Origin of the sequence: Ectopseudomonas oleovorans (genome assembly GCF_003052605.1) — a bacterium.
GTDB lineage: Bacteria > Pseudomonadota > Gammaproteobacteria > Pseudomonadales > Pseudomonadaceae > Aquipseudomonas > Aquipseudomonas oleovorans_A.
In genome coordinates, this window is the sequence record NZ_QASO01000098.1 from 1 (window position 1) to 56326 (window position 56326).

49 protein-coding genes, 1 tRNA gene and 6 pseudogenes (1 of these 56 cut by a window edge) are annotated in these 56326 nt (G+C 63.2%); 28 read left to right on the forward strand and 28 right to left on the reverse strand.

The features are described from left to right. The 4 genes from DBO86_RS26770 to DBO86_RS15945 all read right to left on the reverse strand — a co-directional run. The coding region (locus tag DBO86_RS26770) for a hypothetical protein (protein WP_244185501.1) at positions 1 to 95 on the reverse strand (95 nt) is incomplete at its 3' end. A gap of 146 nt (positions 96 to 241) precedes the next feature. Beyond that, positions 242 to 1849 (reverse strand): ATP-binding protein, encoded by a 1608-nt coding sequence (locus DBO86_RS15935; protein ID WP_108234237.1) that lies wholly within the window; start codon positions 1847 to 1849, stop codon positions 242 to 244. Positions 1850 to 1859: 10 nt separating this feature from the next. After that, positions 1860 to 2615 carry a winged helix-turn-helix domain-containing protein gene (locus DBO86_RS15940; protein WP_108234188.1) on the reverse strand — a complete coding sequence of 252 codons (756 nt, stop codon included), beginning with the start codon at positions 2613 to 2615 and terminating at the stop codon, positions 1860 to 1862. Positions 2616 to 3004: 389 nt separating this feature from the next. Continuing rightward, complete coding sequence (locus DBO86_RS15945; protein ID WP_003291599.1) at positions 3005 to 4435, reverse strand: IS1182 family transposase; 1431 nt, start codon at positions 4433 to 4435, stop codon at positions 3005 to 3007. A 624-nt stretch (positions 4436 to 5059) separates the two neighbouring features. Here DBO86_RS15945 and DBO86_RS15950 point away from each other — a divergent pair. The 3 genes and pseudogenes from DBO86_RS15950 to DBO86_RS15965 form a co-directional block, all read left to right on the forward strand. Continuing rightward, positions 5060 to 7966 carry a ribonucleoside-diphosphate reductase subunit alpha gene (locus DBO86_RS15950; protein WP_108234189.1) on the forward strand — a complete coding sequence of 969 codons (2907 nt, stop codon included), beginning with the start codon at positions 5060 to 5062 and terminating at the stop codon, positions 7964 to 7966. Positions 7967 to 8424: 458 nt separating this feature from the next. Continuing rightward, the gene (locus DBO86_RS15955; protein ID WP_108234190.1) at positions 8425 to 9675 is read left to right on the forward strand and encodes a ribonucleotide-diphosphate reductase subunit beta; all 1251 of its coding nucleotides are present in this window, start codon (positions 8425 to 8427) and stop codon (positions 9673 to 9675) included. Between the two features lie 379 nt (positions 9676 to 10054). Then, positions 10055 to 10441, forward strand: a pseudogene (locus DBO86_RS15965) (NAD(P)H-dependent oxidoreductase); the annotation flags it as partial. 35 nt (positions 10442 to 10476) lie between these two features. Here DBO86_RS15965 and DBO86_RS15970 read toward each other — a convergent pair. Continuing rightward, complete coding sequence (locus DBO86_RS15970; RefSeq protein WP_108234238.1) at positions 10477 to 11220, reverse strand: class I SAM-dependent DNA methyltransferase; 744 nt, start codon at positions 11218 to 11220, stop codon at positions 10477 to 10479. Between the two features lie 284 nt (positions 11221 to 11504). On the opposite strand from DBO86_RS15970, the pseudogene DBO86_RS15975 reads away from it, so the two are divergent. The 3 genes and pseudogenes from DBO86_RS15975 to eco form a co-directional block, all read left to right on the forward strand. Then, positions 11505 to 11786 (forward strand): annotated as a pseudogene (locus tag DBO86_RS15975) (phage infection protein); the annotation flags it as partial. Positions 11787 to 12000: 214 nt separating this feature from the next. Then, positions 12001 to 12348, forward strand: a complete 348-nt coding sequence (locus tag DBO86_RS15980; protein WP_108234191.1) for a cupin domain-containing protein — start codon at positions 12001 to 12003, stop codon at positions 12346 to 12348. 134 nt (positions 12349 to 12482) lie between these two features. Then, positions 12483 to 12959 carry a serine protease inhibitor ecotin gene (gene eco / locus DBO86_RS15985; RefSeq protein ID WP_003462244.1) on the forward strand — a complete coding sequence of 159 codons (477 nt, stop codon included), beginning with the start codon at positions 12483 to 12485 and terminating at the stop codon, positions 12957 to 12959. A gap of 37 nt (positions 12960 to 12996) precedes the next feature. Here the strand turns inward: eco and DBO86_RS15990 are convergent, their stop codons facing one another. Then, entirely contained in the window at positions 12997 to 13410 is a 414-nt protein-coding gene (locus DBO86_RS15990; RefSeq protein ID WP_003462249.1) for a transcriptional regulator, read from the reverse strand. Positions 13411 to 13528: 118 nt separating this feature from the next. Here DBO86_RS15990 and DBO86_RS15995 point away from each other — a divergent pair, with 118 nt between their 5' ends. Next, a complete protein-coding gene (locus tag DBO86_RS15995) occupies positions 13529 to 13987 on the forward strand; it encodes a BRO family protein (RefSeq protein ID WP_104728070.1) in 459 nt (152 codons plus the stop codon). Between the two features lie 45 nt (positions 13988 to 14032). Here the strand turns inward: DBO86_RS15995 and DBO86_RS16000 are convergent, their stop codons facing one another. Further along, entirely contained in the window at positions 14033 to 14677 is a 645-nt protein-coding gene (locus DBO86_RS16000) for a YecA/YgfB family protein (protein ID WP_108234192.1), read from the reverse strand. 146 nt (positions 14678 to 14823) lie between these two features. On the opposite strand from DBO86_RS16000, the gene DBO86_RS16005 reads away from it, so the two are divergent. Further along, positions 14824 to 16833, forward strand: a complete 2010-nt coding sequence (locus tag DBO86_RS16005; protein WP_108234193.1) for a peptidase U32 family protein — start codon at positions 14824 to 14826, stop codon at positions 16831 to 16833. Positions 16834 to 16952: 119 nt separating this feature from the next. Here DBO86_RS16005 and DBO86_RS16010 read toward each other — a convergent pair whose 3' ends face one another. Then, positions 16953 to 17261: a putative quinol monooxygenase gene (locus DBO86_RS16010; RefSeq protein WP_003462257.1), complete on the reverse strand. Its 309-nt coding sequence runs from the start codon at positions 17259 to 17261 to the stop codon at positions 16953 to 16955. 153 nt (positions 17262 to 17414) lie between these two features. On the opposite strand from DBO86_RS16010, the gene mdaB reads away from it, so the two are divergent. Beyond that, the gene (gene mdaB, locus DBO86_RS16015; protein WP_059391261.1) at positions 17415 to 18002 is read left to right on the forward strand and encodes an NADPH:quinone oxidoreductase MdaB; all 588 of its coding nucleotides are present in this window, start codon (positions 17415 to 17417) and stop codon (positions 18000 to 18002) included. 13 nt (positions 18003 to 18015) lie between these two features. Here mdaB and DBO86_RS16020 read toward each other — a convergent pair whose 3' ends face one another. Continuing rightward, positions 18016 to 18873, reverse strand: a complete 858-nt coding sequence (locus tag DBO86_RS16020) for a CAP domain-containing protein (RefSeq protein ID WP_003462261.1) — start codon at positions 18871 to 18873, stop codon at positions 18016 to 18018. Between the two features lie 182 nt (positions 18874 to 19055). On the opposite strand from DBO86_RS16020, the gene DBO86_RS16025 reads away from it, so the two are divergent. Next, positions 19056 to 20099: a GGDEF domain-containing protein gene (locus tag DBO86_RS16025; protein ID WP_104728062.1), complete on the forward strand. Its 1044-nt coding sequence runs from the start codon at positions 19056 to 19058 to the stop codon at positions 20097 to 20099. Positions 20100 to 20110: 11 nt separating this feature from the next. Here DBO86_RS16025 and DBO86_RS16030 read toward each other — a convergent pair whose 3' ends face one another. Both DBO86_RS16030 and DBO86_RS16035 read right to left on the reverse strand, forming a co-directional pair. Then, positions 20111 to 20560, reverse strand: a complete 450-nt coding sequence (locus DBO86_RS16030; protein WP_108234194.1) for a hypothetical protein — start codon at positions 20558 to 20560, stop codon at positions 20111 to 20113. Positions 20561 to 20695: 135 nt separating this feature from the next. After that, positions 20696 to 21036 (reverse strand): annotated as a pseudogene (locus tag DBO86_RS16035) (hypothetical protein). A gap of 167 nt (positions 21037 to 21203) precedes the next feature. On the opposite strand from DBO86_RS16035, the gene DBO86_RS16040 reads away from it, so the two are divergent. The 3 genes from DBO86_RS16040 to DBO86_RS16050 all read left to right on the forward strand — a co-directional run bounded on the left by DBO86_RS16040 (position 21204) and on the right by DBO86_RS16050 (position 23881). Next, the gene (locus DBO86_RS16040) at positions 21204 to 21485 is read left to right on the forward strand and encodes a peptidylprolyl isomerase (protein ID WP_003462270.1); all 282 of its coding nucleotides are present in this window, start codon (positions 21204 to 21206) and stop codon (positions 21483 to 21485) included. Between the two features lie 267 nt (positions 21486 to 21752). Beyond that, positions 21753 to 23282, forward strand: a complete 1530-nt coding sequence (locus DBO86_RS16045; protein WP_108234195.1) for a GGDEF domain-containing protein — start codon at positions 21753 to 21755, stop codon at positions 23280 to 23282. Between the two features lie 59 nt (positions 23283 to 23341). Beyond that, positions 23342 to 23881 (forward strand): DUF1003 domain-containing protein, encoded by a 540-nt coding sequence (locus DBO86_RS16050; protein WP_003462278.1) that lies wholly within the window; start codon positions 23342 to 23344, stop codon positions 23879 to 23881. A gap of 184 nt (positions 23882 to 24065) precedes the next feature. Here DBO86_RS16050 and DBO86_RS16055 read toward each other — a convergent pair whose 3' ends face one another. Next, positions 24066 to 24959, reverse strand: coding sequence for an EamA family transporter (locus DBO86_RS16055; RefSeq protein ID WP_084342018.1), 894 nt, complete (start codon positions 24957 to 24959; stop codon positions 24066 to 24068). Between the two features lie 139 nt (positions 24960 to 25098). Here DBO86_RS16055 and DBO86_RS16060 point away from each other — a divergent pair. The 4 genes and pseudogenes from DBO86_RS16060 (at position 25099) to DBO86_RS16075 (ending at position 27522) form a co-directional block, all read left to right on the forward strand. Then, positions 25099 to 25822, forward strand: a pseudogene (locus tag DBO86_RS16060) (sulfite exporter TauE/SafE family protein). 120 nt (positions 25823 to 25942) lie between these two features. Then, on the forward strand, positions 25943 to 26644 hold the full coding sequence (locus DBO86_RS16065) for a YebC/PmpR family DNA-binding transcriptional regulator (RefSeq protein ID WP_003462289.1): 702 nt from the start codon (positions 25943 to 25945) through the stop codon (positions 26642 to 26644). 137 nt (positions 26645 to 26781) lie between these two features. Continuing rightward, the gene (locus DBO86_RS16070; RefSeq protein ID WP_084342021.1) at positions 26782 to 27051 is read left to right on the forward strand and encodes an NUDIX domain-containing protein; all 270 of its coding nucleotides are present in this window, start codon (positions 26782 to 26784) and stop codon (positions 27049 to 27051) included. Between the two features lie 141 nt (positions 27052 to 27192). Continuing rightward, positions 27193 to 27522, forward strand: coding sequence for a DUF2025 family protein (locus tag DBO86_RS16075; RefSeq protein WP_104728046.1), 330 nt, complete (start codon positions 27193 to 27195; stop codon positions 27520 to 27522). 143 nt (positions 27523 to 27665) lie between these two features. Here DBO86_RS16075 and DBO86_RS16080 read toward each other — a convergent pair whose 3' ends face one another. From DBO86_RS16080 to DBO86_RS16090, 3 genes are read right to left on the reverse strand one after another with little or no spacing between them, the layout of a single operon-like run. Beyond that, on the reverse strand, positions 27666 to 28574 hold the full coding sequence (locus DBO86_RS16080; protein WP_108234196.1) for an FHA domain-containing protein: 909 nt from the start codon (positions 28572 to 28574) through the stop codon (positions 27666 to 27668). 15 nt (positions 28575 to 28589) lie between these two features. Beyond that, positions 28590 to 30074, reverse strand: coding sequence for a serine/threonine-protein kinase (locus tag DBO86_RS16085; RefSeq protein ID WP_108234197.1), 1485 nt, complete (start codon positions 30072 to 30074; stop codon positions 28590 to 28592). Between the two features lie 16 nt (positions 30075 to 30090). Next, positions 30091 to 30879, reverse strand: coding sequence for a PP2C family protein-serine/threonine phosphatase (locus DBO86_RS16090; RefSeq protein WP_108234198.1), 789 nt, complete (start codon positions 30877 to 30879; stop codon positions 30091 to 30093). A gap of 142 nt (positions 30880 to 31021) precedes the next feature. Here DBO86_RS16090 and DBO86_RS16095 point away from each other — a divergent pair, with 142 nt between their 5' ends. Beyond that, positions 31022 to 31432, forward strand: a complete 411-nt coding sequence (locus tag DBO86_RS16095) for a GNAT family N-acetyltransferase (protein WP_108234199.1) — start codon at positions 31022 to 31024, stop codon at positions 31430 to 31432. A 108-nt stretch (positions 31433 to 31540) separates the two neighbouring features. Further along, entirely contained in the window at positions 31541 to 32587 is a 1047-nt protein-coding gene (locus DBO86_RS16100) for a GGDEF domain-containing protein (RefSeq protein ID WP_108234200.1), read from the forward strand. Between the two features lie 4 nt (positions 32588 to 32591). On the opposite strand, the gene DBO86_RS16105 is transcribed toward DBO86_RS16100, so the two are convergent. The 3 genes from DBO86_RS16105 to DBO86_RS16115 form a co-directional block, all read right to left on the reverse strand. Further along, complete coding sequence (locus tag DBO86_RS16105) at positions 32592 to 32918, reverse strand: hypothetical protein (RefSeq protein ID WP_108234201.1); 327 nt, start codon at positions 32916 to 32918, stop codon at positions 32592 to 32594. A gap of 141 nt (positions 32919 to 33059) precedes the next feature. Further along, positions 33060 to 33135, reverse strand: a tRNA-Thr gene (locus DBO86_RS16110). A gap of 55 nt (positions 33136 to 33190) precedes the next feature. Beyond that, positions 33191 to 34033, reverse strand: a complete 843-nt coding sequence (locus DBO86_RS16115) for a CvfB family protein (RefSeq protein WP_108234202.1) — start codon at positions 34031 to 34033, stop codon at positions 33191 to 33193. Positions 34034 to 34273: 240 nt separating this feature from the next. Here DBO86_RS16115 and DBO86_RS16120 point away from each other — a divergent pair, with 240 nt between their 5' ends. Continuing rightward, positions 34274 to 34465, forward strand: coding sequence for a hypothetical protein (locus DBO86_RS16120; RefSeq protein WP_003462311.1), 192 nt, complete (start codon positions 34274 to 34276; stop codon positions 34463 to 34465). Positions 34466 to 34504: 39 nt separating this feature from the next. Here the strand turns inward: DBO86_RS16120 and DBO86_RS16125 are convergent, their stop codons facing one another. Both DBO86_RS16125 and DBO86_RS16130 read right to left on the reverse strand, forming a co-directional pair. Further along, positions 34505 to 35650 carry a PQQ-dependent sugar dehydrogenase gene (locus tag DBO86_RS16125; RefSeq protein WP_108234203.1) on the reverse strand — a complete coding sequence of 382 codons (1146 nt, stop codon included), beginning with the start codon at positions 35648 to 35650 and terminating at the stop codon, positions 34505 to 34507. 83 nt (positions 35651 to 35733) lie between these two features. Then, complete coding sequence (locus tag DBO86_RS16130; protein WP_108234204.1) at positions 35734 to 36435, reverse strand: substrate-binding periplasmic protein; 702 nt, start codon at positions 36433 to 36435, stop codon at positions 35734 to 35736. Positions 36436 to 36606: 171 nt separating this feature from the next. Here DBO86_RS16130 and DBO86_RS16135 point away from each other — a divergent pair, with 171 nt between their 5' ends. After that, positions 36607 to 37584 (forward strand): zinc-dependent alcohol dehydrogenase family protein, encoded by a 978-nt coding sequence (locus tag DBO86_RS16135; protein WP_074856308.1) that lies wholly within the window; start codon positions 36607 to 36609, stop codon positions 37582 to 37584. A 382-nt stretch (positions 37585 to 37966) separates the two neighbouring features. Beyond that, positions 37967 to 40007, forward strand: a pseudogene (locus tag DBO86_RS16140) (hypothetical protein); the annotation flags it as partial. Positions 40008 to 40089: 82 nt separating this feature from the next. Here the strand turns inward: DBO86_RS16140 and DBO86_RS16145 are convergent. Beyond that, positions 40090 to 40875, reverse strand: a complete 786-nt coding sequence (locus tag DBO86_RS16145; protein WP_108234205.1) for a hydroxypyruvate isomerase family protein — start codon at positions 40873 to 40875, stop codon at positions 40090 to 40092. After that, the gene (locus tag DBO86_RS16150; RefSeq protein ID WP_074856305.1) at positions 40872 to 41762 is read right to left on the reverse strand and encodes an NAD(P)-dependent oxidoreductase; all 891 of its coding nucleotides are present in this window, start codon (positions 41760 to 41762) and stop codon (positions 40872 to 40874) included. The genes DBO86_RS16145 and DBO86_RS16150 overlap by 4 nt, the downstream gene beginning before the upstream one ends. Before the next feature lie 129 nt (positions 41763 to 41891). On the opposite strand from DBO86_RS16150, the gene DBO86_RS16155 reads away from it, so the two are divergent. The 4 genes from DBO86_RS16155 to phnE are packed head-to-tail and all read left to right on the forward strand — an operon-like array spanning position 41892 to position 45119. Then, positions 41892 to 42743, forward strand: a complete 852-nt coding sequence (locus tag DBO86_RS16155) for a putative selenate ABC transporter substrate-binding protein (protein ID WP_108234206.1) — start codon at positions 41892 to 41894, stop codon at positions 42741 to 42743. Further along, the gene (locus tag DBO86_RS16160) at positions 42740 to 43540 is read left to right on the forward strand and encodes a phosphonate ABC transporter ATP-binding protein (protein WP_108234207.1); all 801 of its coding nucleotides are present in this window, start codon (positions 42740 to 42742) and stop codon (positions 43538 to 43540) included. Before DBO86_RS16155 ends, DBO86_RS16160 begins: the two co-directional genes overlap by 4 nt. Then, positions 43534 to 44361 carry a PhnE/PtxC family ABC transporter permease gene (locus tag DBO86_RS16165; RefSeq protein WP_108234208.1) on the forward strand — a complete coding sequence of 276 codons (828 nt, stop codon included), beginning with the start codon at positions 43534 to 43536 and terminating at the stop codon, positions 44359 to 44361. Before DBO86_RS16160 ends, DBO86_RS16165 begins: the two co-directional genes overlap by 7 nt. Beyond that, positions 44358 to 45119, forward strand: a complete 762-nt coding sequence (gene phnE / locus DBO86_RS16170; protein WP_108234209.1) for a phosphonate ABC transporter, permease protein PhnE — start codon at positions 44358 to 44360, stop codon at positions 45117 to 45119. The genes DBO86_RS16165 and phnE overlap by 4 nt, the downstream gene beginning before the upstream one ends. On the opposite strand, the pseudogene DBO86_RS16175 reads toward phnE, so the two are convergent. The 3 genes and pseudogenes from DBO86_RS16175 to pap all read right to left on the reverse strand — a co-directional run. Beyond that, positions 45110 to 45705, reverse strand: a pseudogene (locus DBO86_RS16175) (LysR family transcriptional regulator); the annotation flags it as partial. The gene phnE and the pseudogene DBO86_RS16175 sit on opposite strands and share 10 nt — an antisense overlap. 237 nt (positions 45706 to 45942) lie before the next feature. Beyond that, positions 45943 to 46563 carry a LysE family translocator gene (locus tag DBO86_RS16180; RefSeq protein ID WP_108234210.1) on the reverse strand — a complete coding sequence of 207 codons (621 nt, stop codon included), beginning with the start codon at positions 46561 to 46563 and terminating at the stop codon, positions 45943 to 45945. Positions 46564 to 46754: 191 nt separating this feature from the next. After that, entirely contained in the window at positions 46755 to 48242 is a 1488-nt protein-coding gene (gene pap, locus DBO86_RS16185) for a polyphosphate:AMP phosphotransferase (protein ID WP_108234211.1), read from the reverse strand. A gap of 134 nt (positions 48243 to 48376) precedes the next feature. Here pap and mnmC point away from each other — a divergent pair, with 134 nt between their 5' ends. Continuing rightward, on the forward strand, positions 48377 to 50353 hold the full coding sequence (gene mnmC / locus DBO86_RS16190) for a bifunctional tRNA (5-methylaminomethyl-2-thiouridine)(34)-methyltransferase MnmC2/FAD-dependent 5-carboxymethylaminomethyl-2-thiouridine(34) oxidoreductase MnmC1 (RefSeq protein ID WP_108234212.1): 1977 nt from the start codon (positions 48377 to 48379) through the stop codon (positions 50351 to 50353). 151 nt (positions 50354 to 50504) lie between these two features. Here the strand turns inward: mnmC and DBO86_RS16195 are convergent, their stop codons facing one another. Beyond that, a complete protein-coding gene (locus tag DBO86_RS16195; protein ID WP_108234213.1) occupies positions 50505 to 51398 on the reverse strand; it encodes a DMT family transporter in 894 nt (297 codons plus the stop codon). Between the two features lie 149 nt (positions 51399 to 51547). On the opposite strand from DBO86_RS16195, the gene DBO86_RS16200 reads away from it, so the two are divergent. Further along, positions 51548 to 53434, forward strand: coding sequence for a DEAD/DEAH box helicase (locus tag DBO86_RS16200; RefSeq protein ID WP_108234214.1), 1887 nt, complete (start codon positions 51548 to 51550; stop codon positions 53432 to 53434). Between the two features lie 353 nt (positions 53435 to 53787). Here the strand turns inward: DBO86_RS16200 and DBO86_RS16205 are convergent, their stop codons facing one another. Together DBO86_RS16205 and mdoH are read right to left on the reverse strand one after the other, a co-directional pair. Further along, positions 53788 to 54318 (reverse strand): cytochrome b, encoded by a 531-nt coding sequence (locus tag DBO86_RS16205; RefSeq protein WP_003462351.1) that lies wholly within the window; start codon positions 54316 to 54318, stop codon positions 53788 to 53790. 191 nt (positions 54319 to 54509) lie between these two features. Next, positions 54510 to 56326: the 3' portion of a glucans biosynthesis glucosyltransferase MdoH gene (mdoH, locus tag DBO86_RS16210; RefSeq protein ID WP_108234215.1), read on the reverse strand. The gene runs 724 nt beyond the window's last position; only the last 1817 of its 2541 coding nucleotides appear in the window; its start codon lies off the right edge, out of view — the gene reads right to left on this strand; it ends in the stop codon at positions 54510 to 54512.

Genomic DNA, 56326 nt, shown 5'->3' on the forward strand with positions numbered 1-56326 from the left:
AGTTGCTTGCGGCATTTGACCTGCTCATGGCTGTCGACACCATGAACTTGAAAAACCTGCTTTGCCAAATCCACGCCTATGCGTTTAAGTTTCATGCGGGCTCCCCCTCCGGGATTGTTTGTTTCGTAACCTACAGTCTGGCGCAATGACGCCGTAGGAGGGAGGAGTCCATCTCATTGGGCTACAGCGCAGGCAAAAAATCGGTGCGCACAGCGCACCAGGTCCAACACGCAATCGCGCCTTACTCTCCCTGCTGTCGCGGCCACACCAGGCTGAAACGCGCACCGCCTAGGCCGTCGCTACGGCCGATCTGCGCCCGGCCGCCGTGCCAGTAGATGATCCGGCGCACGATCGACAGGCCCAGGCCATGCCCGCCAGAGGCCCGCGTGCGGCTGTCATCGAGACGCAGGAAGGGACTGAACAGACGCTCCCAGGCCTCTTCCGGTACACCCGGCCCATCGTCCTCGACATCAATGCGGCAACGCTTGTAGCCGACCTGACAGCTGATCAGCACCTTGCCTTCGGCATAGCGCATGGCGTTGCTCACCAGATTCTGCAACGCGCGGTGCAGGTAGCGCGGCTCGGCCTCGACCCAGCAGGCGCCATCCCCCTGCACACTGAGCACCGCGCCACATTCCACACGCACCTTGTTGCTCAGCGGCGCCAGCTCGTCGATCACCTGATCGATCAGCGCCTTGAGCTCCACCTGCTGGAAGTTCAGCGCCGGCGAACCCTGCTCCAGGCGCGCGTAAGTCAGCATCTCGTCGACCAGCTTGTCGAGGTCCTGAATATCGCTGTCCATGCCGTCCATGTACTTGCGACGGGCACTTTCGTTCGGCGCGTCGGCGATCATCTCCAGGCCGAAACGCAGGCGCGCCACCGGCGTGCGCAGCTCGTGGGACACCGCACGCACCAGCTCGCGCTGGGTGCTCAGGGACGTCTGCAGGTGCTCGGCCATGGCATTGAAGCTGCTGGCCAGGCGCCCGACCGAATCCGCGCCGCGCGTCGGCACGCGGGCATCCAGGCGACCGCTGGCGATATGCGTGGCGGCGCTTTCCAGGGCACGCAGGCGCTGCTCCAGCGAACGCACCAGCAGGTAAACGATCAGGCCGATCAGGCTCAGCCCCAACGCGCCGATCAGCACCAGCAGTTGCGGCGGATAGGGGTTCATCTGGTACAGCGGGCCGATTTCCAGCACCCAGGGCGTATCGACGATGCCGGAGAACACGTAGATGGAGTCGCCACCCTTGCCCAGCGCCATCACCGTATCGCCCTCGTCGATGCGGCGACGCTGGTCGAGGTCGAGGGTGGCGTCTTCCAGCCGCACCAGTTGCAGATTGAAGCCGAACTGCTTGGCTGCCTTCAATTCTGCCAGACGCTGCGGCTGCTCATGCACCGGGTAGCGCACCAGCTCATCGATCAGCAGGTAGTTGGTCGCCCGCGCCAACTGCTCGCTGATCTGCTGAATCTCGCCCGTCAGCAGCAGCGGCTGCTTGTCATCGAGCAGGCCATAGACCTTGGCCGAATGCGGGCCAGTCTGCCGCACCAGCACATGACCGCGCTGCAGGCGGTTGCGCTCGCTACTGTCCAGCGGCACGGCGCTCAGCGCCTGCAACTCCAGCGGAATGCCGAGCAGACGCGACCACACCACCAGGGCACGCTTGCGCTCCACCTCGGTCATTGGCAGCAGGTTGTCGGCCATCAGGCGGAAGGTCCCGCGCGCCAGGCCTTCGCGGTATTGATCACCGCGCACCTCGTTGACCAGGTGCAAGGTACCGACGCCCAGCAACGCCACCAGCACCAGCGCGGCGAGCATGCCGCCATAGATACGCAGGAAGATCGAGTTCATGGCCGCCGCATCAACCGCCCAGGCTCGGCGCTGCATCACCCGCCGGCAAGGCTTCGGCGGCTTCGGCGACGAACAGATAGCCCTTGCTGCGCACCGTCTTGATCAGCCGTGGATGCATCGGGTCATCACCGATCTTCGGACGGATACGCGAGATGCGCACGTCGATGGAACGGTCCTGACCGTCATACTCGATACCGCGCAAGGCATTGAAGATTTCCTCGCGCGAGAGGATGCGCCCGGCGTTGGCTGCCAGCAGCCACAGCAGGTCGAACTCGGCACTGGTCAGCTCGATGCCCTGCTCACCCAGCCAGGCCTCACGCATGGCGCTGTCGATGACCAGCGGGCCAAATTGCAAGCGACGCGGCTGACCTTCATCACGCTCGCTGTCGCTGCCCTCACGGCGGCGCAACAATGCACGAATACGCGCCAGCAGCACACGCGGGCGCACCGGCTTGCACACGTAGTCATCAGCGCCCATCTCCAGCCCCAGCACCTGGTCCATGTCTTCGGTACGCGCGGTGAGCATGAGAATCGGCCCCTTGTAACCGCTGCGCACCTTGCGGCAAATGCTCAGGCCATCCTCGCCCGGCAGCATCAGGTCGAGTATCACCAGATCCGGCTGCTCGGCGAGAATCCGCGCCGCCGCACGGGCACCGTCGGCCTCGATGGCCACACGCAGGCCATTGCCTTCAAGATACTCGCGGGTCAGCTGCGCCAGGCGCTGGTCATCCTCGACGATCAGAATCTGCCACCCTTCTTGTTCCACGCCCTCTCCTCTCTGCCTACCGGCAAGCACCGCAAACACGGCCGTCATTCTAGGGGGCACAGGCGCTTGGCGCGAGCAGCAAACCCGTAGCTGCAGCGCACCCGCTGGTCAAGCACAGCACATGCCAAAAGCACTATATATAGTGGTAGTCTGTGCACCGCCAAACAGCTTCGCCAACTCGCGGAAATCCTTCCTCCAGGGGCGACGAACGGTCCAGAGTGTGTAAAAACGCAGCGGAGAAGTGTTGACCGGTAGAGCGGCCACCGAGATACGCTAGAAAGCTGGTCACTGGCCTTCTACGCCATACGTGGGATTCTGAAGCTTCCTGGTCGCATAACTACAAGAAACGGGCTGTACGGGCGCCAGGCGAGCCGAAAAGGCATTTTGCCTTAGGCAGCTATTGCCTCCATCAGCGCTGCGCTACCCATTATCTTGATCACCCGCTTCATGTTGTAGGCGAGCACATGCAAGCTCATTTCAGTGCTGACCCTAGGCAAGGTTCTGGTCAGAAAATGGGTAGCGCCCATCCAGGCTTTGAGCGTTCCAAAGGGGTGCTCAACGGTCTGTTTACGGATACGCATCATCTCGGGGGCCTGATCCAGGCGATGCTGCATACTTTCCAGCACGCTTTCATGCTCCCACCGCCTTACGCGTCGCTGCGTGCTGGGCGTGCATTGCGCTTTCAGCTCGCAGCTCTGGCAATGTGAACTCCAATAAGTGTGGAGTTTCAGCCCCTTTTCAATACTGGCGTACCGCCAAATCAAGCGCTGCCCTGCTGGGCATTTGTACTCGTCGGTTTCGGTGTCGTAAATAAAAGTAGCTTTGTCATATCGCCCATCTGCCTTGGCCCCTGAGGTCATAGGCCTTGGCACGTGTACGGTTATATTCGACTGCTGACAGGCCAATATTTCTTCGCTTTTGAAGTAGCCACGATCGGCCACCACCGATAGTTTTTCTGCCCCCATGGCCTGTTTCGCCAGCTTGGCCATTGGACTTAGTTGGCTTCGGTCACTGCCGTCGTTGGTCACTTCATGAGCCACGATTAAATGGTGCTTTGTATCTACCGCTGTTTGCACGTTATAGCCCACGATGCCCGTGCCTCGGGTCTTCATCGAGCGAGCATCAGGATCGGTCAGCGATATCTGTTTATCCGGCGTCTCATTAAGTCGTACCTCGATTTCCTTGAGCTCTTGCATCTTCATTTTCAACGCAGCTATCTTGCCGTGCAGTCGCTCGGCCTTCAGTTGCGAAACGACAGGCTCCTGACGATCTGCGGTATCGAGTGCGCTCAGGTACTTATTGATACTCGATTCAATTTCTTCCATGCGCCGCTGGAGCTTGGCGCTAGTGAAGTTGCGATCCCGGTTATTGACCGCCTTAAATTTGCTTCCGTCGATTGCAACGAGAGCTTCAGAGAACAAGCCAACCTGCTGGCACAGCACCACAAATTGACGACAAACAGCGCGGATAGCTTTGCCGTTGTCTTTTCGAAAATTGGCGATGGTTTTGAAGTCCGGCATCAAGCGTCCAGTCAGCCACATGAGCTCGACGTTCCGTTGAGCTTCTCGCTCAAGGCGACGGCTGGATTGGATGCGGTTGAGGTAACCGTAGATATAAATTTTGAGCAGGTCAGCAGGATGGTAGGCGGGCCGACCTGTTTCCGCCGGTACGACACCGTCAAAACCCAGCTTGCCTAGGTCGAGCTCAGAGACGAATACATCGACTACCCGCACCGGATTAGTGTCCGACACGTAGTCGTCCAAACTCTCTGGGAGCAAGGTAACTTGAGTCCGATTTTCACCTTGAATGAATCGCCGCACAGGCATCTCCTGCTGAGATGAAGTCTGGTCAAATCATATCAAGATTGGTGCCTGCGTTTTTACACAGTCTGGGTCATTAGCAGCCAGAGCCAGAGACCATGCGGGCTACACCGTTCACACCCACAAGACGCCCACACCTTATCCACAGGCTGCTCTTCTTTCAGCGCCTTGCAATACCTCCAACAGCGCACTATCTTGTACCCCCATCGCACGGCACCCACCAGATATTGGGTCAAAGCTAAAAACCGGACACTACCAGAGCCAATCGTGCAAGCCCTTTCCACAGGGTCTTTCAGAGGCTCCGGCCAAAGGTTTCGACCTGATCCAGGCCTGCCTTGGGTCACAACCACGCGGCAACGCCCGACGTTGCGCGTAAGCCGGTCAGACAGCGGTCTTATCCGCCAGTCGACCACTATATTTAGTAGGCGGGGTGTGGTAATGCCCCGCTGTGACTGATGCGCCAGGACGGCACTTGAAGTCGTGCCCACCCTGCCCGCTCTTGCAACACCCCGTACCCGGCGTCGCTGCCGCGCACGGCCCGAGTTGTTGATGGAATGAATGGCGGACAGAGCACGACAAGCACGCGTGTCGTCCCACCTAAAATTACAGAACACGGAGATCTCCATGCATACCGACACTACTCGCGAGAACCCGCAGGCCGTGGCGCCGCAGGCCGCTGAATCCTCCCAGGATCTGGCTGCCACCGCGCCCGGCCAACTGCGTGTGATCAAGCGCAACGGCACTGTCGTCCCCTACACCGATGACAAGATCACCGTCGCCATCACCAAGGCCTTCCTCGCAGTAGAAGGCGGCACCGCCGCCGCTTCGTCGCGCATCCACGACACCGTCGCGCGCCTGACCGAGCAGGTCACCGCCACCTTCAAGCGTCGCATGCCGTCCGGCGGCACCATTCATATCGAAGAAATCCAGGACCAGGTCGAACTGGCCCTGATGCGTGCCGGCGAGCAGAAAGTCGCCCGTGACTACGTGATCTACCGTGAAGCCCAGGCCAACAAGCGCAAGGCCAGTGCCGGCAGCGACATCGCCCAGCCGCACCCGAGCATCCGCATCACCACCGCCGGCGGTGAACTGCAGCCGCTGGACATGGGCCGTCTGCAGACCATCATCAAAGAAGCCTGCGAAGGCCTGGCCGAGGTCGACAGCGCCCTGATCGAGCGCGAAACCCTGAAGAACCTGTACGACGGCGTGGCCGAGAAGGACGTCAACACCGCTCTGGTGATGACCGCCCGTACCCTGGTCGAGCGTGAGCCGAACTACAGCTACGTCACCGCCCGCCTGCTGATGGACAACATCCGCGCCGAGGCCCTGAGCTTCCTCAACATCACTGCCAGCGCCACTCACCACGAGATGGCCGACCTGTACGCCAAGGCCCTGCCGGCCTACGTGGAAAAAGGCGCCGAGTACGAGCTGCTCGACCCGAAACTCAAAGAGTACGACCTGGAGAAACTGGGCAAGGCGCTGAACCACGAGCGCGACCAGCAGTTCACCTACCTGGGCCTGCAGACCCTGTACGACCGTTACTTCATCCACAAGGACGGCATCCGTTTCGAACTGCCGCAGGTGTTCTTCATGCGCGTGGCCATGGGCCTGGCCATCGAAGAGCCGAAGAACCGCGAAGACCGTGCCATCGAGTTCTACAACCTGCTGTCCTCGTTCGACTACATGGCGTCGACCCCGACCCTGTTCAACGCCGGCACCCTGCGTCCGCAGCTGTCGTCGTGCTACCTGACCACCGTGCCGGACGACCTGTCGGGCATCTATGGCGCCATCCACGACAACGCCATGTTGTCGAAATTCGCCGGCGGTCTGGGTAACGACTGGACGCCGGTGCGCGCGCTGGGCTCCTACATCAAGGGCACCAACGGCAAATCCCAGGGCGTCGTGCCATTCCTGAAAGTGGTCAACGACACCGCCGTGGCGGTCAACCAGGGCGGCAAGCGCAAGGGCGCGGTCTGCGCCTACCTGGAAACCTGGCACATGGACATCGAGGAATTCCTCGAGCTGCGCAAGAACACCGGTGACGACCGTCGTCGTACCCACGACATGAATACCGCCAACTGGATTCCGGATCTGTTCATGAAGCGCGTCTTCGAAGACGGCAAGTGGACCCTGTTCAGCCCGTCCGAAGTACCGGACCTGCACGACCTCACCGGCAAGGCCTTTGAAGAGCGCTACGAGTACTACGAAGCCCTGATCGAGTACGGCAAGATCAAGCTGTACAAGACCATCCAGGCCAAAGACCTGTGGCGCAAGATGCTCTCGATGCTGTTCGAGACCGGCCACCCATGGCTGACCTTCAAGGACCCGTGCAACCTGCGCAGCCCGCAGCAGCACGTGGGCGTGGTACACAGCTCCAACCTGTGCACCGAGATCACCCTGAACACCAACAAGGACGAGATCGCCGTCTGCAACCTGGGTTCGGTCAACCTGGTCAACCACATCAATGACGGCAAGCTGGACACCGAGAAACTCAGCCGCACCGTGAAGACCGCGGTGCGCATGCTCGATAACGTCATCGACATCAACTACTACAGCGTGCCGCAGGCGAAGAACTCCAACCTCAAGCACCGTCCGGTCGGCCTCGGCCTGATGGGCTTCCAGGACGCCCTGTACCTGCAGCACATCGCCTACGGCTCCGACGCTGCCGTCGAGTTCGCCGACAAGTCGATGGAAGCCATCAGCTACTACGCCATCCAGGCCTCCTGTGACCTGGCCGAAGAGCGCGGCGCCTACAGCACCTTCGAAGGCTCGCTGTGGAGCAAGGGCATCCTGCCGCTGGATTCGCAGCAGATTCTGATCGAGTCCCGTGGCCAGAAGTACATCGACGTCGACCTCTCCGAGTCGCTGGACTGGGCGCCGATTCGCGAGCGCGTGAAGAAAGGTATTCGTAACTCGAACATCATGGCCATCGCGCCGACCGCGACCATCTCCAACATCATTGGCGTGTCGCAGTCCATCGAGCCGACCTACCAGAACCTGTACGTGAAATCGAACCTCTCCGGCGAATTCACCGTGATCAACCCCTACCTGGTGCGCGACCTGAAAAACCGCGGCCTGTGGGACAGCGTCATGGTCAACGACCTGAAGTACTACGACGGCTCCGTGCAGCAAATCGAGCGCATCCCGCAGGACCTGAAAGACCTGTACGCCACCGCCTTCGAAGTGGAAACCAAGTGGATCGTCGACGCTGCCAGCCGTCGCCAGAAGTGGATCGACCAGGCTCAGTCGCTGAACCTGTACATCGCCGGCGCTTCGGGCAAGAAGCTGGACGTGACCTACCGCATGGCCTGGTACCGTGGTCTGAAAACCACCTACTACCTCCGCGCCCTGGCCGCCACCAGCACCGAGAAGTCCACCATCAACACCGGCAAGCTCAACGCAGTTTCCGCTGGTGGTGACGAAGGCTTCTCGGCCAAGGCCCAGGCGCCTGCCCAGCAGGCCGCCCCGGCCCCGGCGCCAGTACCAAAGGCCTGTGCCATCGACGAACCAGACTGCGAAGCCTGTCAGTGAAGGCTTTCGCGTGGATCTGAGCGGCGCCCGCGTCGTTGCCAGGTAGGCCGGCCCCCATCACGTACTGAAGTACGCTCAGGGGCTCCGACCTACCAGGCGCCTAGCGCTCACTCGCTCAGCTACACGCTCGAAGGTTGGATGAAAAGCTAGAGCAACACACCGATCGATCCCCTCTCCCGCTTGCGGGAGAGGGTTAGGGAGAGGGCAAGCGGTTCGGCTTGTATATGTGGGAGGGGCTTTAGCCGCGACCCAAAGCCCGAGCAGAACCGCCAACCCTCCCCCCAAAATTCCCGCCCCTCCCCCGGGTCGAGGGGCAACGGTCAGCCAGCAATCCACCGCCTGCTGACCAGTGGTACCCGTTTTACCCTTGCGCGCATCACGCAACGGAACATAATTCAAATTATCTGTATATCCATACAGGCCGGTTTATTCGCCGGCCCTCACGCAGGAGCCAAGCCATGCTGAGCTGGGATGAATTCGACAAGGAAGACGGCGCAGAAGCAGCCGCCGCAAGCAATGCCAACGCACAGAGCGCCGGCACCAACTTCGACAAGCTCGACAGCGAAGCTGCCGGCTCGGTCGAGCAGGCCCGCGCCGTCGCCGCCAACGACTCCGAGGCCGTGGCCCGCGCCAAGAAAGCCCTGAACGACCTCGACATCCAGGAAGGCCTGGACGACCTCGAAGGCGCCTCCGCGCGCGTACAGGTCGGCGACAAGCAGATGATCAACGCCCGCGCCGACCTCAACCAGCTCGTACCCTTCAAGTACGACTGGGCCTGGCAGAAGTATCTGGATGGTTGCGCCAACCACTGGATGCCGCAGGAAGTGAACATGAACGCCGACATCGCGCTGTGGAAGAGCACCGACGGTCTCTCCGAAGACGAGCGCCGCATCGTCATGCGCAACCTCGGCTTCTTCTCCACCGCCGACAGCCTGGTTGCCAACAACCTGGTGCTGGCCGTGTACCGCCTGATCACCAACCCCGAGTGCCGCCAGTACATCCTGCGCCAGGCCTTCGAGGAAGCGATCCACACCCACGCCTACCAGTACTGCATCGAATCGCTGGGCATGGATGAAGGCGAGATCTTCAACATGTACCACGAGATCCCGAGCGTCGCGAAGAAAGCCTCCTGGGGCCTGAAGTACACCCGCTCGATCTCCGATCCCAAGTTCGAAACCGGCACCCCGGAAACCGACCGTCAGTTCCTGCGTAACCTGATCGCCTACTACTGCGTACTGGAAGGCATCTTCTTCTACTGCGGCTTCACCCAGATCCTCTCAATGGGCCGCCGCAACAAGATGACCGGCACTGCCGAGCAGTTCCAGTACATCCTGCGTGACGAGTCCATGCACCTGAACTTCGGCATCGACGTGATCAACCAGATCAAGATCGAAAACCCGCACCTGTGGGATGCCCAGATGAAGGACGAAGCGACCCAGATGATCCTGCAGGGCACCCAGCTGGAGATCGAATACGCGCGTGACACCATGCCACGCGGCGTACTGGGCATGAACGCAGCGATGATGGAGGACTACCTCAAATTCATCGCCAACCGCCGCCTGACCCAGATCGGCCTGAAGGAAGAGTACCCGGGCACCACCAACCCCTTCCCGTGGATGAGCGAGATCATGGATCTGAAGAAGGAGAAGAATTTCTTCGAGACCCGTGTGATCGAGTATCAGACTGGTGGGGCGTTGAGCTGGGATTGATTCCTGGGTCCAGTCCGTTAGGACAGATTAGAAAGCGCTTTGCCTGAGAATGGATGTTCGGGGTAGCGAGAGAAACTAAAAGCCCCGCCTAGTGCCTAGCCGTTGGGGAAATCTGTTGAAAGATTTCCCGATGGCCTGCGGTTATGGGCCCTGGACGCAAAAATCCCCAGCAGAGATATTTTCTGCTGGGGATTTCTGTTTTTTGGCTTTCAGATCATGACGTTAGCGATCTTCATCAACAGATTAAGCCAGCGCCTTGGCCTAGTGCGGGGCTTTTTTATAGAGGGCTTCACACATTGTTGCAGTACCAACAGAAGCGGTGGTTTTCAAGTACTGCGACTGACGGTCAAGAAGCGAATGCGTGCAACGCTACTGGCCATTCGGCATGCCCGCCGCGCTCAAGGCGTGGATCGACCAGGTGGTGCGCCCCGGCCGCACAGTGGACGTGGATGAAAGCAACCCGCTCGATCCCTATGCACCCAGGCTGGCCGACCGGCCGCGCCATGCGGTGATCCTCACGGCCCGCGGCGGCGTCGGTTTCGATGTGGGCGGAGAGATGGCGCATATGAACCATCTGGAGCCGAACCTGATCACTGCGCTCGGCTTCATCGGCATCACCCGCGTGCACCAGATTGCCATCGAAGGTCAGGAAGTCGGCGGTGAACTGCTTGCCGAGTCCGTCAAACAAGCCTTGGGCAAGGTCGATGCGCTGGTGGCCGAGCTGCAGCGTTCATTGCAAGCCGAGCGCGTCGAAGAGCCGGCGTGAGGCAATGGCCAGGCCGAGGATGACGCTGCCTCGCCTCAGCGCTTGGTGCAGGCAAACAGCGCGTTGCCGGAGCTGCCATCCCACAGCGCCAGGCGCTGATAGTCGTGCTCCAGCACCTGCACCTCGAAGTACGGCGCCAGCAGGCTCTGTAGCTCGGCGAAGTTCACCGCCACCATCGGGTGTTCGTCGTGCCAGACCTCGGTCTGTTCGGCGAGGGTGCGTTCGATGCGCAGGCGCAGAGCCTGCTGTTCGCCTTCACCGCGGTAGTACCAGCCGGAGCTGAAGCGGAACTGCCCTTCAGCATGCCCTGCGCAGTGGGAAACGAACGAGGCATTGTCGATGCGCAGCTTGTCCACCGCGTTGAAGCAGAACACCCCACCCGGAGCCAGGGCGCCGTGCACGCTGGCGATGCAGGCCTTGAGCCGTTCGATGCTGGCGCTGTAGTGGATGGAGTAGAGAAAGCAGGTGATCAGGTCCAGCGGCTCGTCGACCTGAAAACCGCACATGTCCTGCCGGGCAAAGCGTGCCTCGGGGCAGCGCTGGGCGGCGCGGTCGAGCATCGGCTGGTTGATGTCCAGGCCGCTGCTGGAGTAGCCGGCATCGAGAAAATGGCGCACATGCGGACCGGTGCCACAGGCCAGATCGAGGTGGCGCTTGCCGCCGTTGCCGAACAGTTGTTGCAAGCGGTGTACGCAATGACTCTGGGCGGCGTAGTCGATGTCCGCGCACATCAGATCGTAGTAACCCGACAGATCGGTATAGAGGGCATTGCCGGACATGATGACAGGGGCGCGAGGACGAAGGGCGCGCATCATAGCTCAGGCCACGAATGGGCAGAATCACTATCGCTGCTGTCGACATGCCAGCAGTCTGGTCGAGCCCGACGCTCACCATGAGAGGGCCCCAGCGACGCTCATGAAACAGCTGGAAGCCTTCTATAACTGGGCTTTCGCCAGCTATCACCGGCATCGATGTTCACCATCATGCCAATGAAGTTCTCTGAAAAAATCCAGTGCGTAAGATCTGCTCCATACCCAACCACAACCCCCTGGAGCACCACATCATGAAACGCCAACTCATCCTCAGCTTTGCTTTCTCCGTACTGGCAGCCAACGTATTTGCCGCTTCTTCCGCTCAACCTGTAGTCGCCGAAGGTGGCTCCGATCGTCTGATCGAAAACCGCGTTGCCGAAGGTGGTTCCGACCGCCTGATCGAGAACCGCGTCGCCGAAGGTGGCTCCGATCGCCTGATCGAGAACCGCGTCGCCGAAGGTGGCTCCGATCGCCTGATCGAGAACCGCGTCGCTGAGGGTGGCTCCGATCGCCTTATCGAAAACCGCACCGCCTGATACCTTCCTGATGAACTGATCGAGAACGTCGTATGACTCGATGGAACGCGCAGCCCCACAAGGCCGGCCTGATAAGCCGGCCTTGGTTTTTTCAGCGCTAGAAAGTCTCGCGCACTGCGCGAATGAGCAGCCCCGTGTCGACCCCAGACAATCGACCGCCCTGCCCCCGCTCTATGGTGAACGCCCCTTTGATCACTCACCGGAGCGCCCCATGGCCAACAAACCGATCACCGTTCTGCGCGATACTCAACCGATGCCCGTCGTCGATGCCTGCAAGTGGGAGCGCATCGAAGGTGACCCGCACACCGTCAACCTCAATGCCTACACCTCCGAAGACGGCAGCAAGATCATGGGCACCTGGATCTGCACGCCCGGCAAATGGCGCGTGGAGTACCTGAAGTGGGAGTACTGCCACTTCCAGGAAGGCTACTGCATCATCACCCCGGACGGCATGGAGCCGATTCACCTTAAAGTTGGCGACATCTTCGTGGTCGAGCCCGGCATGAAAGGCACCTGGGAAGTGGTGGAAACGGTGCGTAAGTACTTCGTGTTCGCCTGACGCTGAGCTGACAGCAGCGCACCGGCTTGAAAAGCGCAGGAACTTGGCCTATTCACAACGGTCAGTGCTGCGCCGCCGACCTGGCGGTTCCCTCATCACGGACGGCCCAAAAGGCCTTTCAGCAAGGAATCATCATGAACCGACTCAAACTGCCGCTGCTCTCCCTCGCCTGCGCCCTGCCGCTGGTCGCCTGCGCCGCCACCCCGGAGGCGCTCAAGCCCTACCCCGCCGCTGCCGACGGCTACAGCCGCCATGTGATCGAGCTGCCGGCGCAAAGCAATGAAGCCGAGCACAAGGTTGAGATCATCGCCGGCAAGACCCTGGAAGTGGATTGCAACCAGCAACGCCTGGGCGGTCAGTGGCAGGAAAAGACCGTGGAAGGCTGGGGCTACAGCTACTACGAGCTGGGCCAGGTCGGCCCGGCCATGAGTACGCTGATGGCCTGCCCGGACGGCAGCCGCAAGCAGGCCTTCGTGCGCGTTGGCGGTGAGCCGCAACTGGTGCGCTACAACAGCAAGCTGCCACTGGTGATCTACGCGCCGAAGGATGTCGAAGTGCGCTACCGCGTGTGGTCTGCAGCGGCCGAAACCAGCACCGCACCGCGTCAGTAACGCCGGCTGACACACTCTGAGCCAAGTGGGTGCATGTTCAGTGCTCGCTGGGCTTCTTCTCGGCCTTGGCTACAACAGCCAAGGCCATCACCACTTCGCGTGCCACCTTGCGCTGCGCAGCAGGCAGAGCCAGAAAGGCCTCGATCACCTCGCGTTCCTGATAGAACTTGGGATCTTCCCAACGGCCACGCTGCTCGCGTACCGCAGCACCGGCCTGTGCGCCAAAGCGCAGTACCTGCGGTTCGATACGCAGCCACTCGGCAAGCACCTGCAATTTGTCCTGCGACGGTATCGCCTCGCCACGCAACCAGCGGGAAACCGCCTGGAAGGTCACGGAACGGCCCCAGTAACGCGAATTGAACTCGCGCTCGAGCACGGCGGGGCGATCTGGATATCCAGCCGCAATCATGGCGCTACGCAGGCGCTGGGCGAATTCGGTTTTTTCGGTCATGGACGCGGACGTTAAATTCCGCTTCCATGCTTGATTGAACAGTCAGTTGTATATTAAATGAAATTCATGGTTTCATCGCATTCAACAGGCCGTTGTTTCATGCACTAGGGAGGGCGCCATGACCAGTCCGATCAACCCCGTCTTCGAAGACATTCGTCTCACCGTGCAGCGCGCCGCCGACGGCCGTTTCTGGTTCGTCGCGCAGACCGTTTGCCAGGCCCTGGAACTGGCCGACGAACAAGCCGCCCTGCTGCTTCACTGTCGACCGGAGGGCATCCTCTTCGGCAACGAGGAAACGCCTCAAGCCATGATCGACCTGGAGAACCTGCTACGCCTGAGCCTGAGCAGCACCAGCCCACGCGCTGAACGTCTGCGCAGCTGGCTATGCCAAGTCCTGCTGCCGCACCTGTTCAGCAGCTCCAGCCTGCCCAGCTATCGACAGCTGAGCACGGCAAACAAACGCCTGCGCGTACTCAAGTGGCACGACGACTGGTGGATGTCGATGAATGACGTGATGCAGGTTTTCGGCACCCGGCCGGAGCTGCTGGCGATGAGCGAGGACCCGTGCTGCAGTTGAGCACGACGCCGGGGCTCGCTCGCCAGGCATGCTGACAGCGACCGGTCAGCGCATGCAGCACTGCTTGTATTTCTTGCCGCTGCCGCAGCTGCACGGGTCGTTGCGCCCGATCTTGGCGTCATCACGGCGTACCGGCAGCAGCGGGTCCAGGTTCTGCTGCCAGTACTCGTAAAGCTCGACGGCGGCCGGCTCCAGCATCGCTGTGCTGGCTTCGTATTCGGCATCGGTCATGGCCTTGAGCGTCTCGCTGCCGCTTTCATCGCCATGCAGGGTGATCAGCGCCAGAGCTGCCGCCACCGACTCCGGCAGCGATGCATCGAGCCAGCCGGCGACTGCGGCGCCGCGCAGGTAACCCGCGCACCATTCGGAGACGATCAGCTTCTCGCCCTTGCCGTTGTTGTCGGCCAGGAAGATCGCTTCGTAGTCGTCCGGCTCTTCGGCAAGCATGTAGGCGGCTTCGCTCATCAGCTCGACGGCCAGCTTCATGAAGCGCTCACCATCCTTGTCGCTCGGCCATTGCGGCGGCTGGTCGGCCCAGATCGCCGAATACCAGACGACAGGCGCGACCTGGCGCGGGCTGGAGACGATGGCGGCGAAATAACCGTCTAGCTCGCTGGCGGACAGGATCGAGTCATCGTTACCGTACTTGAGCAGCCACTGATCGAGCTTCTCCAACCCTCTGTTGTCCATCGCCACGCCTCCGCCTGAAAAAGGCCGCTACTGTACCGCCATCGGTGCGTATTACCAGCCGTCCGGCATCTGACGAGTGCCCACAGGCCATCAGCCCGGTACAATGCGCGCCTTGCCCGTGTGCCAGCCTGATAAAAGAAAACACCATGTCCTTGCCCAAGAACCACCTGGAACTGCTCAGCCCTGCGCGTGACGTCGAGATCGCCCGCGAGGCCATTCTGCATGGCGCCGACGCCGTCTATATCGGCGGCCCGAGCTTCGGCGCGCGGCACAATGCCTGCAACGAAGTGAGCGATATCGCCAGACTGGTGGAGTTCGCCCGCCACTATCACGCGCGGGTGTTCACCACGATCAACACCATCCTGCATGACGATGAGCTGGAGCCGGCGCGCACGCTGATCCACCAGCTCTACGACGCGGGCGTGGATGCGCTGATCGTGCAGGACATGGGGGTGATGGAGCTGGATATTCCGCCCATCGAGCTGCATGCCAGCACCCAGACCGATATCCGTACCCTTGAACGGGCCAAGTTTCTCGACCAGGCCGGCTTCTCCCAGCTGGTGCTGGCGCGCGAGCTGAACCTGCAGGAAATCCGCCAGATTGCCGATGCCACAGACGCGTCCATCGAGTTCTTCATCCACGGCGCGCTGTGCGTGGCCTTCTCCGGCCAGTGCAACATCTCCCACGCGCAGACCGGGCGCAGCGCCAACCGCGGCGACTGCTCGCAGGCCTGCCGCCTGCCCTACACCCTCAAGGATGAACAAGGCGGCGTGATCGCCTACGAGAAACACCTGCTGTCGATGAAGGACAACAACCAGAGCGCCAACCTGCGCGCCCTGGTCGAGGCTGGCGTGCGCTCGTTCAAGATCGAGGGCCGCTACAAGGATGTGGCCTACGTGAAGAACATCACCGCCCACTACCGCCGCGAGCTCGACGCCATTCTCGAGAATCGCCCGGACCTGGCCCGCGCCTCCAGCGGCCGCACCGCGCACTTCTTCGTGCCCGACCCGGACAAGACCTTCCACCGTGGCAGCACCGATTACTTCGTCACCGAGCGCAAGGTGGACATCGGCGCCTTCGACTCGCCGACCTTCACTGGCCTGCTGGTCGGCAGCGTGGAGAAGGTCAACAAGCGCGACCTGATCGCCGTCACCCATGAACCGCTGTCCAACGGCGACGGCCTCAACGTGCTGGTCAAACGCGAGGTGGTCGGCTTCCGCGCCAACATCGCCGAGTTGAAAGGTGAGTTCGAGGAAGACGGCGAGAAGCGCTACCGCTACCGCGTCGAGCCCAACGAGATGCCCGAGGGCATGTTCCGCTTGCGCCCGAATCATCCGCTTTCGCGCAACCTCGACCACAACTGGCAGCAGGCGCTGCAACGCACCAGCGCCGAACGTCGTATCGGCGTGAGCTGGAAGGCCGAGCTGCTTGAAGACGCCCTCAAGCTCACCGCCACCAGCGAAGAAGACATCAGCGTCGACGTCGCCCTGCCCGGCCCGTTCGGTGTCGCCAACAAGCCGGAACAGGCGCTCGATGGCCTGCGCGACCTGCTCACCCAGCTAGGCACCACCATCTACCATGCCCAGAGCGTGACGCTGGATGCGCCGCAAGCGTTCTTCGTGCCCAACTCGCAACTCAAGGCGCTGCGCCGCGAGGCCATCGAGGCGCTGACCGCAGCGCGCGTGGCCGCCCATCCGCGTGGTAGCCGCAAGGCCGAGACCGAGCCGGCGCCGGTGTACCCGGAGTCGCACCTGTCGTTCCTCTACAACGTCTACAACCAGAAGGCGCGCGACTTCTACCATCGCCATGGCGTGCAGCTGATCGACGCCGCCTACGAGGCCCACGAGGAAACCGGCGAAGTGCCGGTGATGATCACCAAGCACTGCCTGCGCTTCTCCTTCAACCTGTGCCCGAAGCAGGCCAAGGGCGTCACCGGCGTGCGCACCAAGGTGGCGCCAATGCAGCTGGTACACGGCGATGAAGTGCTGACCCTGAAGTTCGACTGCAAGCCGTGCGAGATGCACGTGATCGGCAAGATGAAGGGCCATATCCTCGATCTGCCGCAGCCGGGCAGCGCCGCGACCCAGGTGGTCGGCCACATCAGCCCGGACGACCTGCTCAAGACCATTCGCCAGAAGCCGGGCTATAGCCACTGAGCCCAGCCTCGCCAGTTCCCGGTAGCCCGGGTGCAATCCGGGGCATGCGCCTGTATGTCCCGGATTGCATCCGGACTACCACAACAATCGCCAGCAAGCTGGCTCCTACGGATCGCGAACTAGGCCCGCGCGGCACTCGCCGGGCTAAGCATCTCGATCTCGCGAATCTCGAAATCACGACGCAGATAGTCCATGCGCTGGTCATGGAACTTGCGCATGTGCGGCAGTGCCGTGTGTTCGGCCAGCGCCTCCGGCGACGCCCAGACCTCGTAGAAGATGAACAGGGTCGGGTCCTGGGCGTCACGCAGCATGTGATATTCGACGCAACCGGGTTCGGCGCGGCTGGGTTCGACGTAAGCACGGAACAGTTGCTCGAAGGCCTCGGCCTGCTCGGATCTGGTGTGCGCGTGAAGGATGAAGCCGTACATGGATGCAAGCGCCTCGATGCGGGAAGATGCCTCACCTTAACGCAGCATTCGGCGATATTTTCATGACTTTCAGTCAACAATTATTTGATCACTTCGGGGTGTTTCGCACGCGCAGGGCCCGATAACCTGCCGCCACATTTTTGGAGAACCCCCATGAAAAAGATCCTCCTGCTCAACGGCGGCAAAGCGTTCGCCCACTCCCACGGCCAGTACAACAGCACCCTGCACGACGCGGCGGTGGCCTTCCTCGACCGCGCCGGCTTCGACGTCAAGACCACCTTCATCGACGGCGGCTACGACGTGGAAGAAGAAGTACAGAAATTCCTCTGGGCCGATGTGGTGATCTACCAGATGCCCGGCTGGTGGATGGGCGCACCCTGGACGGTGAAGAAGTATCTGGACGAGGTGTTCACCGCCGGCCACGGCAGCCTGTATGCCAACGACGGCCGTACCCGCTCCGATGCATCGCAGAAGTACGGCAGCGGCGGGCTGATTCAGGGCAAGCAGTACATGCTGTCACTGACCTGGAACGCCCCGGTGCAGGCCTTCGAGGACCCGACCGATTTCTTCGAAGGCAAAGGCGTGGACGCGGTGTACTTCCCCTTCCACAAGGCCAACGAGTTCCTGGGCATGACTGGTCTGCCCACCTTCATCTGCAACGACGTGATGAAGGTGCCGAACATCGAGCACGACGTGGCACGCTACGAGCAGCACCTGGCCCAGGTGTTCGGCGTCAACTGAAGCCGGCGCTCACTCATTGCCCGCCGAACAACGCCGTCCAGTAGATGCCGGCATCGCTCTGCGGGTCGTTGGCGTAGGCTGCGCCTAGCTCGCTGAACTCCGGGTTCATGATGTTGGCGCAGTGCCCGGAGCTGGCCAGCCAGCCCTCGACCACCTTGGCGGTGGTATCCAGCGCCGCGGCGATGTTCTCGCCGACCTTGGTACCGCTGTACCCCGCCAGTTCCGCGCGGTCACCCGGCGTCAGGCCGTCACGCCCTTGATGGGAGAAGAAGTTGCCGTTGGCCATGGCTCGGCTGTGGCTCTCGGCGGCGCTCCCCAGTTCGGCATTCCATACCAGCGGCGCGGTGGCAGCGAAGTGCTGGTCACCGCATTGGCGTGCCTCGGCGCGGGCAGAGTTGATCAGCAAGAGCAGACTTTCCCCCTCGGTCTGCCAGGTTTGCAGGCGCCCACTGAGCAGCGGCCGTGCCAGCACGATGCGCCAGTCGCGATCCTGCTGGCTGACGCCGATGTCGATGAATTGCGGATCGAGCAGCACGCGGCAGAAACTCTCGCTCAATGCCTGCATGGCTGCCTGCGCATTGCGCGGGCCGGAGAGGGTGATGGCCTGTACGTTAACCAACGGGTAACCAGCCGCGCTCAGCGAATCCTGCAGATCCGCGGTGCCGTTGGCAGGCAGGATCAGGCGTGGATCGTTGGTCAACGGCGGCAGTGGCTCGGAGGCCTGAACGCCACAGCGCTGCACCTCGCTACGATAGCTGTTGATCATCTCGATCAGCGCAAGGTCCTCAGCGGCCTGGGCCGCGCCGCAAATGCCCATCAGCAGCAGCGCCAGCAGGCAGCGTTGCCACCCCCATTTGTCCATTGTTGTCATACCGCCCTCTCCCAACTAACGTCGTGATTCTGACGCAATTTCCGGCGCAGGATCATGGCCGGTTTCCTGATCCCATCGAACGCCCGCGTACACTGGGATCGCGGCCGAACGGCAGGGTTCCTGCATGACGCCCTCTGCCGTCATCGAACAATTTACGCATTTGTCTCTCCCGCTCGAGAACACTGCTACCCGGTTACTTCGCCAAGAACGAACAACATCGCCGCCTGGTCCTCAAAGCCTTGCTATGGATCACCTTGAGCGGCGGTTTGTTCTTCTCGGTCGTCAATCTGTTGCACGACAACTGGCTGCTGGCCGGCCTGGAGATCGGCTATGCCGCGGTGTCGCTGTATCTGCTGACCATCATCGATAAAACACGCAACCTGCAGCTATTGACCGCAATTTACCTGCTGCCGTTCTTCAGCATCATGATTGTGGCGCTGTCTCAGACCACCACTACCTTCGCGGTGTTCGCCTGGATCCAGACAATTCCGATCATCTGCTATCTATTACTGGGGTTGCGCCTGGGGATGTACGGCTCGATCGTGTTCGTCGGTGTCGGCCTGTTCGTCTTCAGTCAGCGGTTTTCGTCCGATGAATTGCTGCAAAACGTCGAGATCATCGCCAATCTCGGCCTCGCCAGCTTGGCGGTGATGATTTTCGCGCACATCTACGAGCGCAGCCGCCTGCTCAATGAGCAGCGCCTGACCGAGCAGGCGACCACCGGCTCTCTGACCAGCCTGCCAAACCGCCTGAAGCTGGCCGAGGTATTCGAGCGTGAGCGTGCCCATGCGTTGCGCAATGGCACGCCGCTTTCGCTGGTATTCGTCGATATCGGCCACTTCAAGCAGATCAACGACCGCTTTGGCCACGAAGTCGGTGACCGTGCCCTGGTTCACTTCGCCAAGGTGCTGGCGCAGCGTTTACGGGTCAATGATCTGTTCTGCCGCCTGGGCGGTGAGGAATTTGCGGTGCTGCTGCCAGGCAGCAAGGCAGCGCAAGCTCGGGAAATCGCCAAAAGCCTGCGCGAACGCCTGGTTGCGCAATCGCTGACGGTGGATGAAACCACGCTGCACATGACGTTGAGCGCTGGCGTGGCCTGTTTCGGGGTAGATGGGCAATCACTGGACGAGCTGATGCTGGCGGCAGACAGGCGCACCTACGCGGCCAAGCGCGCCGGGCGTAACCGGGTGATCACCCGAGAGGACGTAGAACCCATTCTGGGCTGAACGGCTGCGGATCAGACGTAGATGCTGACTCCGCCCTTTTCCTGCAGCCACTGGCGGTAGGTTTCCAGCGAGTCGGTCTGCTGGTCGTCGTTGTAACCGGCGATGCGCACGCTGCCATCCATGCCGGCATCCACCATCTTCTGCACCTGCGCCAGCAGCTTGGCGGCATCGTCGCGATCGAGCTGCGTCACATCCGGCAATTGAATCACCGAAGGCCTAGTCGGCTGACTGTCACCACTGCGCTGCACGGTATTGCTGGGCTGCGCTGCGCCGCCATTCATCGCGCGTAGTAGTCCACCCTCACTGCGCGCCACCACCTGTTTGGCAAAACGCCGCAAGTCGGCAACTGGATCCTGACTGGCCTGACCGTTGGCTTCGCCGCTGGTCGCAGTCGAGCGATTGTTGAGCTGGCTACCGTAGTAGCTGAGCATGGCAGGCGTGCTGTTGTTGATACTGGTCATGAGGCCTCCGCGAAATCCGTTCGCCTGATGCATAGCAGATTCCGGGCCAGCCGCTGCAGACCAGTAAATACGAGGCTTTCATACGACGTCGCGGCATGGACTTGCCACCCCGAGGCAAGGGTTTGCCAATAGCGGTCAACCCAATAGATCGACCATTACCGCGTTGCTGTAGATCAGGCAGCCATCTTCGGCGCTGTAGCCGACCAGATGAAACTGGCCACGCCCCTCTTCGCCGCCAATGTAGACGCGCCATTTGCATTCACTCAGTGGGCCGAAGCCCTCCGACATGACCAGCTCCAACGTCGCATGTCTGCGTCGATCATCGCGTCCCGGACGCCGCTGCGCTGCAGTTGCTCCTCAGCCTGCTCCAGGCGCAAGTGCTCCGACTCGCTGACATAGAACTGCAGAATGCCGATAGGGATGGATTTGCTGTCATTGTCGGCCTTGCGCCAACCGTCGATGCTCAGGGTGTTCATCCGCAAGTCTCCTCAGTGAAGCCTGAGTTCAGGGCAGATGCCCACTTACAGAAGATGGGACAAGCCAGACGCCGAAACGGCTCCTGACAGGTGGACGAACGGCCGACCGTTTGCTTGTCGAGGCGATTGCGCTAGGCTCTGCACCTTCATTGATAGGAGGTACTCCCATGGCCCGCGCCACTGCCCGCCACATCCTGGTTGCCAGCGAAGACAAGTGCAACGAACTGAAAGCCGCCATCGAAGGTGGGGCCGACTTCGCCCAACTGGCCAAAGACAACTCCTCTTGCCCGTCCGGCCGCAGCGGCGGCGATCTGGGCTCGTTCGGCCCGGGCCAGATGGTCAAGGAATTCGATACCGTGGTCTTCAGCGCGCCGGTCGGCGTGGTGCAAGGCCCGGTCAAGACCCAGTTCGGTTATCACCTGCTGGAAGTCACCAGCCGTCAGGACTGATTCTCTCGCAATGGAAAAGCCACCCGCCGGTTAATGCTGATCAGTTAAGCGCCGACTGCCTACGATCAGTCCCCTCGCCCCTCTGGCGAGGCACGTTCGGAGAGGGGTAGATGGCCGTTTCGCGGTATTTCGGCCCTCTCCCCCAGCCCCTCTCCCGTAAACGGGGGAGGGGAGCCAAACGCGTACAGCCTTAACTGACTGGAATTAACCCGCCGGTGGTTTTTCCGTTGCCCACGCTATTCAGTCCCACGGCAGGGCTCTGGCTTTATGAAACGCGGTACCCGGCTCACCTTTATCCTGCTGGTATTCATATGCCTGTCGCTGGCATTGCTGACGGCCTGGCAAATCTGGTTCTCCCGCGAGCGTGCCCTGCATCAGGTGAACGTGGCCAATCTCAACCTGGCGCGTGCCCTGGACAATTACAGCGAAGGGGTGATTCGCCAATCCGAGCTGATATTGGTGGAGCTGGCAGAACGCCTGGAGCAGGAAGGCAAGGGTCGGGCACATCTTGATCGCCTGCAGCAGGTCGTGCAGGAACAGAGCCGGGTGTTCAAGCTGGCCAGCACCATCATCATCTACAACGCCAAGGGTGACCGCCTGCTGGTATCGCGGGGCGATATCAATGCGCGCCCGAACGCCGCCGATCGTGCGTTCTTCATCCATCATCGCGACAATCCCTCGCCCGAGACGTTCATCGGCCCGACCATCAAGAGCCGCCTGGCGGACGGGTGGATATTCACCGTCAGCCGGCGCCTGAACGATACCGACGGCAATTTCTCCGGCGTGGTGGCCATCACGTTGAGCGTGGAGCATTTCCTCCAGCTGTTCGGCAGCCTCGATCTGGGCCAGCAAGGCACGATGAGCCTCTCAACCAGTGATGGCACCCTGCTGGTTCGCCAACCTTTCCGTGAACAGGATGTGGGCCTGGATTGGTCGAGCTCGCCGATCTTTCAGATAGTACGCGCACAGCAACAGGCCACGACCACAGAGGTCTCCAGCATCGATGGCATCGAGCGCCTGTGCGCGTTCCGCCATAACAGCAACCTCCCGCTGATCACCGGGGTCGCGCTGGGCCGCGATGAGGCGCTAACGGCCTGGCGCCGTGATGCACGACTGTTCGCCACGGTGGTTCTGATCCTGCTGCTCGCCGTCGCCATCATCGGCCAGCGGCTACTTGTCGACATGCACCGTCGCTCGCGCGCCGAGCGCCAACTGCTCAGCGCCCGGGAAGAACTGCTCGACGCCAATGCCCGCCTGGAAATACTGGCTTCGCAGGACGCCCTGACCGGCCTGGCCAACCGCCGCAGCTTCGACCAGGCGCTGGAAGTGGAAATTCGCCGTGCGCAGCGCCAGGGTTCAGACCTTACCCTGATGCTGCTCGATATCGACCACTTCAAGCGCTACAACGATCACTACGGCCACCTGGCAGGTGACGAATGCCTGCGCAGCGTCGCCGACCTGCTCCAGCGCTGCATGCGTCGCCCCGGCGACCTGGCGGCACGCTACGGCGGCGAAGAGCTGGCCGTGATTCTGCCGAACACCAGTAGCGAGGGCGCCGAAGCCATCGCTCTCGCGTTCATGGCAAACCTGCAACGCAGCGCACTGCCGCATGAGAACAGTCCATTCCAGAGAATTACGGTGAGTATCGGCCTGGCCAGCCTGAGCCCCGGCCACCAGGACAGCGCCACAAGCGCCCTGAGCCTGATCGACGCAGCGGACCAGGCGCTGTATCGGGCCAAGGCCAATGGTCGCAACCGCCTGGAAAGTGCAACACGCCAGGATGCAGCGGACAGGTGACAAGTCGGCCGGAGCGATTCAGCATCCCTGCTACTGTCAGCCATAAATGAGCAGTCACGATGAGCAACGACACCTCGCACCCGCTGCAAAAACTCGCCCAGACCCTGCTCGGCAAAGCCCCCCACGAACTGGAGCCGGAAGAAAGCCATGTGCTCGAACGAATCCGCCAGCGCCGCCCCATCAGCCGCGACGCTGCCGATGCGTCGGATGAGCAGTCGAGCTTCGGCGAACGGCTTTCGGACAGGGTCGCCGCCGTCGGCGGTTCCTGGACCTTCATCATCTGTTTTTCGCTGACCATGCTCGGCTGGATGCTGATCAACACCGACGTGCTCTCGCACTTCGGCATGGCCTTCGACCCTTACCCCTACATCTTTCTCAACCTGATGCTGTCGACCCTGGCCGCCATCCAGGCGCCGATCATCATGATGAGCCAGAACCGCCAGGCGGCGAAGGATCGCCTGGCAGCACGCCTGGACTTCGAGGTGAACCTGCGCGCCGAACTGGAAATCATGCGCCTGCACGAGAAGATCGACCAACGCATCCAGCAACGCCTGGATCAGATCCTCGAACGCCTGCCGGAGCAGCCTCCGCAAGCCTAATGTTGATTCCGTAAACACCGCCCTCAGCGCTATAAGTCCGTAGGAGCCGGCTTGCCGGCGATGCCTTGTGTAAGTAGGCTGCATACACCGGATCGCCAGCAAGCTGGCTCCTACACACTCATCTTCTTCGCTTAACTCACTGGCATGCGACAGAATCTGTCGTATCGTACCCGCCACAAGCGTGTCAAACAGCCCCTGGAGCCCGTTGCCGCCAGCTATCGAGCAAGCGCCCGCCCCAGACGTTGATCAGCAGACCGGCCATGACCAGCGCCGCACCGACCATCTGCAATCCGCCGAGACGTTCGCCCAGCAGCAGCGCCGAGGAGCTGATACCCACCACCGGCACCAACAGCGAAAACGGCGCCACCTGGCTGGCCGGGTAAAGCGACAGCAGACGACTCCAGAGCCCGTAACCGAGAATGGTGGCACCGAATGCCAGGTAAGCCAGTACCAGCAGCGAGTCCAGGCTGAGACTACGCAGCGACTGGCTGATCAGTTCCGGGCCTTCCAGCCACAGCGATAACGCCAGAAACGGCAGCGGCGGGATCAGGCTGCCCCAGACCACCAGGCCGACCAGATTGACCTTGCCCAGCTTGCGTGTGACCACGTTGCCCAGCGCCCACATCGAGGCAGCGGCGATGGTCAGGGCAAAGCCGGCCAGGGTCATCGCCTGCCCGCCCTGCAGACCGATCAACACCAAGCCGCTGGCCGCCACCAGCAGGCCGAACAGGTTGCTGCCGCGCAGCCGCTCGCCGAGAAACAGCGCAGCGAAAAACAGAGTGAAGAACGCCTGCGACTGCAGCACCAGCGACGCCAGGCCAGCCGGCATGCCGACATACATGGCGTAGAAGAGAAAGGCGAACTGCCCCACTGAAATGGTCATGCCATAGGCCAGCATCCAGCGCAGCGGCACCTGCGGCCGGCGCACGAAGAGGATCGCCGGAAACGCCGCGAGCATGAAACGCAGAGCGCCCATCAGCATCGGCGGCATGCCGTGCAGGCCGACCTTGATCACCACGAAGTTCAGCCCCCAGACGATGATCACCAGCAGCGCCAGCAGCAGATCCTTGGGCGTCATGAGCACAAACCTCGAATTGAGTGAGCCGGCATTAGAACAGCCTCACCCCGCAGCAGACAGACACAGAGGCCGAGGAAAAAAGCCACACAGCCACTGCCGGCTGCTAACCTGCGCGCTTCTGTAGTGGCACGCCAAACCCATGACTCTGCACGATTTCCTTCTGTTCGCCTTGCCTGCAGTGTTTCTCACCGGGCTGTCCAAGGGTGGCTTCGGTGGCGCTCTGGGCGGCATCGCCGTGCCGTTGCTGGCACTGGCCACGTCGCCGAAACAGGCGGTGGCGGTGATGTTGCCAATTCTCTGCCTGGCCGATGTGGTGGGCCTCAAGGCCTACTGGGGCAAGTGGGATGTGGCCAATCTCAAGGTCATGTTGCCGGGCGCGGTCATCGGCATCGCCATCGGCTCGATGACTTTCGGTTTGTTCGACGAACGCGCCATCGGCCTGCTGATCGGCGCCATCGCCATTATCTTCGTCGGGCTCGGCCCGGTAGTTGGCAACCAGGCACCTCGCCCGCTGCATAAAGGACGCGGCACACTGCTGTCGAGCCTGGCCGGCTTCACCAGTTTCGTCGCCCACGCCGGTGATGATGCACCTGCTGCCGCAGCAACTGGAAAAGGTGCGTTTCGTCGCCACCATCAACCTGTTCTTCCTGCTGACCAACGCGGCGAAGCTGTTTCCCTACGCGGCGCTGGGTCAGTTCACCCAGGAAAACCTGCTGCTCAGTCTGATGCTCGCTCCCATCGTGCCACTGGGCGTGTGGAGCGGCCTGTGGCTCCAATCGCGGGTCAACCACCTGTGGTTCTACCGCATCGCCCGGCTGGGCATTCTGCTGGCGGGCGTACAGTTGATCTGGCGCTACCTCTGAGTCCGCCGGCTGAAATTGCAGGTGCCGATAGCCGCGCAAGGCACTAGAATCCGCAGCCTATCCGATCGTCAGGCGTACCAGGGCCTGACGCCGACTCACTTCTCGGCCAGGAGACCCCAGATGGGCGCCCAGTGGAAAGCCAAACCCAAAGAAGCAGCCGCCAATGCCCGAGGCAAGATCTTCGGCAAGCTGGTGAAGGAAATCATGCTCGCCGCGCGTAACGGCGCCGACCCGGACATGAACCCCAAGCTGCGCCTGGCCGTGCACCAGGCCAAGAAAGCCTCTATGCCCAAGGACACCCTGGAGCGTGCCATCAAGAAAGGTGCGGGCCTTTCCGGTGAAGTAATCAACTACGAGCGCACCCAGTACGAGGGCTTCGCCCCGCATCAGGTGCCGGTGATCGTCGAGTGCCTGACCGACAACGTCAACCGCACCGTCGCCGAGATTCGCGTGCTGTTCCGCAAGGGCCAGCTCGGCGCTTCCGGCTCGGTCAGCTGGGACTTCGACCACGTTGGCCTGATCGAAGCCACTACCGAAGAAGGCGCTGACCCGGAGCTGGCGGCCATCGAAGCCGGCGCCCAGGACTTCGTGCCCGATGACGAGGGCTCGACCCTGTTCATCACCGACCCGACCGACCTCGACGCCGTGTGCAAGGCACTGCCGGAACAGGGTTTCACCGTCAACTCGGCCAAGCTCGGCTACCGCCCGAAAAACCCGGTAAACAGCCTGACGCCGGAGCAGATGGAAGAAGTCGAAGCCTTCCTCGAGGCCATCGATGGCCACGACGACGTGCAGAACGTCTATGTCGGCCTCGCTGGCTGATGTTCGCTGGGCGCCCTGAACCGGCGCCCACGTCAGGCAAGGCTTCAGCCCCTGTAGGAGCCCCGCCCCGGGGCGAAGCTTTGCAACTTGCGTTGCGCAGTTTCGCCGGAGACGCCATCCGCTCAGTGCCTGCCCCCATGAAAACTACCCTGCATATCGCCGCAGCCTGCCTGTTCGACGAACAAGGCCGCCTGCTGCTCGTGCGCAAGCGCAACACCCGATTCTTCATGCTGCCTGGCGGTAAACGTGAAGCGGACGAAGACGCACTGTCGGCGCTCGAACGTGAGCTGCTCGAAGAGCTGGAAGAACTGCGCTGGCTCGACACCGCCCAGCCCCTGCCCGATGACCTGGCGCCACTGCTGCGCGATCAGGTGCTGCCGGCCCTGAAACGGCTGCCGTCTGTGTAAGAGCGTCGCTCACGGCATCAAAACCGCTGACGGCAGTTTCTTGATCCACGACAACGCGGGTGACAACACCAGCGATTAGGCTGCGCCGATAAACAAAACCATTCGCCTTGCCTGCAAACCCCACAGGAAACGAGGTTTGCCATGAGTATCACGTCCGCCCAAATCTGCGAGGCCGCCGACCAGCTGCAGGGTTTCGTCGGCTTCAACGCCAAGACCGAGCAGTACCTGCTGCGATTCTCCGAAGACAGCTTCGGTCTCGACGTACCGGCCGACACCATCACGCCTACCTGCGAATACGTCTGGCACGCTGACGAGGGCGAACTGATGCGCCTGGATCGCCAGCGCCTGGCCTGGCTACAGGAACAACGCATCGATGACCGAGTGAATCTTAGCGAGCCGCTGCGCGTCTATCTGCGCCGCAGCGATTTGCCGGAGATCCGTGCGGAGCGGCGACGCCTGACGCCGGCCTGAGATTCAGCGTGTTTCGAGGCATTCGGTGCGCACCAACCCACCGGGACCACAACGGCGGGGTACCCCCGCCCTACGACACGAGCGCTACCCCGTAGGGCGGGTGCAACCCGCCATGCCGGTTCTATCGGGTGACGCGCCCCGCCTCAGCCCAATAGCCGCATGGCGACAGCACCGAGGCCTACGCCGATCAGCAGCAGTACGATCCCACCCAGCCACAGCTTGCCCGCACTGGCCGCAGGTGGCGCGGCAAGGGGGGCCGGCTTGGCCTGAGCCGCACGCAGCGGATTGGCCGCCGCCGGCGCTGCCTTGGCGCTGGCACGCGCTGCTACCTGCGGCGCCGGGGCGATCTGCGTGGCGCCACCGCCAGCCGCCTTGGCAGCCAAAGCCGGCGGCAGGTCCGCCACACGCATGAACTGGGTGGCATCCTCGTCGGGCGCATCGCTCACGCTCACCTGCGGCCCGATCACCAGCAGCGTCACCGTGCCCATCTTCAACTGATCGCCCGGTTGCAGCACGGCGGTCCTGACCTTCTGCTGGTTGACCAATACACCGTTGGCCGAGGCAAGATCCTTGACCTCCAGCACGTCGTCCTTGAGAAAGAACTCGCAATGCCGGCGCGACAGTTCCAGATCGCTGAAGCACAACTCGCACTTGCTCGAACGGCCGAAGGTCATCGAGCCGTGGATATGAAACTTGCGCCCCTGGTGCTCACCCTGGATCACCTGCAGAAACCAGCGTGGCGCGGCAGCCTCGCGTCTGGCCGCACTTTTCGCCGGGTCGACCAGCTGTAGTTCGACGGCGCCCAGGCGCAGGCGATCACCGTCGCGCAGCTGAAAGCGTGTACCGACGCGCTGGTCGTTGACCCAGGTGGCGCCCTGACCGGCATCGCTCAGGTAGTAGTAGCCGTGATCCTGGCGGATCTCGGCGTGGAAGCTGGCGATTCCGGCATCGCCAAGCACCAGCTGGTTACGGCTGTCCTGACCGATGGTCAGGCGTTCATCAGTCAGCCAGATGGGTGCTTGGCGGTTATCCAGGAACTGCAGTCTGAGCATCGTGGTCGCCTCGGGTCAGTCGAATAGATTGTTCAGCAAGCGCTTGATCGGGTTCTGCTGGACCGGCGGCGCGCTGCGCGGCCGACTCGCCGCCTGGCTGCTGCGCACGCGCTGCAGGTGACCGTCGTAGAGCGCCAGCAGGCGTTCGTTGTCTGGCTCGGCCTCGAGACCCTGCTTGATATGCTCAAGCGCCAGGTTGTATTCGCGCCGTGCATAGGCCGCCTCGCTCTGTTCGATGAAACGCTGCGCCACCCGGTTGATGCCAGCCCGGGCCAGCAGGTTGTCCGGTTCCCAGCCAAGCACCTGGCGGAAGTAATGCACCGCGCTGTCGTCCTCCGGCAGGATCAGCAAACCCTCACCGAGGCGTTGCTCGGCCAGGTCGAGATACTGCTGGATACGGGCCTGCAGCACGCGCTGCAGACCGTCGTTGGCCTGCTGGTTGTCCTCGTCCAGAGCCAGCGTCTGGCGAAAATAGTAGTCGGCGTTGTCTTGCGCCGGGGTCAGCAGGTGCCCCTCGCTCAAACGCGTTTCAGCCAGCGCGAGCAACCCGGCGATGCGCTGCTGCAGCTGCCAGTAGTAGCCACCTGCGCTACTCACGGCTAGCAACAGCAGGCCAAGCACGGCCCAGGGCAGCCAGCGCCGCCGGGAGGGACGAGGCGGCAGGCTGACAGCCGGGCTCAGACGGGTCTGGCCCTGATCGGCGTCCTGCAGCTCATCGAGGCTGGCCAGCAGCACGTGGCAGTCGGCGAAGCGATCTTCCGGGTCCTTGGCCAGCATGCGGTCGAGTAGCCACTGCAGCTCGCCCAGCGACTCCGGAAGCGGCGGCGCCTGTAGCTGCAATTGGTTCATCAGGGTCTGGGTGTAGTTACTGCCGCGAAAGGGGTTATGCCCGCTGAGCATCTCCAGCAGGATCACGCCCAGGCTGTAGATGTCGCTGCGTGCGTCCAGCGCCTGACACTGCGCCTGCTCGGGGCTGCTGTAGGCCGGGCTGCCGACGGCGATGCCGGACTGGGTCATCTCGCTGTCGAGCTGCAGCTCCTTGGCCACGCCAAAGTCGCTGAGCACCGCGGTGCCATCGTCGCGAAAGAGGATGTTGCCCGGTTTGATGTCGCGGTGCACCAGGCCCTTGTCGTGCACCAGCGCCAGGGCGCTGGCGATCTGCCGGACGATGCGCAGCGCACGCGCCGGCTCCAGAGTCTGGCCCTTGTACTGAGCCAGATCGCCGCCTGCCAGGTACTCCATGGCGAGGAAATGGCGGCCATCGTCGAGTTGGTCGATGCGGTAGATGGTGATGATCGAAGGATGCTGCAGGGAGGCGACTGTATGGCCTTCCTTGATGAACCGCTGGGTGAAGGCTGCGTCCTCGCGGTGCAGCAGCACCTTGAGCGCCACCTGGCGCTGCAGCGCCTGTTCGGTAGCCAGATAGACCTCGGCCATGCCGCCTTTGCCGAGGCGGTGGTGAATGCTGTAACCGGGTACGCTGATGGTGGGCTGACTCATGCGGCTCGACTGGCGCTCAGGGTTGAAGGGATTTGAACAGCTTGCGCAGCAGGCCGAGGGGCGACGCTTCACGGGGTTCGGCAGCCGGGCCAAGGCCCAGGACGATACAGCTGATATTGTCTCTGCCGCCATGGCTATTGGCCAGCCCCACCAGTTGCTCGACCATCATTTCGAGCGTGGCCGCCTCAGCGCAACAGCGCTGGATGGCAGCGTCGTCCAGCTCGTTGGTCAGCCCGTCGCTGCACAGCAGCAGCAGTTCGTCCGGCGCCAGTCGGACCCGCAGCAGACCGACTTCAGGCGCCTGCCCGACCTGCCCCAGGCACTGCAGAATCACGTTGCGGCGCGGGTGCTCACGCGCCTCCTCGGCGCTCATCCGGCCAACGTCGACCATGGCCTGGACCCAGCTGTGGTCGTGACTGAGCTGCTCGATATGTTCGCTGCCGATGCGATAGGCGCGGCTGTCGCCGACCCAGGCCAGCTCGAACACATCCCCGTCCAGGCGCACGGCAACCAGGGTGCTACCCATGCCAGCCTCGCCCGCAGCGGGCTGCGCCGCCGCTACGATTGCCAGATGGGCGGCCTGCACCGCAGCAGGCAGTTCCTCGCCCTGTTGCAGGGCGCCCACCAGTTCCTCCAGCGCCAGGGCACTGGCCACCTCGCCACGCGCGTGCCCGCCCATGCCATCGGCCAGCGCCCACAGCCCCAGATCGGGACGGCAGGCCAGGGCATCCTCGTTATGCGTGCGTACCTGGCCGGCAACGCTCTGCGCAGCGAAGACCACGGATACAGGGGAAGGCTGAGACACGCGGCGAATCCTTGAGCAAAATGCGATTGCCCATGATGCGGCGCCACGAACGGGCTGTCACCGCCCGCAAGGCCGTAAATGCGCAACCGTTAACCAAAATGCGATGCTTAAATAAGTCGCCAGATCCTTCCCGCCTGAACCCATGATCACCACGCGCTTTCGCCACCTGCCCCTCCAGTTGCGACCGCTGGTCGACAAGTTCTACCGCGACCACCGCTCGCCGATGCGCAGCCAGGCGGGGGATGAACTGTGGGTGGCGCAAAGCGCCAGCGAGATCGTCGCCGCCCTGAGCCTTCGCCCTGTAGCGGGCGGGCAGTGGCTGACCGGCCTGTTCGTCGCCCCCACGCTGCGGCGCCAAGGCCTGGCGGCAGCGCTGCTCAGCCACAGCCTGGCGCTGCATCCCGAGCCCGTCTGGCTGTTCTGTCATCCCGAGCTGCGCAGCTTCTATCAGCGCCTGGGCTTCGAGGACTGTCAAAGCCTGCCGACCGAGCTGGCCGTGCGACTGATCCGCTATCAGCGCAACAAATCGCTTGTCTCGCTGCGCATCCACTGAGCAGCCTGTCGGTCTGGGCGAAAATACTGGCACTTTGCTCAGGAATGCCCCTTGCCATTAGCGGTCAAAGCTCTGCATGCTTGTTCCATAACAACGAAAAGAAACGCTATGGCTACCCAGACCGCTCGCTTGCTGAAGCGCCTGCGCAACGATTTCCAGCTATCGATCATCACCCTGATGGGGCTGTTCGGGGTCATCGGTATCTCGCCTTATGCCGTCTACCGCCTGCTACACGGCAACTACCTGGTCGGTATCGCCGACACCGTCATCGTCTTTTCCACCCTGTTCGCCGTGCTCTATGCCTGGGTCACCCGCGACACGGTCAAGCCCGGTATCTACCTGGCGGCCGTGTTCTCTGTCGGTGCCACGCTGATCGCCATCAACCTGGGGGTCAACGGCCTGTTCTGGATCTATCCGCTGATCCTCTTCAACTTCTTCATGGTCACCCCTGGCAAAGCCCTGCTGGCCACTGCACTGGTGCTGGTCAGCCTGGTCAGCCACGCCCTGCTGGTACCCGGCAGCGTGTTCGAAAGCCACTACCAGATGGTGTCGTTCCTGGTCACCTGCATGATGGCCAGCGTGCTCAGCTTCATCTTCGCCTTCCGCACCCGCACCCAGCGCGACCAGCTGCAATCGCTGGCCATTCATGACCCATTGACTGGCGCACGCAACCGCCGGGCGATGAACGAAGAACTGAAGATCGCCATGGCCAGCCATCGCCGTCACAGTGACAGCTACGGCTTGCTGGTGATGGACTTGGATCACTTCAAGCAGATCAACGACCGCTTCGGTCATCACGTCGGCGACCAGGTGCTGGTGGCCTTCGTCGAGCTGATCAAGCGCTGCTCACGCAAGGAAGATCGCTTATTCCGCTTTGGCGGCGAGGAGTTTCTCCTGCTGCTGCCCAACACCGACCAGACGGGCCTGCAGGCCGCGGCGCAGAATCTGCTCAGTTGGGTGGCGCAGGAGCTCAAAAGCCCAGGCGGCGCGGTGACCGTCTCCATCGGCGGCGCCATTCTGCATAGTGGCGAGCACTGGGAGAGCTGGCTGCAGCGCGCCGATGAGTGCCTGTATCGCGCCAAGAGCGAGGGGCGCAATCGTGCGGTTATCGCCGACGCCCCGAGCGGCCCAAACAAGACTGCCGCTAGCCACTGAGGCGTCAGCGGCTACGCTGCTGCTGGTAACTGCCACTGCCGGGCTGACGCTCGATGATCAGCCCGCCCGGATATTCGGTGCTCTGGCGGATGCCCCCACGGCTTTCGCTGGAATAGCTGCCATAGCTGCTTTCCTGACGCACGCTGCCCTGCGGCAGACGCTGCCCACCGTAGAGATTGTGCTGCTGATAACTGGACGAGCCCGAGACGCTGCCACTGGCGCCGGGGCTGACGTAGCTCTTGGGAATGACGCGAATGGTCTGCGGCTGATCGGCGAACGCAGCGCTGACGAACGCCGTCGCCAGGATCAATACGAGGGAACGAATGAACATGAGCAACTCCCATCTGAGTCAGGGCCAGACGTCACGCGCCTGAGCCGAAAATCATCATCACACCGGCTTTGACAGCAACGCGAGGGAATTTTCAGCGCTGATACGACAAAGGGTCAGCCGAAGCTGACCCTTTGCTGGAAATGGTGCCGGAGACAGGAATCGAACCTGCGACCTTCGCGTTACGAGTGCGCTGCTCTACCGACTGAGCTACACCGGCGGGAAAACGTCGGCATTATGCGAGTTGCCACGCTCGCGCTCAAGTCGCTGGAGCATCAGCTGTCGAGCAGCTCGATGCGGTCGTCGTGGATGCGGATCAGGCCCTGCTTGTAGAGGCCACCGATGGCCTTCTTGAAGTTGCCCTTGCTGACCCGGAAATGCTCGGAGATCAGTTCCGGCGGGCTCTTGTCACCCAGCGCCAGCACGCCACCCTGCGCACACAGTCGTTCGATGATCTGCTCGGCCAGGCCACTGGCGGCTTCGTGACCGATGGGCTGCAGGCTCAGGCTGATCTTGCCATCGGCACGCAGTTCCTTGATGTAGCCCTTCTCGCGCATGCCGCTGCGGATGAACTTGAACAGCTCGTTCTTGTGGATCAGGCCCCAGTGCTTGCCGTCGATGATGGCCTTGAAACCGAGATCGGTACGCTCGACCACCAGCAGGTCGACTTCCTGGCCGACCTGGTAGTTGGCCGGCACCTTGTCCAGGTGGCGATCAAGACGCGCGGTGGCGGTTAGGCGACGGGTGCGTTTGTCCAGGTAGAGGTAGATCACACAGTAGTCGCCGATCTGCAGTGGGCGCTTCTCTTCGGAATGCGGCAGCAGCAGGTCCTTGGGCAGGCCCCAGTCGAAGAACAGGCCGACGCGGTTGATGTCCACCACCTTGAGGCTGGCGAACTCACCGAGCTGGATCTTCGGTTTCAACGTGGTGGCGATCAGCTTGTCTTCGCTGTCGAGGTAGAGAAACACGTTGAGCCAGTCATCGACTTCGCTCGGCGTGTCCTTGGGGATATAGCGCTTGGGCAGGAGGATTTCGCCATCCGCACCGCCGTCCAGATACAGACCGAAGTCGGTGTGCTTGACCACCTGCAAAGAATTCATCCGCCCAATCAAGGCCATCGCGTTTCACCTCACCAAAACAGCCGGCCATTCTACCCGAGTTAATCCGCGACCGGGCCGGCGTCGTAGCGAATCGACGGCCGGTCGAATGGTGGTGTAAGTGACTGGGAAACAAGCCATAAGTTGCCGCGAAAAGCTGGCCAGGCGCAGCCTTATGCTATTCACCAGAGCGATTAACCAAGCAGAAAGGAGCTGGTTGAGGCATAATGGCCGGCCGCCCTTCTGAAAGAGATCAAGGTCATGGCCACCCTGCGCGTGAAGTCCTCCTCCAGCAAAGTCAGCAAACCCGCCCCAGCCGTGGAAACCCGCGAGTCCATCGAGGCGCAGATTGCAGCCTTCCTGCAGGGCGGCGGCGAGATCCAGCAGATCGCCAAGGGCGTCAGCGGCCAGACTTACGGCGGCACTCGCCAGATCACCATCAGCAAGAAGTGATCGCTTCGGGTGCGCATTGCGCACCCAGCCCCTCCCTCATTATTCGCTCGCCAGCCCCAGGCGCAGCAACTGCCCTTTCGGCGCATCCGTCAGCACGTAGATATAGCCGTCCGGCCCCTGCCGTACGTCGCGTACCCGTGCGTTGAGCGATTGCAGCAGACGTTCCTCATGCACGATCTTGTCGCCATCGAGCTGCAGGCGGATCAGTGCCTGGCCGGCAAGTGCGCCGATGAACAGGTTGTGCTGCCAGGCCGGGAAACGCTCGGCATCGTAGAAGGCCATGCCGCTGATGGCCGGTGATTTTTCCCAGACGTGATGCGGTGACTCGGTACCTTCCACGGTTTTGCCCTTGGCCTCGGGAATTGCCAGCATCGAATAGTTGACCCCGTGCGTCGCCAGCGGCCAGCCGTAGTTCTTGCCCGCTTCGGGAACGTTGATTTCGTCGCCGCCACGCGGGCCATGCTCATGGGTCCACAAGCGGCCACTCCAGGGATTGAGTGCCGCACCCTGCTGGTTGCGATGGCCGTAGGACCAGATTTCCTCACGCGCGCCGTCGCGGCTGACGAAGGGGTTGTCCTCGGGGATGCGCCCGTCCGGTAAGATGCGCACCAGCTTGCCCTGCAGCTTGTCGAGGTCCTGCGCGGCGGGGCGATTGTTGTTGTCGCCCAGGGCGATGAACAGATGGCCATCGCGGTCGAACACTAGGCGCGAGCCAAAGTGCGCGCCACTGGACAGCTTGGGTTGCTGGCGGAAGATCACCTCGAAGCCTTCCAGGGCGGAGGCATCAGCCGACAGCTTGCCGCGCCCGACGGTCGTACCTGCCGCGCCGTCGCCCTCCTCGGCATAGGACAGATAGACCAGGCGATCCTTGGCGAAGTCCGGCGACAACACCACGTCGAGCAAGCCACCCTGGCCAACGGCGAACACCTTGGGTACGCCGCGCAGCGGCTGCGACACCTCGCCCTCGGCGCTTACCCGGCGCAATGCGCCAGGCCGCTCGCTGACCAGATAGCCCTGGCCATCCGGCAGAAAGGCCACGGCCCAGGGATTGGCCAGGCCTTCGGCGACGGTGTGAACGTTCAAAGGGCCCAGCTCGGTGGCCAGTTGCCGGTCTTCGGCGAAGCTGTACTGATAACCGAACAGTGCGAGCAGACCGAGGGCTGCCAGGGGTTTCAGGCGCGGCATCGCGGCGTCTCCATGCGTCAGACAAGCGGCCATAGTGCAACAGCCCCCGAGCCGTGGCAGCCCCGCAAAAGTTTCCTCAGGTTTCAGTCCGTCAGGTAACGCTGCTCGATACGCTGGTATTCGCCGGACTCACGCAGCAGGCGTAGCCCCTCGTCGAAGCGCCGACGTTGTTCATCCCGGCGAAAGCCGACGCGGTATGACGTCGGCGGAAATATCTCGAACCAGGCCAGTGGCTGGGTGACGTCGACCTGGTCGTTCACCTCACGATCCAGGTAGCGGATGATGCGCTTGTCGCCCACCACCACATCGGTGCGACCGCTGTAGAGCAGGCGGTTGCGATTGATCTGCAGCGCCTCCTCGCGGTAGCGCGGGTTGTTCATGGCCATGCGCTCGAACTCAGGGCCCATGAGCAGTCGTGCACGCTGGAAGGCACTGACCGCGTACTGGCCGAGGTCGGAAATCTGCTCGATGTGATAACCGCGTTTGGCCAATGCCACTGCCACGTTCTGATAATGGATGTAGACGTCCGAATAGAAGGCCTGCACGCCACTGCGCTCATGAGTGGTGGTGATGGCGTCGATCTCACCACGGCGCAGCATCAGGTGCAGACGCTCCATGGGCGCGTAATAGGCGGTCAACTCAAAACCGGCATTGCGCGCAGCACGCTCCACCAGCTCATATTCCAGGCCGCGCGGCTCACCTTCGTAGACATAAGGCGGCTTGTGCGTACCAAAGCCGACATGCAGCACCTCGGCCGCAACCGTTGCGCTCAGGCACGCCAGCATCAATCCCAGCCACCATCTGACCATCGTCTACCTCGTTATCGGACCCGCCAGAGCATAGACGCCTGACCACCGTCATAAGCAGAGTGGATGCCGGCTGATTCATTCCGCTTTGCCCTATCGAGGCTAGACTGGCTGCACGCATTTTGCGCCTGCCTTCAGGAGACCAAGACCATGCTCAAAGCCGAATACCAACAGCGCGGCCCGGTACCGCAAGACGTGATCAGCGCAGTGCCACTGCAACTGCCGGAGCCCGCTGCCGGGCAGGTGCGGGTCAAGGTATTGGCTGCACCGATCAACCCGTCCGACATACTGACCCTGACCGGCGCCTACGGCATGCTGCCGCCACTGCCGGCCGTGGGCGGTAACGAAGGCGTCGGCAAGGTCGAGGCACTTGGTGAAGGCGTCAGCAACTTCAAGGTCGGCCAGACCGTGTTGCTGCCGGTCGGCTGCGGTACCTGGGTCACGGCCCTGAACGCCCCGGCAGAGAAACTCATCCCGCTGCCGGATGCCGACCCGCTGCAACTGGCCATGCTTACCGTCAACCCGCCAACCGCCTCGCTGCTGCTCAGCGAGTTCGTCGACCTCAAGCCAGGCGACTGGGTGATCCAGAACGCCGCCAACTCGGGTGTCGGCAGCTACCTGATTCAGTTGGCCAAGCTGCGCGGTTTCAAGACCATCAACGTGGTACGCCGTGATTCGGCCATTGCCGCTGTCGAGGCCGAGGGCGGTGACCTGGTGCTGGTGGACGGCCCGGATCTGGCCAAGCGTGTGCGCGCAGCGACTGGCGGCGCCGAAGTTCACCTGGGTATCGATGCGGTCGGCGGCGTCAGCACCGACAACCTGGCCGCAGTGCTGGCCAACGGCGGCGTATTGGTGAACTACGGCATGATGAGTGGACAGGCCTGCCAGGTATCGCCGGCCTCGTTCGTGTTCCGTGACGTGACCCTGCGCGGTTTCTGGCTGGCCAAGTGGTTCCAGCAGGCCAGCCCGGCGCAACAGATGAAGGTATTCGGCGAGCTGGTGCAACTGATCGCCAGCGGCAAACTGAAGACTCGCGTCGCGGCGACCTATGACCTGGCACACATCAAGGACGCTGTCGCGGCGGCGGCCAGCGGCGAGCGCGACGGCAAGATTCTGCTGGTGCCCTGAGACTGACAGTGCACCCTGCCTCCAAAGTGCACCCGGCGCCCCCCGTTCCCATGGGGCGCCCTCTCTCCTACCGCCCCCCGCAGCGCACTGCCTGCGGCGAGTACGCCCTGTGCAGGGCAGGCCACTGCCATTCGCCTGCTTTATCCGCAGCGTGAAACTGCTCAGCCAAAGCAGCTCATATCTGTAGGGAATAAGGCAAAGTACTTTTTCCACGCTAGAATCTATGGGTTTGGTCATTTTATGGCCAATGGCCAATACCCCGCTGACTCGCCGGACTGTCACTGATGGAAACGCCGCAGCCCCCGCAAAGGTAGCCACCCTGGCCGATATCGCCGACAACCTGCTGGCGCCGCCCGCGCTGCCGGGGCACAGCGTTAGCGGCGAGCAGTATCTGTATTTCACCGAACGCGATATCAAGCGCATCCTCGATAACCTCGATGGCCTGCGCAACATGGTGTTCCCGCTGGGCGAGCCGCTGGACGAAGGCGAGTGAAGCCGCATTCAGCAGTTTCCCTCTGTGTACCTGATCGGCCTCGGCCGCTGCGGCTCGAACATCGCACTGGACGTCCCCTCCCTGGTCTACAACGCGCGCCAGTTCTATCTGGAAGAGTTTCACAGCGAAGCCACTGCCACCATCGAGCAGGCCTCACGCCCCAGTCGCTGGATTCGCAGCAATCTATTGCGCGCGCCGCCCGGTATTCCTGATCGAGCCGCTGGTGATGCTCGGCGACCTGGACAAGGACATCGCCGGGCGCATCCGCTTCTCGCGCAAAGGCGAAATGAGCGGTTTTCTCGACGATTACAGCAAGATGAAGATCATGGACCTGTCCGAGGTGCATGCCGGCGGTGCCGGCAACACGCCGATCCTCGTGGCCAAGATCATCCTCAACAAGGACACCCAGCGCTTCTCCAACGAAGACTGGAAGTTCATCCACAGCTACCTGATCGACTCCTGCGGGATCAAGGCCAACCAGTCGCGCCTGTACTTCTATATCTTCAGCGCTGGCGGCGGCACCGGCTCGGGCATGGCCTCGGAGTTCGGCCTGGCGCAGCAGTTCGCCTACATGAGCAAGACCTTCGACAGCAAGACGCCGGACGATGGCGAGGCCGAACGCGAACGTGGTTTCGTCTTCGAACCGATCTTCACCAGCGGCATCTGCATCCTGCCGAACATTTCCGACCAGCGCAGCGAGATGTCCGAAGCCCTGCATATCAATGCCGGCCGCCTGCTGTGCAAGTACCTGGCCGAGGCATGGGACTTCTCCTACAACTTCGACAACGAGCAGAACAGCGCTGAAAACGTGATGCGCCGCATCCGCCCGTGGAACGCGATGATGCTGATCTCCAACGACATCATGCGTTAAGCCAAGGAAAGCGGTGACGGCAGCATCCACAACATAGACGTGACCGCCATGGAGCGCCACGCCAACCAGTACATCTCGCAGCAGATCTTCAACATCCTCACCGCCCAGGCGGTGACCAGCGACTACGACCAGAACTACTTGCGCCGCGCCGGCATCGACATCGGCGAAACCATCCGCCTCGACGCCAACGACCTGTTCATGAGCCTGGCCGGCCCGGTGGCCGTGGCTTACGCCGAATCCGTGGTGCCCGAACAGCACACACAACTATCGGAAAAATTCCGTGTACTGGACAAGGAACAAAGCCCGCCACGGCTGAACATCAACGACCTGTTCTTCCGCTCCATCGACCTGCCGCACTTCAACAAGGTCACCCAGGCCATCGAAGGCATCAGCCTGCTGCCGATCGAGTCCAAGCGCTATCGCCAGGCGCTGGAGCAGTACAAATCCAGTGGCTACGACGCTACGGAGCTGAGCGAACTGCATTTCTTCAAGAACTGCTCCTCGGTGCTGTCCATCGTCTCGCTGTCCAAGGACTACAAGCTGTCCTACATGGATCTGAACCGCCTCAAGACCCACCTCAACAACCTGTTCCCCAACACCACGCTCAAGCGCTACGCGCTGGTGATTGGCGCTTCGGCCAACCTCTCGCTGACCACCCTGATCGTCAAGAGCCCGTGCCTATCGGACGACTTCCTGACCCTGATCGTCGCCTACATCAAGTGCTGCTTCGCCCGCGACCAGTACCGCTTCGACGACAGCCTGGACGACGCCATACTCGACTTCATCGTCGCCGAGCGCTTCGATGAGGCCAGGCTCGACGCCATGCTCAACGAGCACCAAGACCCGGCGAAGATCCTCGACACCAACTGGTATGCGATCAAACCGATGTACGAGAAGAAGTAGCGCGAGCTGATCCACGACACGGAGAAATTCGTTTCGATCAATGACATCCGACTGACACGCGAAAGCGTCAAACAGGCGATCAAGTACCTGCGCGAAATCTATCGCCACCACATCGGCAAGACCCGGGTGATCTCGCTCAACGATTACGGCAAGTAGCCGCCCGCCCGCGTGGACGAGAACCCGGCGCAACGCCGGCAGGCAGGGCGGGCATAAGCATGCCCGCCCCTGCACGAATGCATCAGGTGCACTGCTGCCACTGCACCAACCAGCCCAGGCTGGCCTGCGTGCCCTCCTCGCCCGGCTTGTATTCGGCGCCCAGCCAGCCGCTGTAACCGCTGCCACGTAAAGCACCGAGCAGCGCGGGGAACGCCAGCTCGCCGGTACCTGGCGCGCCGCGCCCCGGCACGTCGGCGAACTGCACATGACCGATGCGCCCGGCCAGCAAGCGCATTCCTGCGGCCACGTCCAGCTCCTGACGCGCCATATGGTAGAGGTCGTACTGTGCGGCCAGATTCGGGTGATCCACTGCGCGCAGCAGCGTATCGAGATGCTCCGGCGTATTGATCAAGAAACCCGGCATATCGATCGGGTTAATCGCCTCCACCAACACGCGGATGCCCAACGTCGCGAAGGTCTCGGCGCTCTTGCGCAGGTTGGCGGCCAGGCAATCCAGCGCCTGCTCGCGGCTCACGCCTTCGGCCAGGCGGCCGGGCAGCACATTGATGCAGGCCGGGCGCGCCATGGCGGCGTAGGTCAGCGCCTCCTGCAGCGCCGCGTCGAACGCGTCCTGGCGCGCCGGCACGCTGGCCAGGCCGGGGCCGCCGCTCATCAGATCGCCTGCCGGCAGGTTGATCAGCACCAGCGGCAGCGCGGTCAACTCCAGCACTTCTTTCAGAGCGACGGCCGGCAACTCATAGGGGAACTGAATTTCCACGCCATCGAAACCCGCCGTCATCGCCGCCAGCACGCGCTCGCGCAACGGCAGTTCGGTGAACAGCATGGACAGGTTGGCAGCGATCTTCATGGGCATTGCTCCCGCAGCATTTCCACAAGGGTGGCAGGGTCGCGCTCAAGAAAGCCCTGGCTGCCGTGCAGGCGCATCAACTGCGCGGCCAAGCCGCTCATGGGCGTGGCGCTGCCCTGCTCACGGGATAGTTTGACCGCCGTATCTAGGTCCTTGAGCAGCGTGCGTACATGCCACTTGATCGGTTCGAACTGGCTGGCGGCCATCTGCGGCGCAAGGATCTGCAGCGGCTTGGAGTCGGCGAAACCACCGGCCAGCGCCGGGGCGATCAGGCTGGCGTCGACGCCGGAGCGCTCGGCCAGCGCCACCACTTCGGCGATCACCAGCGCGTTGCAGGCCACGATCATCTGGTTGCACACCTTGGTCACCTGCCCGGCGCCCACCTCGCCCATGCGCGTCAGGCGCTGGCCCAGATGCGCCAGCACCGGGCGCACACGCTCCACATCCTCCTCCCGGCCGCCAGCCATGATCGCCAGCGTGCCGGCCTCGGCACCCGGCGTACCACCGGAAACCGGCGCATCCACCCAGCGCATGCCAGTACGTGCCTCCAGCTCGGCGGCCATCTCACGGGTGGCCGCCGGCTCCAGGCTGGAAAAGTCCACCAGCAACTGCCCCGGCCGCGCACCCTCGACGATCCCGCCCGGGCCGAACACCACCTCACGCACCACCTCGGTATTGGCCAGGCAGAGCATCACCACATTGGCATCGCGACACAGCTCGGCAGGGTTCTCCACGCGATGCGCGCCCTGCGCCAACAGCGGCGCACATTTGTCCGGCGTGCGGTTCCACAGGGTCAGCGGGTAGCCTGCAGCGAGCAGGCGGCGGGTCATCGGCAGGCCCATCAAACCAATCCCGGCGAAGGCCAGGGCGGGAAGCGTTGCGGTCATCGATCAACTCCAGGCAGTTCGTATCCAGCGCGCATCTTAACCCCGCAGTCAGCGCGCGCGTGCTGCAAGCGCGTCGTTCGGCCACTATACTGCGCACGCCTTCCCCGCTATTGAACCGGAGAATCCGTCATGTTCAAGCAAACCCTGGCGCTCGCCGCCGGCATCGCCCTGTCCGTATCTGCAGTATTCGCGCACGCCGCCGACGTCCTCAAGGTCTCGGCCATCCCTGACGAAGCCCCCACCGAACTGCTGCGCAAGTTCAAGCCGCTGGGCGCCTACCTGGAGCAGGAACTGGGTATGAAGGTGGAGTTCGTGCCGGTGGCCGACTACGCCGCGGTGGTCGAAGCCCTGGCTGCCGACCGTATCGACATGGCCTGGCTGGGCGGTTTCACCTTCGCCCAGGCACGCCTGAAAACCGGCAACGCCGTGCCGCTGGTGCAGCGCGAGCAGGACGCCGAGTTCACCAGCAAATTCATCACCTCCGACCCGGCGGTGAAGTCCCTGCAGGATCTGAAAGGCAAGACCTTCGCCTTCGGCTCGGTGTCCTCCACCTCCGGCAGCCTGATGCCGCGCTACTTCATGCTGCAGGACGGCATCAAGTCGGAAGACTTCTTCAGCCGCGTGGCCTATTCCGGCGCCCACGACGCCACCGCCGCCTGGGTGCAGGCCGGCAAGGCCGACGCCGGCGTGCTCAACGCCTCGGTGTGGCAGAAGCTGGTGGACGCCGGCAAGGTCGACACCGACAAGGTCAAGGTCTTCGCCACCACCCCGACCTACTACGACTACAACTGGACCGTGCGCGGCAACCTCGACGCAGACCTGCAGGCGAAGATCAAGGCCGCCTTCCTCGCCCTCGACCCGGCCAAACCCGAGCAAAAGGCTATTCTCGATCTGCAGGCCGCCAGCCGCTTCATCGAAACCAAGCCCGAGAACTACGAAGGCATCGAAGAAGCCGCTCGCGCTGCCGGCCTGTTGAAGTGAGCATCGCCCTGCGTGGCGTGGGCCTGGCCCACGCCAACGGCAAGGTCGCGCTGGAAAATATCGATCTGCAGGTCAGCCCCGGCGAACGGGTGGCCATCATCGGCCCCTCGGGCGCCGGCAAGACCACCCTGCTGCGCCTGCTGGCCACCAGCCTGCAACCCACCCAGGGTGAGATCGACCTGCTGCAGCACAACCCCTGGCGTCTGGCTGCCCGCCAGCGCCAGCGCCTGCGTGCACGTATCGGCCTGATCCACCAAGCACCGCCTTTGCCACCGCGTCAGCGCGTGGTCACCGCCGTGCTCGCCGGCAAGCTGGGCCAGTGGTCAGTGGCCAAGGGTCTGCTCAACCTGTTGCATCCACTGGATGCCGCCGGCGCTCAGGCCGCCCTGGCGCGTCTGGACATTGCCGACAAGCTCTACCAGCGCTGCGATCAGCTTTCCGGTGGCCAGTTGCAGCGCGTCGGCATCGCCCGCGTGCTGTACCAGGCGCCGGAACTGATCCTCGCCGACGAACCGGTCTCGGCCATGGACCCGGTGCTGGCCGGCCACACCCTGGCCGTGCTCAACCGCGAGGCCACCGAGCGCGGCATGACCCTGCTGGCCAGCCTGCACGCCGTCGACCTGGCGCTGGCGCACTTCCCTCGGGTGATCGGCATCCGCGACGGGCACATCGCCTTCGACCTGCCCACCATGCAGGTGCAACCTGCCCAGTTGCAGGCGCTGTATGCCAACGAACAACTGCAGGACACGCCTAGCTCCCCCGCGCCGCCGCAACCGACGCATATCCCGCGATGCTGACCACCGCCCCACGCGACCCCGCCGCCCTGCCACGCCTGCTGATCAGCGTCCTGGCGCTGCTGTTGTTGTGGCCGGGCCTGAGCCTGAGCGAGTTGGACCTGACCGTGCTGGTCGATGGCGACAACACCCGCGCCATGGGCAACTTCCTTGCCGGTTTCTGGCCGCCTGCGCATGACGGCGAGTTCCTCGCTCTGCTCGGCCGAGCCACCCTGGAAACCCTGGCCATCGCCACCGCCGGCATGAGCCTGGCGCTGCTGATCGCCGTCCCCGCCGCGCTGCTGGCCAGCCGCGCGCTGTCGCTGTCAGCCGTGCATCGTGGTGGTCGCCCGACCTGGTGGGCGAACCTGGCGCGCTGGCCGGTGCGCGGCCTGCTGATCTTCCTGCGCAGCGTGCCGGAGATCGTCTGGGCGCTGCTGTTCGTCCGCGCCGTCGGCCTCGGCCCCACTGCCGGGGTACTGGCCATCGCCATCACCTACGCCGGCATGCTCGGCAAGGTGTATGCGGAAATCTTCGAATCGGTCGATGCCCGCCCCACCCGCGCGCTACTGGGTGCCGGCAGCGGCCGCCTGAGCGCCTTCGCCTACGGCGTGCTGCCCAATGCCGCCGGGGAAATGCTCTCCTACACCGTGTACCGCTGGGAGTGCGCCATCCGCGCCTCGGTGGTGATGGGCTTCGTCGGCGCGGGTGGGCTGGGCCAGCAGATCGACCTGTCGCTGCGCATGTTCGCCGGCGGTGAAGTGGCCAGCATGCTGCTCACCTTCCTTCTGCTGGTACTGCTGGCCGACCAGTTCAGCCGCCTGCTGCGCGCGAGGCTGACATGAGAGCCGGCAACCTGATCCTGCTCGCCGCCCTCCTCGCCGCGGTGGTTGCCTCGTTCCTCTACTTGGGCATCGACCTCGGCGCCCTGGTCGCTGGCGACAGCCTGGCGCAGATGGGCAAGTACGCCAGCGGCTTCCTGCAGCCGGACTTCTCCGCCGCACACCTGCAGGCCATCGGCCGGGGCGCGCTGGAAACCCTGGCTATGTCCGCCATCGGCACCCTGCTCGCTGCCCTGCTTGGCCTGGCCCTGGCACTGCCGGCCGCCGGGCGCTTCGGCGGTGTCGCCCTGCACCTCACACGCCTGCTGCTCAACGCCCTGCGCGCCATCCCTGAGCTGGTATGGGCGGCGCTGATGGTGCTGGCCGCCGGCCTCGGCCCCAACGCCGGCACCCTGGCCCTGGCCCTGCACACCGCCGGCGTGCTCGGCCGCCTGTTCGCCGAAGCGCTGGAAAACACCCCGCGCGAACCCGCCGACGCCATCCGCGAAAGCGGCGGCGGGCGCATGCTCGCCTTCTGCTACGGCACCCTGCCCGGCGTCTGGCCGCAACTGGTGGCGTATACGCTCTACCGCTGGGAGAACAACATCCGCATGGCCAGCGTGCTCGGCTTCGTCGGTGCCGGCGGCCTGGGGCAGATGCTCTACGTGTCGCTCAGCCTGTTCCAGGAAGCGCAGGCGGCCACAGTGATCCTGGCCATGCTGGTGCTGGTGCTGGCGGTGGATGGCTTGAGTGGCTGGGCGCGGCAGCGCTGGGTGAGCTGAGCCGGCAGCGCGATATGGATATTTTGCTTATCGCGCAACTCATCCGGGTGGCGCGGGCGCCCGACGCGGTCGAGAAAGGCGGGCGAGGCGCACACCACCGGGCGGATCTGCCCGACCTGCAACGCCGGGTGATCGCCCTCGGGCAGCGAGCCAATGCGCACGGCCACGTCGATGCCCTCCTCCATCATGTTCACCACGCGGTCGACCAGCAGCGCATTGACCTCCACGTCCGGGTGGGTGTCGAGATACTGGGCGATGCGCGGAATCAGGAACAGCTCGCCGAACATCACCGGCGCGGTCACGGTGAGTCGTCCACGCGGGCGCACGCTGCCACCGGCGGCCAGTTCCTCGGCCTCCTCCAGCTCCAGCAGGATGCGCCGGCAGTCCTCGACGTAGCGCTGGCCAGCCTCGGTCAGGCGCAGGCTGCGCGTGCTGCGGGCAGCAGCAGCGTGCCGAGGCGTGCCTCCAGCGCGGCGATGGCGCGAGTGACGCTGGGCGGCGAAATGCCCAGCAGCTTGGCGCCGCCGGCGAAGCTCTCGGCCTCGGTCACCGCCAGTAGCACCCTCATTTCCTGAAACCGAGCCATCGTCACCGCCTGGTTTTCTATGGCTATGTCTGCGTTAAGTGTTGGGCGTTGGTACAAAAGCCCGTAGGGTGGGCCGGGCGGCGCTCCGCTTCAGCCCACCAACTGCGGTCAGCGTGGGCTAAAGCCCACCCTACAAGGCTCAGAGCCTTCCTAGAACCGCTTGGCAACAGCTAACGCAGACATAGCCCTTTCTATTGCATCGACACAGAGTAACCCAAGCAGAAGCGGCGCCAGGACTCAGCGCCGGCTCAATGCCAGACGCGCGGCAAACAGAACGAAAATCAGCCCCGTGCTGCGATCCATCCACTTGATCACCGCCTCGCGCCGCAACCAGTGTTCGAGCGGCTGGGTGGCGCCGATCAGCAACAGCGCCCAGACCAGGCTGAGCGCCACGTGAATGCCGACCAGGCCGAACGTCCAGGCAATCAGTGACTGGCCCTGCGGGATGAACTGCGGCAGGAAGGACACATAGAAAATCCCCACCTTGGGGTTGAGCACGTTGCCCAGCAGACCGCGCAGGAACCAGTTGGCATCGGGTGTGCCGCTCGCCTGCGCGGGCGCCAGCGAGGTACGCGGGCGCAGCAGCATATTCAGCCCGAGCCAGGCCAGATAGGCCGCACCGCAATACTTGAGCAGGTTGTAGCCGAATTCGGAAACCGCCAGCAGCGCGCCGAGGCCGAAGGCCACCGCCGCGCCCCAGAGCAGGCAGCCGGCATTGATGCCCAGCGCCGCGCGAAACGCCTGCTGCCGGCCCTCGACCGCCGCGGTACGCAGCACCAGCGCCGTGTCGATCCCCGGCGTCAGGGTCAGCAGCGTGGCCGCCAAGGTGAAGGCGATCAGGTTTTCGGCAAAGGGCATCGTCAGGCACTCCAGTCGAAGGACAGAGCGCAAGTATAAACAGCGCACCGTTCAAACCGTAGGGTGCGCCACGCGCACCGCCAACTACCGGTAAACCACCCGGTGCGAATCGCGGCTGAAACCGCTCCTACGGTATTCACCGCACCGTAGGAGCGGCTGGGCGGCATTCCGCTTCAGCCGCGATTAACGCTTCAATCCTTGGCGAACGCCGCCTCGATGGCCTCGTTGATGGTGCGCAGTACCTTGACCCGGGCGAAGCGCTTGTCATTGGCCTCGATCAGCGTCCAGGGCGCGATCTCGGTGCTGGTACGGTCGACCATGTCGCCTACCGCATCGACGTAGTCGTCCCACTTTTCACGGTTGCGCCAATCCTCTTCGGTGATCTTGAAGCGCTTGAAGGGGATCTGCTCGCGCTCCTTGAAACGCTTCAGCTGCGTCTGCTGATCGATGGCCAGCCAGAACTTCACCAGGATCACCCCGGCGTTGGTCAGCTCCTCCTCGAAATCGTTGATCTCGCCGTAGGCGCGCAGCCAGTCGGCCTGGCTGCAGAAGCCCTCGACCCGCTCCACCAGCACACGGCCATACCAGCTGCGGTCGAAGATGGTGAACTTGCCGCGTGCCGGAATGTGTCGCCAGAAGCGCCACAGATAGGGCTGGGCACGTTCTTCCTCGGTCGGCGCCGCCACCGGCACGATGCGGTACTGACGCGGATCGAGGGCGCCGGTGACGCGGCGGATGGCACCTCCCTTGCCAGCGGCATCGTTACCCTCGAATGCCGCGATCAGGGCGTGCTTGCGCATGCGCTTGTCGCGCATCAGGCCCGATAGGCGCGCCTGCTCGGTGGTCAGCTGTTCCTTGTACTCGTCCTTGCTCAGTGCCTGGGTCATGTCCAGGCTGGCCAGCAAACCGCGATTGTCCAGACTGGAAACCAGCGGCGCGGCATGCGGTTGCAGCCGGGTGCGCTGTGGGTTGGCCAATGCCGCCTGCAAGCCTTCGAGCAGGATGCGCCCGACGGTGAGACTGCGGTAATAGTGATCGACGCCCTCGACTACATACCAGGGCGCGTAATCGCGGCTGGTGCGGCGCAGCACGCGCTCGCCGTAGCGCACGAACTTGTCGTAGGTCTTCGATTGCTGCCAGTCCAGCGGGCTGATGCGCCAACTGTGCAACGGGTCGTCCTTGAGCGCTTCGAGGCGCGCCTTCATGTGTTTCTTGGACAGGTGGAACCAGAACTTGAAGATCAGTGCGCCCTCGTCGCAGAGCATGCGTTCCAGACGCTCGGCACCGTCGATGGCCTGATCCAGCACCGCGTCCTTGAACTTGCCGTGCACCCGCCCCTGCAACATCTGGCTGTACCAGTTGCCGAAGAACACGCCCATGCGTCCCTTGGGCGGCAGCTGGCGCCAGTAGCGCCAGGCCGGCGGTCGTGCCAGCTCTTCGTCGGTCTGTATATCGAAGGTGCTGACCTGGATCAGCCGTGGGTCCATCCACTCGTTGAGCAGTTTCACCGTCTCGCCCTTGCCGGCGCCCTCGATGCCGTTGATCAATACGATCACCGGAAAACGCGCCTGCTGCTTGAGCTCGTACTGCGCTTCCAGCAGCGCCTCACGCAACGCCGGTTCTTCGGCCTCGAACGTGGCCTTGTCGATACTGCGGCCGATTTCGGCGGTCTCGAACATAAAGCAACCTCCCTGGAATCATCTTCACAGCCTAACGGAACATCCAACACTTTGCCCGCCGACACGCTGCCTTGTTCCAGCGCCACGACACCTGTGCACGGTAGAATCGCCGCACGACCCAGCGGAACCCAGCCATGTCAGACACCCATCACGCCCAGCTCGACTGGGACGAGCGCGGCCAGCCTCTGTCGCGCAGCTACGGCGACATCTATTTCTCCCAGGAAAACGGCCTGGAAGAGACGCGCTACGTCTTCCTCGCCAACAACGATCTGGCGGCGCGCTTCGCCGCTCTCGCCGACGGTGAATGCCTGAACATCGGCGAAACGGGTTTCGGCACCGGGCTGAATTTCCTCTGCGCCTGGCAGTTGTTCGAGCAGCAGGCACCCGCTGGCGCGCGTCTGCACTTCGTCAGTGTCGAAAAATATCCGCTGCATCACGACGACCTGCAGCGCGCCCTGGCCCTGTGGCCGGAGCTGGCACCGTTCAGCACAGAACTGCTGGCGCAGTACCGCGCCATTCACCCCGGGTTCCAGCGCCTGTTGTTGGCGGGTGGTCGGGTGGTGCTGACATTGTTGATCGGCGACGTGATGGCGCAATTGCCGCAGTTGGATGCGCGCATCGACGCCTGGTTTCTCGACGGCTTCAACCCGGCGAAGAACCCTGAAATGTGGACGCCCGAGCTGTTCGCCGAACTGGCGCGACTGTCGGCCCCCGGCACAACCATCGGTACATTTTCCAGCGCCGGCCGGGTACGGCGCGCACTGAATGAAGCCGGCTTCAAGATGACACGCGTGCCAGGCCTGGGCAAAAAATGGGAAGTGGCTAAAGGGCAGTTCATCGGTGAGCCGCAAACCGTCGGCAAGCCCTGGTTCGCCCGCCCCGCTCGCCTTGCTCAGGAAAAACACGCGGTGGTGATCGGCGCTGGTCTGGCCGGCTGCGCCACTGCCGCCAGCCTGGCCGCGCGCGGCTGGCGAGTGAGCCTGCTGGAGCGTCACGCGGCGGTTGCCTGCGAGGCCTCGGGCAACCCGCAGGGCGTGCTCTACCTCAAGCTCTCGGCCCATGGCACCGCGCTGTCACAGTTGATCGTCGCCGGCTTCGGTCATACCCGCCGGCTGCTCGAGCGCCTGCAGCGCGGTGCCGACTGGGACGCCTGCGGCGTGCTGCAACTGGCCTTCGATGACAAGGAAGCCGCGCGCCAGGGCAAGCTGGCCGCCGCCTTCCCTGCCGATCTGCTGCATTCCGTTGGGCGCGAGCAGGCCGAAGCGCTGGCCGGTATCGGCCTACCGGCTGGCGGTCTGTTCTACCCCGACGCCGGCTGGGTACACCCACCGGCGCTGTGCCGGCAACTGGTGCAACACCCATTGATCGAACTGCGCCCCTACCAGGAGGCGCTGAGTCTGAGCCGGCAGGATGCCCACTGGCGCGTCGACGGGCCGAGCGGCACACTGGTCGAGGCGCCGGTGCTGGTACTGGCCTGCGCCGCCGAAATCGGCCGCCTGTTGCCGGATGCGAACCTGCCGCTCAAGCGTATCCGTGGGCAGATCAGCCGCCTGCCGGCCAACTCACTCAGCCGTCAACTGCGCACCGTGGTCTGCGCCGAAGGCTATGTCGCGCCGCCGCGCGACGGTGAACACACCCTGGGCGCCAGTTTCGACTTCCACAGCGACGAGCTCACACCCAGTGTGGCCGAGCATGCCGGCAACCTGGAGCTGCTGCGGGAAATTTCCACGGATCTCGCCGAACGCCTGGACGCACAGACACTCGACCCGGCGACGCTGGAAGGCCGCGCCGCGTTCCGCTGCACCAGCCCGGACTACCTGCCGATAGTCGGGCCGCTGGCCGATGCCGAGGCTTTTGCCGAGACCTATGCGGTACTGGCCAAGGATGCCCGCCAGGTACCGGACGCACCCTGCCCCTGGCTGCCGGGCCTGTACATCAACAGCGGCCACGGCTCACGCGGTTTGATCACCGCGCCACTGTCGGGCGAGCTGATCGCCGCCTGGCTGGAGGACGAGCCGCTGCCCGTGCCACGCGAGGTGGCCGAGGCCTGTCATCCCAATCGCTTCATGCTGCGCACGTTGATTCGCGGGAGTGGATCACCCAGGCAGTGATGTAGGGCGTACTCGGCTTTGGCTTTCTGCGTCGCTCTACCTCCTAGCAGTACGCCGTTTTCAGGCTTGGCATGGATCGGCGGACTGTTCGCTTCGCTACGCGCGGCCGGCATTCCCGCCCTACGACGAGCACCCAGCATTTCGATCGCCCCTATGCCCTGGCCTCGGCAAGCACCGGCTTCGGCTTACGAAACACCAACACGTTGCCCAGCATCACCAGGCCCAGGCCGAGCAGCGCCGGGGCCGTCCATTGGTAGCCCTCAAGGAATACCGAGATGTTCAGCGCCACCACCGGGAACAGTACCGTGCAGTAGGCCGCGCGCTCCGGGCCCATGCGCCCGACCAGGGTCAGGTAGGCGGTAAAGCCGATCACCGAGCCCGGAATCGCCAGATACAGCAACGAGCCGACGTAGTGCGCGCTCCACTCGAAGGCGAACGGCGTGCCGCTGACCAGGCAGATACCCACCAGCATCAGCGCGCCATAGAGCATGCCCCAGGCGTTGGTGGTCAGCGGCTTGAGCCCGGCCCTCTGCTGCAGGCTGGAGAGCATATTGCCGGCAGAGAAGAACAGCGTGCCGAGCAGCGCCAGGCCGATGCCCAGCAGGCTTTCGCGGCTGGCCTCATGCCCGGCCAGCTCCGGCCTGAACAGTAAGCCCAGACCGACCAGCCCCAACGCGCCACCGAGCAGCACGTTGGCGCCAATGCGCTGCTTGAAGAACAGCCTTGCATTGATCGCGTTCCACAGGGTGGCGGTGGAGAAGATCACGGCGATCAGGCCACTGGGTATCCACTGGCTGGCGGTGTAGAAACACAGGAAGTTGAGGCAGAACAGGCACAGCCCCTGCACCAGGCAGATGCCCTGGCCACGGCGATCCAGCGGTTGCAGGCGGCCGCTGAACCAGAGCATGGCGAACAGCACCGCCGAGGCCAGCGCGAAGCGATAGGCGATGGAAGCGGCAACGGCCACCTCGCCCATCTGAAATTTGATGGCGATCCAGGTCGTACCCCAGATCAGTACGGTCAGCAGGTAAAGCGACAGGTTCATCGAGTATCTCCCAAGACTGAGCACAGTCTGGAAGCGATACTCGTCGGGCGCTTGCACAAAGTTGCGCATTTATCGCTGCGCCATCACTGCCTGCCATCGCGCTGCAGGCTTTATCATGCGGGCTTTATCCATCAGGTCATTCTCAACGCATGCTTTCTGCTGTCGCGCGCTACAAACAATTGCTGTCCAGCGCCCTCGCCCGCTACTTCCCTCACACCACCGCCTACCTGCGTGCCGAGCGCGAAGCCGCGCAGCCACGTAAACCTGCACGCAAGCAAAGTAAGAAGAAGTCCACTGGCGACAAGAAAGCCAGCGGCCGCAAGACTGACAGCGGTAAACCTGGCCCTGCCGGCATCTACCCTGCCACCCGGTTGAAGGTCGAAGACGCTCAGGTACAGGCGATGCGCGAACGCGTGGCGCAGGCGGTGAACGCCAGGCTGATCGGCGCACCGTCGGACGAACAATGGGCGATGATCCTCTGCCGTGCGCCGCTGGCACGCATCTTCGCCGGCGCCGGCTCGGGCAAGTCGAGCACGCTGGTACTGCGTGTGGTGTTCCTGCTCTGTCACCTGGAGGTCGACCCCAAGCGCCTGACGGTGATCTCCTTCACCAACGCCTCCTGCCACGAACTGCGCGAGCGCCTGCAACGCCTGCTCGACTTCTGGCACTACCCGCACGATGCACGCCAGTGCGTGCGCACCTTCCATGCGGCCATGGCCACGCTGGCCAAGGAACAGCTGGGCAACCCGCGCTGGTTCGAGCAACTGGACGAACCCGGCGAGGAGCCGGACAACCCGCTCACTGGCGGGCGCCTGCGCCCCGCGCAGCAGCGCCTGCTCAAGCAGGCCTACCAGAACGCCTACGCCGAGGACGCACGCTTTCGCGCCCTGACTCACCGCCTGCTCAAGTTACCGGCCCCAGAAGAGCCGCCCAAGGGCAAAGCCAAGGCGCCCCTGGATGCCTGCAAGTTGCCTGGCGAATTCGCCGCCCTGCCGCTGTTCGAACTGCTGCACGGGCAGATCGACTTCGCCGAGAGCCTGGGGATTCGCCTCGACCGTCTGGAGGTGAAAGCCCTCGATTGCGCGCCCCGCGAACGCGACTTCATCGAGGCCATGCAGCGTTTCCACCAGCACTTCAACGCCCTGTTGCAAGGCCAGGGGTTGATCAGTTTCAACGGCGCTTTTGCGCAGCTGAGCGAGCGGCTGAGCAGCGACGGCGGCAAATCCGGCCCGGCCCTGCTCGCCCTGAGCCACCTGCTGATCGACGAATTCCAGGACATCTCACCGCAGATCGTGCTGTGGCTGCAGGCCGTGCATCGCCGCCTGCATGCGGCGGGCGAACGCATCAGCCTGATGGCCATCGGCGACGACTGGCAGTCGATCTACGGTTGGCGCGGCAGCTCGCCGGAGCTGTTCATCGATTTCGACCGCCACTTCCCCAGCCGTGGCCGCAGCAAGAGCAGCACCCTGCTGCTGGGCACCAACTACCGCAGCATCGAGCCGGTGATCCGCGATGGCGAGAAGGTGCTGGCCGAGGTACACAGCAAGCAGGCCAAGACCTGCATAGCGGCCAAGGCAATGCAACCGGGCGACCATGGCGTCAAGCTGATCCAGCGCTTCGACCTGGCCAGCGGCCTGCCGGCGCTGCTCCAGGAAATTACCGCGCAGTGCCAACACGTCAGCCAGCGCCCCAATGCAGATCGCACCGCCGTGCTGCTGCTCAGCCGGCGCAACGAGCCTCTGCAGCAGGTGCGCGCGCAGTTGGACAAGACGCTGCCGGTCAGAGCCATGACCATCCACCGCGCCAAGGGCCTGCAGGCCGAAGTGGCGATCATCCTCGACGACTGCCTGCCGGCGGATAAGCACCCGCTGCGCAACGCGCTCTACGCCCAGTGCGGTTTCTTCGCCGGCAGCTACGACCAGGCCATGCAGGACGAAGCCCGGCGCCTGGCCTACGTCGCCATCACCCGTGGCGTAAGCCGGGTGCTGTGGTACACGCGCAAGGCGCAGGGTGCGACGCAGTGCCTGGCCAGCTAGAACGCCCGGCGAATACTCCGCTCCCTTAAAGCTAACAAAGCAGCCAGGCGTAGGAGCCCCGCCTCGAGGCGAAGCTTTTCAGGTCAGCGCCACGCTTAAAACGCTGGGGCTAGGCGATTGATCGGGCTCTGGTTATGACCCGGTACTTTCTACAGGCAACAAAAAACCCGCCGAAGCGGGTTTCCTCCCAACCATCCGATATCCTGTCGGTAGCCATTCCTGGCTTGGTCATCGTCCTTGATCCTCAGCGCTCCATCGCTGCAGGGGATGCGTGTAGATTAGTGATCGGCCCGCACGGGCAACAGTGGCGGTTGCCGTTATCGCCTGTAAGACATTCGCCATAGACGACTGCTTCAGCGACCGATCATTCGCGCCAATACATCCTCACCGCCCTGACGGCGATGGACAAAGGCCATGGCGGCATGGCCAATCACCATGAACAGCAACAGCCAGCCCAGGTTGCCATGCAACAGGCCAGCTGGAGCAATCATCCACTCGATCTTGCCGTCAAAACCGGGCATGACGGTCATGCCGAATGCCACGAACTCCCGGCCCGAGCCGTACTGACGCAGCAGCGCGACAAAAGGAATCACGAACAGCAGTGCATACAGGGCCAGATGCCCAAGGCGCGCCGGGATGCTGACTGCGGCAGGACGGCGGTTGCGGTTGTAAAACGCCCAAAGCAGACGAATCACCACCAGCACCATCAGCAGCAGTCCTGTTGCCTTGTGCGTGCCCCAAGCGAACTTGTCCAGCACGCTGTCTTCCAGCAGGACATGGGCCAGTACGGTGACGAACTGCCACCCCAGCACAACGGCCATACCCCAGTGCAGCCAGCGTGTAACCGCACCATAGCGCTGCGCGGAATCATGCAGATTCGACATCGTGGTTCCTCTCCAATGTCATGTACGAAAACGGTGTTCGGGCCAGACGGCGGAATGCCCCATCCGAGGCAAAGACCCGCCCCAGACGCAATGGTGCCGCGCAGCAGAACGTTGATGCGCCTATAGATGTTAGCGGGTATGTCAGAAGGGCATCACGTCACGCCCCCGGCAGGCGGGGGCGTGACGGATGATCAGGCGTCGCGCAGGGCTTCGCGCCAGGCGTGATATTGCGGCTCCTGCCAGATGCGCGCGTGCAGGCGCGCCATGCCGTCAGGATCGTTGAGCAGACGCCAGCGGGTCGCCTCGACCTTACCCTCAGGTCCGGCGCTGAGGATCTCATCGATACGCTCGTTGCGCAGCGCTTCGGCAGCAGGCACCACCTTGGCGTGGCGGGCACGGGCCATGGCGCAGACCAGGGCGTTGTACAGCGGGTCGACCACTGCACGCAGGAAGCCCTTGCGCAGAGCCCGTGAGCTGTTCAGTTGCTCGTACTCGGCGGTGTTGCTCAGCTCCACCGGCACCTTGTGTTCTTCCGGAATCAGGAACAGCTTGCTGCGCCGTGCTGCCAGGCCCGGTGCCGTGCGGCTGGTCAGCACCGAGACCACCGGCGACAGCACCAGTGAAATGACGATAGGTGCCAGCCACCAGAGGAAGTCCGGGTTGAGCCAGGCCACCAGCGCCGTCCAGCTGAGTCCGATCAGCACCTGGGTGCCATGACGGCGGAAGGCTTCGCTCCAGGGGGTCGAGTCATCCACGCGCTGCGGCGAGTTCCACTGCACCGACCAACCGAGGAAGGCGGCGGTGACGAACAGGCTGTGGAACAGCATGCGCACCGGCGCCAGCAGCACCGAGCAGGACGCCTCCAGCAGCATCGACAACAGCACCCGCGTGCGCCCACCGTAGGCCTCGGCACCCTTGATCCAGATCAGCAGCACGCTGAGCAGCTTGGGCAGGAACAGCAGGGTCATGGTCGCCGAGAACAGGGCGATGGCCTCGTGTGGCTGCCAGCGCGGCCACAGTGGATAGAGCTGGTTGGGCTGCAGGAAGTACTCCGGCACCATCAGCGTATGAATCGCCAGCAGGCAGGTCGAGAGCACCAGGAACAACAGCCACAGCGGCGCGGACAGGTAGGACATGACCCCGGTGAGAAACACCACGCGGTGTACCGCGTGCATGCCACGCACCAGGAACAGGCGGAAGTTCATCAGGTTGCCATGGCACCAGCGGCGGTCACGCTTGAGCTCGTCGAGCAGGTTCGGCGGCAACTCTTCATAGCTGCCCGGCAGGTCGTAGGCGATCCATACGCCCCAACCGGCGCGGCGCATCAGCGCGGCTTCGACGAAATCGTGGGAGAGGATCGCGCCGGCGAAGGAACCGGTGCCCGGCAGCGGCGCCAGGGCGCAGTGCTCGATGAAGGGTTTGACCCGAATGATCGCGTTGTGACCCCAGTAATGCGATTCACCCAGCTGCCAGAAGTTGAGGCCAGCGGTGAACAGCGGCCCGTAGACGCTGGTAGCGAACTGTTGCAGCCGCGCATAGAGGGTGTCCATCCCGGACGCCTTGGGCGCGGTCTGGATGATGCCGGCACCCGGATTGGCCTCCATCAGGCGTACCAGGCGGGTCAGGCATTCGCCGCTCATCACGCTGTCGGCATCGAGCACCACCATGTAGCGGTAGTTGCTGCCCCAGCGCCGGCAGAAGTCGTCGATGTTGCCGCTCTTGCGCTTCACCCGACGGCGACGACGGCGGTAGAAGATATGGTCGAAGCCTTCCACCTCACTGCACAGCTCCATCCAGGCCTGCTGTTCGGCGACGCAGATGTCCGGGTCGTTACTGTCACTGAGGATGAAGAAATCGAAATGCTCCAGTTGCCCGGTAGCCTTGAGCGATTCGAAGGTCGCCCGCAGGCCGGCGAACACACGCGGCACGTGCTCGTTGGCAATCGGCATGACCAGCGCCGTGCGCGCCCGGGGTGAAATGGGTTCATCACCGCAGCTGCTGGCCGAGA

What these genes read in the sequence shown, in the direction of transcription:
- DBO86_RS15935 (WP_108234237.1), bottom strand. Translation starts at nt 1,849, where the DNA reads ATGAACTCGATCTTCCTGCGTATCTATGGCGGCATGCTCGCCGCGCTG.
- DBO86_RS15950 (WP_108234189.1), top strand. Translation starts at nt 5,060, where the DNA reads ATGCATACCGACACTACTCGCGAGAACCCGCAGGCCGTGGCGCCGCAG.
- DBO86_RS15955 (WP_108234190.1), top strand. Translation starts at nt 8,425, where the DNA reads ATGCTGAGCTGGGATGAATTCGACAAGGAAGACGGCGCAGAAGCAGCC.
- DBO86_RS15970 (WP_108234238.1), bottom strand. Translation starts at nt 11,220, where the DNA reads ATGTCCGGCAATGCCCTCTATACCGATCTGTCGGGTTACTACGATCTG.
- DBO86_RS15980 (WP_108234191.1), top strand. Translation starts at nt 12,001, where the DNA reads ATGGCCAACAAACCGATCACCGTTCTGCGCGATACTCAACCGATGCCC.
- eco (WP_003462244.1), top strand. Translation starts at nt 12,483, where the DNA reads ATGAACCGACTCAAACTGCCGCTGCTCTCCCTCGCCTGCGCCCTGCCG.
- DBO86_RS15990 (WP_003462249.1), bottom strand. Translation starts at nt 13,410, where the DNA reads ATGACCGAAAAAACCGAATTCGCCCAGCGCCTGCGTAGCGCCATGATT.
- DBO86_RS15995 (WP_104728070.1), top strand. Translation starts at nt 13,529, where the DNA reads ATGACCAGTCCGATCAACCCCGTCTTCGAAGACATTCGTCTCACCGTG.
- DBO86_RS16000 (WP_108234192.1), bottom strand. Translation starts at nt 14,677, where the DNA reads ATGGACAACAGAGGGTTGGAGAAGCTCGATCAGTGGCTGCTCAAGTAC.
- DBO86_RS16005 (WP_108234193.1), top strand. Translation starts at nt 14,824, where the DNA reads ATGTCCTTGCCCAAGAACCACCTGGAACTGCTCAGCCCTGCGCGTGAC.
- DBO86_RS16010 (WP_003462257.1), bottom strand. Translation starts at nt 17,261, where the DNA reads ATGTACGGCTTCATCCTTCACGCGCACACCAGATCCGAGCAGGCCGAG.
- mdaB (WP_059391261.1), top strand. Translation starts at nt 17,415, where the DNA reads ATGAAAAAGATCCTCCTGCTCAACGGCGGCAAAGCGTTCGCCCACTCC.
- DBO86_RS16020 (WP_003462261.1), bottom strand. Translation starts at nt 18,873, where the DNA reads ATGACAACAATGGACAAATGGGGGTGGCAACGCTGCCTGCTGGCGCTG.
- DBO86_RS16030 (WP_108234194.1), bottom strand. Translation starts at nt 20,560, where the DNA reads ATGACCAGTATCAACAACAGCACGCCTGCCATGCTCAGCTACTACGGT.
- DBO86_RS16040 (WP_003462270.1), top strand. Translation starts at nt 21,204, where the DNA reads ATGGCCCGCGCCACTGCCCGCCACATCCTGGTTGCCAGCGAAGACAAG.
- DBO86_RS16045 (WP_108234195.1), top strand. Translation starts at nt 21,753, where the DNA reads ATGAAACGCGGTACCCGGCTCACCTTTATCCTGCTGGTATTCATATGC.
- DBO86_RS16050 (WP_003462278.1), top strand. Translation starts at nt 23,342, where the DNA reads ATGAGCAACGACACCTCGCACCCGCTGCAAAAACTCGCCCAGACCCTG.
- DBO86_RS16055 (WP_084342018.1), bottom strand. Translation starts at nt 24,959, where the DNA reads ATGACGCCCAAGGATCTGCTGCTGGCGCTGCTGGTGATCATCGTCTGG.
- DBO86_RS16065 (WP_003462289.1), top strand. Translation starts at nt 25,943, where the DNA reads ATGGGCGCCCAGTGGAAAGCCAAACCCAAAGAAGCAGCCGCCAATGCC.
- DBO86_RS16070 (WP_084342021.1), top strand. Translation starts at nt 26,782, where the DNA reads ATGAAAACTACCCTGCATATCGCCGCAGCCTGCCTGTTCGACGAACAA.
- DBO86_RS16075 (WP_104728046.1), top strand. Translation starts at nt 27,193, where the DNA reads ATGAGTATCACGTCCGCCCAAATCTGCGAGGCCGCCGACCAGCTGCAG.
- DBO86_RS16080 (WP_108234196.1), bottom strand. Translation starts at nt 28,574, where the DNA reads ATGCTCAGACTGCAGTTCCTGGATAACCGCCAAGCACCCATCTGGCTG.
- DBO86_RS16085 (WP_108234197.1), bottom strand. Translation starts at nt 30,074, where the DNA reads ATGAGTCAGCCCACCATCAGCGTACCCGGTTACAGCATTCACCACCGC.
- DBO86_RS16095 (WP_108234199.1), top strand. Translation starts at nt 31,022, where the DNA reads ATGATCACCACGCGCTTTCGCCACCTGCCCCTCCAGTTGCGACCGCTG.
- DBO86_RS16100 (WP_108234200.1), top strand. Translation starts at nt 31,541, where the DNA reads ATGGCTACCCAGACCGCTCGCTTGCTGAAGCGCCTGCGCAACGATTTC.
- DBO86_RS16105 (WP_108234201.1), bottom strand. Translation starts at nt 32,918, where the DNA reads ATGTTCATTCGTTCCCTCGTATTGATCCTGGCGACGGCGTTCGTCAGC.
- DBO86_RS16115 (WP_108234202.1), bottom strand. Translation starts at nt 34,033, where the DNA reads ATGGCCTTGATTGGGCGGATGAATTCTTTGCAGGTGGTCAAGCACACC.
- DBO86_RS16120 (WP_003462311.1), top strand. Translation starts at nt 34,274, where the DNA reads ATGGCCACCCTGCGCGTGAAGTCCTCCTCCAGCAAAGTCAGCAAACCC.
- DBO86_RS16125 (WP_108234203.1), bottom strand. Translation starts at nt 35,650, where the DNA reads ATGCCGCGCCTGAAACCCCTGGCAGCCCTCGGTCTGCTCGCACTGTTC.
- DBO86_RS16130 (WP_108234204.1), bottom strand. Translation starts at nt 36,435, where the DNA reads ATGCTGGCGTGCCTGAGCGCAACGGTTGCGGCCGAGGTGCTGCATGTC.
- DBO86_RS16135 (WP_074856308.1), top strand. Translation starts at nt 36,607, where the DNA reads ATGCTCAAAGCCGAATACCAACAGCGCGGCCCGGTACCGCAAGACGTG.
- DBO86_RS16145 (WP_108234205.1), bottom strand. Translation starts at nt 40,875, where the DNA reads ATGAAGATCGCTGCCAACCTGTCCATGCTGTTCACCGAACTGCCGTTG.
- DBO86_RS16150 (WP_074856305.1), bottom strand. Translation starts at nt 41,762, where the DNA reads ATGACCGCAACGCTTCCCGCCCTGGCCTTCGCCGGGATTGGTTTGATG.
- DBO86_RS16155 (WP_108234206.1), top strand. Translation starts at nt 41,892, where the DNA reads ATGTTCAAGCAAACCCTGGCGCTCGCCGCCGGCATCGCCCTGTCCGTA.
- DBO86_RS16165 (WP_108234208.1), top strand. Translation starts at nt 43,534, where the DNA reads ATGCTGACCACCGCCCCACGCGACCCCGCCGCCCTGCCACGCCTGCTG.
- phnE (WP_108234209.1), top strand. Translation starts at nt 44,358, where the DNA reads ATGAGAGCCGGCAACCTGATCCTGCTCGCCGCCCTCCTCGCCGCGGTG.
- DBO86_RS16180 (WP_108234210.1), bottom strand. Translation starts at nt 46,563, where the DNA reads ATGCCCTTTGCCGAAAACCTGATCGCCTTCACCTTGGCGGCCACGCTG.
- pap (WP_108234211.1), bottom strand. Translation starts at nt 48,242, where the DNA reads ATGTTCGAGACCGCCGAAATCGGCCGCAGTATCGACAAGGCCACGTTC.
- mnmC (WP_108234212.1), top strand. Translation starts at nt 48,377, where the DNA reads ATGTCAGACACCCATCACGCCCAGCTCGACTGGGACGAGCGCGGCCAG.
- DBO86_RS16195 (WP_108234213.1), bottom strand. Translation starts at nt 51,398, where the DNA reads ATGAACCTGTCGCTTTACCTGCTGACCGTACTGATCTGGGGTACGACC.
- DBO86_RS16200 (WP_108234214.1), top strand. Translation starts at nt 51,548, where the DNA reads ATGCTTTCTGCTGTCGCGCGCTACAAACAATTGCTGTCCAGCGCCCTC.
- DBO86_RS16205 (WP_003462351.1), bottom strand. Translation starts at nt 54,318, where the DNA reads ATGTCGAATCTGCATGATTCCGCGCAGCGCTATGGTGCGGTTACACGC.